Below are 57671 nucleotides of genomic sequence, written 5' to 3'. Positions count from 1 at the left end.
CCTTCATCAGCATTTGAAACGTTACCAAGAACGGAACGAAATAGACCATCATTTACATAGATTCTCTCCCAATCAACTGATGCGTCTACCCCTGGAAGTTTCGCTAAATTTTCACTAATCACCGCATATTCCTGTTCACTAACGTCCTTTTTAATAATTTGAGGTGCCATCTGAAAACCTGAGGTCATTTTACTTTTAATAGCTAACACTTCTATATCTTTAGCCGTTAGTTCTTGAAGATTTTTATCTGTAACGCGCTTCCTTTTTAAATCTTCTATTTTTTTGTCTAGCTCTTTTCCGGTAATATCCTTATCTCGGAACTTATCTATTTCTTTTTTTGATACTAAGTCTTGAGTAAGTTCTGGATTTAATTGCATCCAAAAGTCTTTCTTATCAGTCTCAGTTAACTTATCTATATCTTCTTGCGGCATTTCAATAATGTCTGCAAGTTGTCTTGCTGATTTTAATATTTCTTCTTGTTTTACACCTTTCACCTTTGTATATGTAATCGTACGTAAAGATTTATTATCAACTACTGGATTTCCTTCACGATCAAATATTTTCCCACGTGGTACAGAAAGGCCCACGGTTGTATTTTCTCTCTTCTCTACTTCATTTTTATATGTTTCTCCATCAAAGATTTGCACTTTTCCTAACTGAATAATGATGCCAGAAAATAATAAAAAAACACAAAGGAATAAAATATTTAACCGGAGAGGTACTACTCTACCACTCTTCTTCTCTTGTTTTTTCACCTTGTCATAATCTCCTCCTTACAATATTCCAAATAATAATCACTTTTCTATATTAAAAGTAATGTACAATTTTTATACATTGCTTTGTACAAATATTAATATAATGTTTAAAACTTAATAGAAATTAAAACAAATGTAAAGAAAAGATAAAGTTTACTAAATTAAATATAAAAAATACCCAATAACAAAAAGATTAGCTTTCACTAATCGCTTTGTTATTGGGTATTAATTGATTTAAGAATTACTACTAGTGCGTATTGCTATACATTTATCGTCACAATTAGAAAAAGATTGTTTACTTTGTACTTTCGGTAAGTAAATTGTTACTGTTGTCCCGACACCAACCTCGCTCATGATACTAATTGTCCCTTGATGACTTTCAATAATTTTATAACTTAACATTAATCCAATACCAGTCCCTTTTTCTTTCGTACTATAAAAAGGTTCACCTAATCTCTTAATTCTTTCTTCAGGTATTCCTATTCCTTCATCTATTACATGAATGATGACACCATCATCATTTATTTCTTTTATGTGAATTGAAATTTCCCCACCATTTGGCATAGCTTCGATTGAATTTTGCAAAATATTAATAAATACTTGTTTCAATTGATTTTCCGAGCATTCAATAATTATATCTTTGTCATCCGTAAATAGTTCAACTTGAATATTTGTCATAATTGCTTTTGTATTCATTAACGATACGACATTTTTAAAAATTTGATAAATATTTTTCTTTTCTGTATTTATCTCATCTGTTTTAGCAATTGACAAAAATTCTTGCAGGATCGCTTCTATCCTTTCAATTTCAGAAAGCATAAGATCAAAATATCTTTCTTGATCTTCTTTATTAATTTGGAATAACTGTATAAAACCTTTAATTACAGTTAAGGGATTTCTTACTTCATGAGCTACCCCAGCTGCTAATTGACCAATTGCTGCAAGCGTATCTGATTTGTTTAGCAATTCTTCTGTCTTTTTTCGCTCTGTAATGTCACGTACAATAATCATAATTTTATCATGTAATAATGGTAAGCACCTAGCTTCAAAGAAATCAATACTTCCATTAAGTGTGAGTGGATATTCTACAATTACATTCGTTCCTTTTTTCTTCACTTGATTAATGGCTTCCTGAAACTGCTGTGCTACTGAAGATGGTAATACTTCGTAAAACTTTTTTCCCATAAAAGCTTCTGCGGGTACGTAAAACTTTGTAGGAGATCCTGCTTTGTAATCTATAATTGTGCCATCATCTTCTGTTAAGAAACATAAATCTGGTAAAGCTTTAAATATTAATTCCAGTTCAGATGTTTGTTGTTTTAACTGCTCTTCTATCGCTTTTAAATGTGTAATATCTACACCAACAGCCCAATAACTATATCCTGTTACAGGAAACTGTTCTGATATATTAGACCACATTATTGTTTTGATTTCACCATTTTTACATGTTAAGTGCATTTCCCAATCTCTGAAATTTTTTCCACAAGTTAAAAATTTCTTTTGTATTTGCTGGCGATAACTATGATCAGGATATAATAATTGAAGTGCATTTGGATTTCCAATTATTTCTTCAGCGGTATAACCTGTTACAATTTCACATTCTCGGTTCCACAAAACAAAATCTCCATTATAATCAAGCGCATCGACCATAACAGGCATGTTTTGTAAAATCGTATGTAGTTCCTCCTCTTTCTGAGAAAGCAACGTTGTTTTTTTACTTTGAATTACTTTTATTGCGCCATCTAAAATTAAACTTGAGAGCATTTCAAAGTATTTTTGACAACTGAAAATTTCGCTTTTTTTGGACCATACAACAAAAGATCCTAAATGTTGATTGTATAAGAAAATGGGGATTTCAATCTTTGGAAGTTTACTCTTAATTATCTCATTCATTCCGAATGAAAAAATACACTCTTTTTCAGCATCAAGAAGTTGATGTGATATGTTAGTTAATTTATAAAATTGTTCTGCCATGGTTTCTATTGTACTCACATCAATAAGTTCCATTAGCCGCGAATTCATTCCTTTTTCACCTCAATATGTAAAATTAATACAAATCTAAAATTCATACTTCTCCATTATACGAAGAAAGCTAGTGTAGGTATATAGCTGTAGAATAATTATTCGCACAAATTTTATTTTTCAATTAAAATAAGAAAAGAATGTATATACTGAATATACCTTTAATTAGTAGATATTTCGTTCATTCCTCCTTACATTCACTGAATTTTTCCTTGAGGGTCATACGCGTCACTAATAACGGTATAAAAATGCAACAAGTATAAAATTCATAAAATATTCACAAATTTCATGAAAAATATAAACATTTATTCCAATATATTCTATATAATGAAATGTAATAAGGCTTCTATGAATCTCATAGAATACCTTACCCCTAATAAAAAAGAAAAAAGAATCCCTTTGGATTCTTTTTTCTTTTTTAATTACATTACATATTTATATAAAGCATGTGCCACACCATGTTCTTCATTTGATAACGTTTCGTATTTACAGATTGTTTTTATTTCTTCAACTGCATTACCCATCGCAATTGATATGTTCGCTTTTTCCATCATAGAAACGTCGTTTAGCCCATCACCTATCGCTACAGTGTTTTCAACTGGAATATTAAGATATTCTGCTAAAGTATATAATCCATTCCCTTTTTGAGCATCTCTATGATTAATCTCTAAATTGTGCCAATATGAAGATGTAATTGCTAAATCTGTATTATGAATAAATGTTTCTTTTAGTTTTTTTAATTTCTCAATATCATAAGAAAATGGTAATAGTTTATGCACATGTATATCTGTTTCTACAATTGGCTTACAACTTTCCGCACTATGAAACGCTGTATGCTCAAGATATAATGCTGCGATTGTTTTTAACTCTTTCAAGTCGAAATTTTCTTTTGAATTCTTCACATACTCAATTTCATTACGTACACTCTCTACTCCATAATCCGGTACATACACACCTTTATCAGTATAAAGCTGATAATATAAACCATTCTCTTCAAGATATTCCACAATTTCAAGTGCCTGCATATTTTGAATTGGATATCTCTTCATCATTTTCTTATCTTTATATATAAGCGCACCATTTTCCGCAATGATTGGACACTCTAAATCAACTTCTAACAATAATCGTTCAATATCAACAATAGAGCGTCCAGTACAAATTGCTACAACATGGCCAGCTTCTTGACATGTTCGAATTGCTTCTGCATTTTCTTTACTAATCATTTTATTCCCCGAAAGAAGAGTTCCATCTAAATCAATTGCGATTAATTTCATTATTTCTTCACCACTTTCTATAAATACACGAGTTCTAATTAATTATTAGGTATCGTTTTCATACAATCCTCGTGAGGTACTTCTTATTTATAATTTATGAAAAGCGTTTCAGGTCAAGAAATAATTAAAAATAAAATCCAAAGCTTTTCTTTTTAAAAAGCTTTGGATTTCAAACTATGAATTATAACTAATGTATTTTGTCTCACACATGTACACATTTTTTTCTTCAGTTGGGATATATACTTTAAACTTTTCTAACCGTTTTCCATAGATATGAATTGTGATAACGCTTTCCTTTTTGCTAATTTCAAGAATATGACAATCCGCAGGTGGAATGACTTTATCGGTTTCTCCTTCTCCCAAATAAAGATTTCCTGTATGTGTTAAATAAACAAGTGAATTTCCAAGTTGTTTCGTTTGTATAAAGTTCTGCACCATTATCCTTCCTGAAAAGACGCCTTCTACCCCCCATGTGCCGTCATGATCATGTAAAGGTGTAGATTGTCCATCTTTCCATACGAGAGCTAGTACTTCAAAACGTTTGAGCGGATCCTCATACAATAAATGTCGTGCATATTGAGTCGAATTCGCCTTCTGTTTATCTAACGGAAGCCATGTTTTCTTTTCTAAAAGTTCTTCTAGTAACTTTTCAATGCCACACACTATTTCTTCTTCAAATAAACCGTTTTCCATAAGATCTGTAACACCTTTAATAAACTTTTGAAATGATTTACTTCCATTACAAGTCAACATAGGAATCCTCCTCTACGTTTTATACAACTCCATATTAAGGTAATTACCTGAAACTCACAATTGAGAAACAAAAAACAAGATGCAAATGTATGCACCTTGTTGAGATTTTTATTTGGCTTTCAATCGAATAGGTAAGTATTTTAATGTTTGTTCATTTTCCAATATACATTTTTCTAAACAGAAAGATGGAGATAGCTCTATTTTTTCAAAAGCATTTATAAAGGTAGTTAATGCAATCTCAGCTTCTAAACGTGCAAGTGGTGCTCCTAAGCAAAAGTGAGGACCTTTCCCAAAGGTTAAATGCTTTTCATTTCCTATTCGATGTACATTAAATTGAGAGGGGTGTGAAAATTTTTTCTCATCTAAATTCGCTGCACTAACCCACGCAACAATCATCTGATCCTTTTTCATTAAAGGGCCAAATATATTTGTATCCTCTGTAATCCTCCGGGCCAATGTAACAGGAAAGCGATAGCGTAATACTTCCTCAATCGCTTTTGAAATTAAGCTAGGGGTTTTTCTTAAATCTTCATAAATTCCAGGTGAATCTACTAAAAAGCAATAAAAGCTATTAATAATTAAATTTGTAGTGGTTTCATTCCCAGCCGCTAGTAAACCTAATGAAAAGGTTACAATTTCTTCATCGGTTAATCTTTCGCCTTCATATTCAGCTCGAATTAAATCGGAAATGATATCATCAGTTAAATGATATCTCTTTTCCTGAACGATCGGTAGAAGATATGCTTTGAATTCATTTAATGCTATCTCTTTCTCCGCATCCAGATCATTAAACTTTTCTTTACTATACGGCATAAATAAAATATCAGACCATTCTTTAATTTTTTTACGATCTGTTGTTGGGACTCCTAATAAATCAGAAATAACGGTAACAGGTAAAGGGGCAGCAAACTGTTCAACGATATTAACTTCACTATATTTTTCGATATGCTGTACAAGTTCATCTGCGATAGCCTGTATTCGAGGTTTCCACTGTTCTAGACTTCTTGGAGTAAATGCCTTAGAAACAATGGAACGTACATTGCGATGTTCTGGTGGATCTGTAGAGTTTATATTTATTCTAGTTTCTAATGGAGGGATTGAGAATTGTCTGCGCTCCCTTCTACTTGAAAATAAGCGATAATCTGATAAAACACGATTTACATCATCATATAAAAAAACATTCCATACATCCTGCTCTTCATCATAATGAACTGGGTGATTATCCCTCATCAAACGATACCATTCATATGGATTCCATAATTCTTCTTTTGTTTTCAGCTTTGAAATTTCATGAACTAAAATAACATTTTCAGGTGAAGCCATAGTTCTTTCCTCCCTTTTCTTTTACAATAAAAGTGATAGGTCGGCAGTTCAAAGTTGTATAAACTATCATATGTTATTTTAACATATACTAAAGGAGATTTTTCATTAGAGAACTTGAGAAATATATAAGGGGGATTTTTATGTACGTTGACATTTTACTACTAGCAGAATTAACGACAGGACCAAAACATGGATATGAAATCAAAAAAAATGTTCAAAATCGTTTAGGTGAGAATTTTGAATTAAATCACAACATGCTTTACCCTGCCCTTCGGCGCTTTGAAAATATGGGTGCTATAACGAAAAAAATACATAAACAAGTTGGAAAACCAAATCGAAATATGTACGATATAACAGAAACAGGAGAAGAAATTTTTTCTGAAATGTTACGAGAGTTTCCCGAAAAACTTGCGACAAATAATGCAGAATTTCTTGTTCGTATCGCACTATTTGAAAAACTTGAATATGAAGCTAGAAAAGAGATTTTGACTGTACGTCAAAACGTACTACATAATCAACTTACCGCTATCCAGTCTCTAGAGGTTACCTCACCCTTTATTACTGAAGTCATTGAATTTAGTAAATCACGAATTGAACATGAATTGAGTTGGATTACATCACTTATGAAGAAAATATGAAAAAATAACAAAAAAAGCTAAAATCAATGAATGAAAATGATATTTATTATCAATACTATCATTAATAAAAGGGCAACCACGATTTGGCTACCCTTAAACAATTTACACTTCTGGATCGAATGTTTTGCAATCTGTTTCTTCCGTTGTAGATGCATGTTTACCTTTATGACTTACTACGTAAATTGCCTCTGCACTACATTTATTACCATTCGCCCAAAATTTACAGTTGTTTACTTCACATAAAACGTCTTGTGCCATAGTATCACACCTCCTTGTTCTATTATCATTAACAAAATTCGGAGGTATGATACTATTCGTCATCCATTTTTTATTCCCTTTTTAGCTTTCTTAATGGTTCAATATCTCCGCGTACAATAGCATCAATATTTCCAGTTATTTTTTCAATATCAAAATGCCACCATTGAATTTGCAATAATTCTTGAATTGTTTCATTTGAAAATCTCTCTTTTATTTTATTTGCAGGGTTTCCACCAACAATTGTATATGGTGCGACGTCTCTAGTCACAACAGATTTAGCTGCAATGATTGCACCATCCCCTATTTTTATTCCGGGCATAATTGTTGTATCCATACCAATCCAAACGTCATTTCCTATAACTGTATCACCTTTGTAAGGTAAATCAGACAAACTAGGTGTATACTTCTCCCACCCATTTCCAAATATATTAAATGGATATGCCGAAAATCCATCCATCCGATGATTGGCTCCGTTCATAATAAAGTTAACTCCAGATGCAATACAACAAAACTTTCCAATAATAAGGCGATCTCCAAGAAATTCATAATGATGTAATACTCGATTTTCAAATTTTTCTCCATCTTTCGCATCATAATAAGAATAGTCACCAACAAGTATATTAGATTTTGTTATTGTATTTTTTATAAATTGAACGTTTTGATTTCCTTCAATAGGGTATTTAATATTTGGATTAGGATTCATTCTGTACAGCACTTCCTTTACCACTTATTTCACTTTCTATCGCTATTACTGGCTTTAAATTGTATATAGGTATAATAAACAATAATCCAATTATAAAAAGTAAAGCCGTCCCTTCATACATCATACTTAATGAAAACATCTCTTTTAATGAGCCAGCTATACTCATCGTTACTACCATTGAACCGGTAAATAGCGGACTTAAAATACCATTTACACGACCTATAAAATCGGTATCGCTATTTTGAATAATAAGCGTATTAATACCAATTTGGATACAAGGAAGAGCTAAACCACTAAAAAGCTGCGCTGTAAGTGTAACCCATAAATTTGTAGAATACCCTATAATGCTAATACCAATTGCTTGACCAAGCATACCGATAATTAACATCTTTTGCGGAGCAACGTTTTTCGCAAATACCATCGCTAATGCCCCGCCAACAATCATTCCCGCACCATTTACTGTTAGTAGCCACTGTAAACTCTCTTTTGATAATCCTAACTGCTCAGTCACAATAAATATACCTAATGGCTGAATTAATCCTATACCTAGTCCTGCAGCCATAAAACAAAGCCCCAGCAAAGTTAATGCTTTTTTCTTTTTGACATACTTAATACCGTCCTTCATCTCCTGCAACAGAGTGATATCTTTCTTTTCTACGTCGTTTTCAAGATCTTTCGGAAGAAATAACAATACAACTGCCGCAAGTACAAACGAGATGCCTGTTATGATGATTGAAATATAAATTCCAAAACTATGAAAGATAAATGTCCCTAGGATTGGTCCTAATACCATAAATATTGCAAATATCGTTTGATATATAGACATTGCTAATTGAATTTGTTCCGTTGATAAATGTTGTTTAAACAACTTCATTCCAGATGGTTGTGAAAACTGTGAAAGGATTGCAGAGATGAGTGTCACAAAAAACACAATTTTCCACGTTCCAAACATAAGCGTAATTAATACAGCGAATACTGAAATGGAACTTAACGTCTCACACCATATCATTGTCTTCTTTGGCTTCCACCTATCAGCAAAAGTACCGCCAATAAATGAAAAAATAAAAATTGGAGCGAATTCAGCAACTGAAATCATCGAAATAGCAAAAGCATCACCTTTTGTCATTTCCATTACATATAGTAATACCGCAAAGTTTCGAACCCATATTCCTATTTGTAAAAATAATGCTGATGCTAAAATCCCTTGAACAAACCGATTTTTTAATACTTGTGATACCCCATTGTTTTGTTTCGTTACTACATTTGTCGACATAAAAAAGCCTCCTATTTCATGTTCTGAACAGGAGGCAGCACAAATCATATAAAAAGACTATATATTCGCAGAGCGAAATACATCCCTTTTCTATAAATGTACAGACTAACCCTATTCAGAAGAATATTTCGTTTTTTAACGAAGATCTCTTACAAATAGAATTAGTTGATCATTGGGATGTCTTCACCCTTCCGTTTCGAATTTAAATAACACATACATACTCTATGTAAATCATTTTCGATGTATGCATGTCTCCTTTTACTATTCTAGAAAGTTAAAGGCAATTCCTCTAAAGAACGCATTAAATAGTTACCTTGCCATTTAATTTCTTCACGATTCCCTTTTATTTGTAGTTCAGGCATTCGATTAAACAAAGTAGTAATAGCAATCTTTGCTTCCAACCTAGCAAGTGGAGCGCCTAAGCAGAAATGGCTACCATGACCAAAGGCAATATGACGATTATTTTCCCGAGTAATATCGAATACTTCTGGGTTTTCAAATACAGTTTCATCACGGTTTGCAGAAGCTAAGGCAATGACAACCATATCTCCTTTTTCAATTGTTTGGTCGTGAATTTGAAAAGGTTCATCTGCCCATCTTGAAGTTGTAACCTCAACTGGAGAATAATATCGTAGTCCTTCCTCAATAGCGGCATCAATTAATTTTGGATTTTCTTTTAATAACTGTAATTGATCTGGATTTTCGAGGAGCGCTAATACCGTATTTGTTATTAAATTTACCGTTGTCTCGTGTCCCGCCACAATTAGTAACATTATCATTGAATATAGTTCCCGAGCGCTAAGTTTATGCCCTTCACTCTCTGCAAGTATTAAAGCACTCACCAAGTCTTCTTTTGGCTCTTTTCGTTTAATATCAACTAAATATTGAAGATATGTAATAAACTCAGATAGTTGCTTTTCAGTTTCTTTTATTTCTTCTGGTGTTTCTGGGTAAGCAATGACAGCATGAGACCAAATTCTAAATTTCGCTTGATCTTCTTTTGGAATGCCAAGCATTTCACTTATTACAATAATCGGTAAAGGGAACGAATAATCATCAACAAGATTTAATGAACCCTTTCGCTCGACTTCATTTAACAAATCATCTGCAATATCCTGTATTCTTCCTTCCAATTGCGTGATCATCTTCGGTGTAAAAGCTTTTTGTACGAGTGATCGTAAACGATTATGGTTAGGTGGATCTGAATTTAACATATGAGTAGTTAAATAATCACTATTGTCAACAGTAAGAAACACATTCAATGTATCTTGAGAAAATACATTGGCTGGATCTTTTTTTAAGCGACTATCTTTTAAAAGTGGCAAAGCATCTTCATATCTTGTGATAAGCCATTCCGCACCTAGTTCAGTTTTATTCACAAATAAGATAGGTTGCATTTTTCTAGATTCTTTATAAATTTCATACGCATCTTCTTTAAATTGAGCTGAAGCTAAATTAATGCCCTCCTCTATTTTTAGTCCAACCTTGTTTTTCATTGACATTGTATTCCCTCACTCTCATTTGTTTTTGAAAACCAACCCAACATATGCATTATACTCTAATAAAAACGTGAAAATTGTAAATTTTTAACCAAAATCTTACTTCGTATATTGAAAAATAAAAAAGTGAGAGAGTAAAATCGTTTCACTCTCCCACTACTCTTTATGCGAAGCACATAAAATTACTAATTTGTTGATAGCGATAACTTACTTTACGACGACGACCACCTTGCCAAGTGTAACCTGATACTCCGTTTCTTCTCACTTCAGTCGGAAAGAACCATAAGTCCCTTCCGAAAGGACCAGGACGATGTAAACGTAAATAGCCCCATCTTCCTAGACAATTACACATCCATGATTTCATATTGCCCGCTTGAGATGGAGACGCAAAGGTAGACGGTAACGACGGAGCTTGCGACGGCGGTGGTGACGTTGGAGCATCTTCCGCATCATCTGGTCTGTAATCTTCTTGTTCCATATCTCTCGCTTCATCTACAGATTCATACCCGTAGTTTTGTGGATTATAATACATCGCTTGATCATATGGATAATTTTGTTGGTTATACATATTAACAAATCACCTACTTTTCATTCATTACCTTTAACATTTATATGTGATATGCCCTCTCTGGGAAGCTTATGTTATAGCCCAAATTCAACTTAAAAAGCTCGTATTATTAAAAATACGAGCCTTTCAAAAATAGAAGGTGTTTATTATTTCCTTAACTTCACACTATAAAAACGCATTTCATCTAACGAACCTTCAAATTCAAATACTTCTTGTTTAATTAATTGTTTCAAGCGATATTCTAAGAAAGTATCTCCAACCAATTGTTCAACAAGACCAAGTGCTTCACCAATTACTCTAGGAGCTTTGAGGAATTCTCGATCAGCACCCACACTTTTCGCGCATTCAATTATAAATTGATCAAAATAATCTTCTTGTACAGAATATACTTCATTTTCTTTCCACACTCTTAAACATTCTACGCTTCCCGATATTCTATCCCATTCATGTTCAAACTTCATTCGCTTCTCTTCAGTTAAATAAGGTAACTTTGCAAAACTTTTTTGGAATAGAGCTAAACTTTCAGGTGGTAATTCTCCAGTTCCACGAATATCATACTCTTGTTTTAATATTTCTCGACTTGCTTCAGATGTATTAATAACTCGAATGTTTTTCTTATCCTTTAATTGTGCCATTACAAAACTTAGGCCTACATGTTCATGTGCATTATCAGCCTTCCAAATTGTAATAGGCGTTTCAACAGGAATAGTATGTAGTTCTTCTATAGTTGCTATAAATCTTGATAAATATTCTTCTTCAAAATAACTATCATAAGCAGTTAAATTATTTATTAACCACTTCTGTCTTGCTAGTTGCCCCCCATTCGTATGCAACTTATATATCGGTCCAATTGAAAAGAATTCAGAAAAAGCAACAACACTCTCTTCAGATAATTCTTCTTGACTTAACATATATGTTAAGCAACCAGCCGTTGAATCATCAAAAGCAATATGTACGTGCGTACTTTCTTTTACATTTCTTTTATAAGTAGGATTACTCGTTAATTGTTTCGGAATATCCATCAAATTTTTAATTGTATCTTCACTATAGTTTTCTTCTAATAAGTTTAACTGTATGAGAATACTTTGAAGTAAATCTTTAACCTCATCCTCGTACATATCCTCTACAGCATTTTTAATTTTATCTATCACACAAATCCCTCTATTCATTTCAAAAATAACGTAGATTATAGTGTATCATTTTAGTATAGTTCTTTAAAGTCAAATCCAGATTGCTAGAGCAATCTGGATTTTCAACAAATACTTTCCTTATATTTTTGAATTGCTAAATATTTTTACTTTGAAAATCCTTGTATCTAAATGTATAATTATATAAAAACAAAAATATAGGAGCTACATTTATGGAGAAAGTACTTACTAATTATAGACATTACTTAAAAAATTGGAGATTTATATTTATTTGCATACTACCTGTTATCGCCTTATTCGTTACTTTCTATGTCATCTTCGAACTACTGTTTCATCAAGATTTCTACTTATCTAACTTAATTTCTGCTATCATATTATTTTTAATATTTACTAATGTTAAAGATAAATTTAAAATTAAAGGCTAAAGAACATTATTTAAAAATAGCCCTTTATTCTTGCATCCTACTATAAAATAAGCCTTGCAGTAAATTTTTACAAAAATAAGAGCACCCTGCAATTGGATGCTCTTATGTGATTAGAAGTTTTTTCTGAGTATTAAGTAGGACACGAAGATCTTGTCCTACTACATAATATATGCTTGTACTTATTATTTCGTGCATATATTAAGCACCATGTTCAGGTACTTAATATATGCATAGTCATTGCTAAAAAAATCTACTCAAATATTCACTATACAATTTCATATTTATAAATTAAAAAACATCCATTGGGGATGTTTTTTATCTAACGATTTTAAGCTTCCATAAACTTAGCCGGTACACCAATTTTTTCAACTACAGAAGATATATTAGTAGGATTAATCATTACATTTTCAATACATACTAATTTATTTTCTAATATCCCATTCTCTGTAGTAATAAGTTCTTCAAACCGATCTAAAGTCATTGAAAATTTGTGTTCACTTCCACCATTCATACTAACTTTTACATACTTCATAGTGTCACCGCCTTTCATAATAATTTACATTTCGACAAGAAGGCGCTTACACCCTTTTTTTATTTACTCTTGGATTTCTCACGTTTACATATATTTTGAGAAAAGAAACTACTATTATTTACTCACAAAATTATTACTAATAAGAAAGATAAAGATAAAAATGCACAAAGTGGAATATATAAACCAGTATCCATTCTAGCGAAGTGCGTATCTTTTTGTCGTTTAAAGATACCAAAATAATTAAACTCACCAATTACTCTAATAGAAAAGACGATCATACAAATCCAGGAACCGACTTGAATAATAACATTAGGAACTGCAAAATGAACAATATTTGCTTGTTGCAACAAAATTATCGCTGCCATACTTAATAATAATGCAATGAACAATGTCATTCCGGCACGAGGTGTAAACGCCTTTTCCCCTGATTTAGTTGGTATAACACTATTTGTCCCCCAATTACCTCCGAAACCCCAATATACATGTAAAAAGCTAACTAAGAATAATATACAAGCAGATATATATGTAATGATAAGCATTTTATCCTCCCCTTATTTTATTTAACTTCTCACCTATAAAATATGCTATCCCCCCCTCATTAGCAACCTTTATTTAATTACATAAAAAAACCGTAATGATTTATCAATATTAAGATAAGTCATTACGGGGTTATTAAACTTCATTATGCATTAAACCTATTTCTTCGGCGTTCCATCCTTGTTTGACCTTGAACTTCATTTTCTTTGTATGGATCTATTTTCTCTGTCATTTTATATGTTGCAACTGGTTCTTCGTACTTATGCTCATGTATCTTTTCTGGAATTTTACTTTTAGATTCTTTCCCACCAAACTTAAATAGTTTCATCTTTAATTTCGGTAATCTCGGAAGACGAATCTTAAATGATAATCTTTTGCGTTTCTTTTTTGGTCCAAGTAGATTTATATTTTCTTTATTATTATCTTTCTCTTTGCGGTGAATGAACATCGCAAGTAATCCTCCTAATACAAGTCCTCCAATTAATAGTAATATATATACATAATGGCTTGTCATTAAACTCGTCATGCGTTCAAGTATGACTAACGACTGTACTTCTTTTATATCCCATAGTAAAGCGGCCCATAATGAGAATAATCCCAAAGTAAGTCCATATGTACGAAAACGAAATAAACATGGAATTAACGCGACACATGCAGCAATTTTCGCATTTGCTATGATTGAGCTTGTTGTAATATCCTGATGCCAAATAACTAACAGTAATGTTATAAATGGCGCATACGCTATCCAGCTGCATATACGTGAATACATCTTTTTAGCAAAATAACTACCGAAACTAGTAAAAAATAAAAGCCCTCCAATATATACAGATTGTTCTAGAGGGATTTGCTTTGTAAGTCCTGCAATTGGAAAGAGGACGCTCAGTAGCATTAAGAGCACATCTAATTTCTTCACCATTCCCCATTCCTTTCAAATTTTTTCAATTAATAAAAATCGCTTTTCCATTTGGTATAGTTTTTGTATTTCTAAAAAACATATTAATCCTGTCTGCACATAAAGTAAATATGTAAACGAAAAGATACTTGACAAATGATATCCTTATTTGCATAAAAAAATGACAAATCCTGATCGATATAACGAGCAGGATTTGTTTACTAGTATTTAAAGTAGAATAATTGAATCTTTCTTTTCTACTTTTACTACATCTACATCCAATTCATCATCAAATTCTTTAAATTCTCTTGCATCTATGTCAGTAATATAACTCTTTATTACTTTTTCCATATGTACGGAATATGTCATGTGTACATTCTTTTTCGAAAGCATACTAGAATTACAGCACATGTAATGTATCATTTTAGCGATATAATCCCTTTCTACAGGTTTTACACCTAATGGTAGAATTTCAATTATATATCGCTGAAAAACTTCACTACAATTAAGTGAATATTCACCAGTGCTATAATACATCCCTTTTTGATCTGCATATAAGCCTATTCTATCTAGAGCATCATCACATTCTATTACACCGTAGCTTGGTACATCAAAACCTGTATTTATTCTAATAATATTTAAGTTGGGAACCTTTAATACCTCTGGAACAATATCAGGTAAAATATCTGTATTAATTTCTTTATTTTGTAACTCTTTTATCCAATATTTTCTCAAATTTGCATCTACAATGAAGTAAACTTGTTCATTTTGTTCTTTTGCATATTGTACAATTTCCATTAATGTTTCGAAAACATATTGTTTAAAAAGAGCCCCCATATCATTTCTCTTTGATGGTTGTGATAAAAATGCATTATGTTTATTTATATTTAATAATACGTAATCAATCTTTTGCCACTCTGTATTCCCATATAATTTATATAAAATTTCTTTTCCTTTTATTTTTGAAAGAATAGGTAAGAAATCAAATTTCGATATTCGTTCAATTGATAAATTAACATATGTACAAGGTAAATTTATCTTATTCCAACTACGCTTCAAAAATCCTTTTTGTTCTAATAGACTAAAAACACTATTTACAATTGTTTTACGAGATACACTTTGGCCTATAAATAAATTAATAAATGTTGAAATACGATTTGTTCGTGCAAATCCCTCTCTAATGATTTGTTTTGGATCAATTTTTTCGCGTCCATCACAATTTTTCATTGCGATTAATGCTAATGTCGCATCACTGCGCTCACCCGCGGTAGCATAGACAGCTTTCGTAACATCATCTACAAGATTTGTTTTATATTTTTGACAATATTGCATTTTATATGGATTTTGTAACACCTTTTCAATATTGTATCTCACAATCTTTAATAATACTGGGAAATCTGTATTCAATACATAAGAATTTTCACCAATTTTAGTCAAAACAATTTCGCTATCAAGTAATGCTTGTTCTATTTCCAGCGCTATATTTTCAGACCAAACTTCTAATGTTAATGTCTCTAATCCTTTTGGTGCAAATAAAGGAAATAATTCATTTTTGTTATTTGTTGCTACCTTTTTACATTCTGGAAGTATTGTGAAATAAGAGAATTTACGCTGGAATTCTTTAAATAAATACTCTCTTTCCTTTACTTTTATACCTGGTTCTATTTTAGTACCTTGGACTTTATATATTCTTTCATTGTATGGAAATAACACCCTTTTATTTTCCCCGACAATATAATCTTTCGGATATTGGAGAATATGGTCTAAATCCAAATCTCCACCTATTTGAAAATCATCTTTTAAATTTCTAAATATCTTAATCCATTTCATGCCGGTTGTAGCTTGTTGCATTTTTAGTTTTACAAACCGTATTTTTTTATTATTTGATGCAAACTCTGGGGTAGAAATCAATATCATCCCTCGTTTTCGTCTGAAAAGTAAAGGAATATCTGGATGATTATATTCTTGATATTAAGACGGTTTTTATGAGCGTTTCGTATAAGTGTGATTTAACTGATTAAGACTATTTGTAAAGACGACATATCAGCGATAATTTATGTCTATTCTGTATAAGTGTTAGCAAGTTCGTTTGCAAACTTGTTAGCACTTTTTTATTTAAATAACTCATACATTTCTTTTTACTTTACTGATTATATTTCCAATTGCGTACTAATTATGTAGGTTCGTCTACCTACCATATTTCAGACAAAATAGCCGGTACGGATTGATGCCAACAGGGTAATGGCAATATAAGTCTTCTTTCTTCTATTATTTTATTTCCAAGTATGTATATCATATTTTTCATTAATAGAATAAGAGAATTTAATAGTAATGACGATAAATTCATATATCTTATTTATATATTTTATGTTATAGTTTCATGTGTTAATTAATTACAATATTTTTCAAAAAGAGTATACATAGTCATATCAATCATGTTATTTGGGATAAGTTGTTCTTTAAATTAGGAATTAAATAAAGAATCATAAAAACGCGCTAGGTACAACTAAGAAAGAAACGGGATAAAGAATAAGTCATTGGGGGACTAGTAATGAAACATAAAGTGTTATCGGTAGCATTACCAATTTTGCTAATTAGTGGAGTAGGTTGTTCAAAAGAAGATACAGAAAAGAAAAAGACTGATAATTTACAAGTAGCTGAAGCGGAATCTAATAAAAAGGCCTTAGAGACTGTAAACAAAGAAGTAGATACACTACGCAAAGAAAAAGATGAATTAGAGAAGAAAGTAGCCGAAGCGGAATCTGATAAAAAGGCTTTAGAGGCCGCAAACAAAGAAGTAGATAGACTACGCAAAGAAAAAGATGAATTAGAGAAGAAAATAGTTAAAGAACCAGGAATCAAAGAACAAGAAAGAAAAGAAAAAGCCCCTCTAACAGATGTCCATGGCCCTATCACGATAAAACAGTATCAAGAAAAGATGGAGACACTTGTTAATCAGTTTTCAAGGGAGCTGCAAGCTACAAAACCGATATTTGCAAAGGATCAAACATTAAAAACAAATCAAATGGAGTTAAAGAAACAATTTGAAATAGTCAAGGGAGAACTTAGGAAGTTAAAAGAACTTGACCCACCTAAGGCTTATGATTATTTCAAAGTGCAACTAAGAGACGATGCTAAAGTAATTGAAATATGCATAGAACAAATATTTGTAGGTTTAGATGAAAAAGATACTGAAAAGGTTGATTCAAGTTTAAAAGCTATGTATGGATATATAGATACTATGGGTTTGACACTAAACGAAATAAGAAAATTAGAAGGCTAATCCTTAGAAAAGAGTTATTTGTTAATGAAATATAAATTACTAAATTTATCTACCCCTGTATTTCTTGTACTAGGGGTAGATTTGAGAATGATGATAACATAAGGTAAGGTATTAAATTTCGTTGAAGTTAAAAAAATAATGAATGCTATTAAAAAAAGAGAGTTCCCTATTGGTAACTCTCTTTTTCACTGCACATACGCATAGGCTTCATTTGCTTTTAAATTGTATGTTTCATCTTCACTATTATTATGCACTTTATTTCTCACCAAACTATTCTTTTCTATAAAATATTTAGTATATGCATAGACTTCATTTGCCGTTACATAGTATCCCTTTTCTATTGTGCAATTTATATTTGGCACCATTATTAATATGCAATATTGCATATTGGTACAATATATATAAATGTTGTAATTTACATTTAACCCCTGTAAAATTTAGGGTGTAAAGAATATTATAGGAGATGTGATTATGAAGAAAATTTTAACTTCACTTATGCTAATTGGATTAGTAGTATTTGGCTTTCTTTTACCAAGCAATAATGCAAGTGCAGCTGAAAACACGCCACTTGTCGACAAAGTGCAAATTACTAACATTGGAAACAATGAGTATATCGACTATGGTCAAGGTAAAAAGTATCGAGTTTATGCATATAAAAACACAACATTCAAAGGATATGCATATGACGCAAATGGACAAGCAGTACCTGCTGGTACAACTTTTTACATTTACTTCGATGGCGCACTAAATTTTGCTAAAAAAGATATTTTATGTACTGTAGGAGCAAATGGTGCATTTGAAGGTTCAGTGGAAATGCCTAGTGGTAAGGGGAATTATTCTTTCTGGGCTTCAAAATCAACACACTACTACGATATTGTGACTCTTGGCTATTACAATGGTCCTAACAAAACTAATCCGATTTCAAAAGCAAATGAAAAAACAGTTTATCATTACGCTCAGGGAGTATATCATCCATAAAAAAGAGCCAGCCTATAAGCTGGCCTTTTTTTATTTTATAGAAATATAGACGTTATAAGTCGTAATGTAGTAAGTTTTTCCTTTTAAATCGTGTTCTTTATATTGCACGGATGCTTTCGGTTTAAATACTCAGTTTAGATATGATGAATTAGTAAATATAAATTAAAAGAAGCCACCCAACAGGATAGCTTTCAATGTTTATTTGTTAATGTACTCGTACCACCAGTTTCTTTCATCCATCCAAGCTGTAATCTTATCAAGCTCGCCATTAGGTAGTACTTCAGTTTGTAAGTACGCTAAACCAGTTAATGGATCAGAGACAACCTTCCCTTTTGTTCCAAGCTCATTCATAGCATTTAGGACTTCCCGAACCAGTGAAATGCCAAACCCACCAGATTTAACGTATTGATAGCCACCATTAGCAACAGATTGTTCTGTTTGTTCCTCTCCTGTAAACCAAGATAACGGTTTACTGCCAATCAATTGGTTCAAATCACACTTACCGATACCAGGTACATTACCTGTCTCTGTGTATTGCCAAATATCGCATGGATAAGCTGGCTTGTTACCGCCATAACGAGGGATCCACACAAAGTCAGATTTTACATTTTCCATACCAAACGGAGCGTACATATGATGACCAACGTATAAACCAACTTTCTGAGCACCTAATCTGTGTAGTTCATCAATAAATGCTTGTGTGCCCGCTCTCATATCATTCATTGTTTTTACTTCAACATCCGCAACCCAGACTGTCGCGTTCTTGTCTCCGCGGTTCCAGAGATCACGAGCTTCTATTCTTGCATCATTTTCTGAAACGAAACGACAGAATGCATAGTTACCAAAAGGAATACCATGTTGCTTCATGGCTTGTACATATCCTTTATACAATGGATCTACATAATTTGAACCATCTTGTACACGAGCGATGATGAAATCAATGTATTGCTTTGCTATAGGCCAGTTAATGTCAGCATTCCATTTTGAAATATCAATAATATGTCCCATTACTTAACATCTCCTTTTCTATCTTCTTGTTTTTGTTTGCCACCTAAAATCTCAACTGCATTTGTTAAGGCGTGTGGAAGTGGAATACCCATTCGTCCAGCATTTTCTAAAAGTGAAAGTAATTCGTTACCCATGAAGAAGAAAATTGTCGCTTCACGAATAGCACTATTGCTTCCAAGTGCTGTATCTAACTGAGTCGCCACTCCAACCAAAAGAAAAAGCACCACCTTTTTAGCGATGCCCTTAAAACCAACTTTACTTTTCAACTCTCCGTTATATCCTGCTGCGCATACTCCTGTTAAATAGTCGATAGCTGCCATGATAACTAGAACTTTCAATGTTGTATCCCATCCTCCCAGAAAGTATCCGCAAAAACCACCGAAGGCTGCTACAAATGTTTTCATTAATACATCAATACGATCCATCTTTTCACTCCTTATTTATAATAAAAAAGAGAGACGCTTGTCCCTCTTTCAATAAGTACTTTTATTTTAAGGTTTTATATCATTCCTTTTAATATTAAACCCAAAACCGACATTGTGATTGCGCTAATAATAATTCGTAAAATCCAAGTTGTATTCATACTAATCTTTTCTAATTGCTTATTAATTGTAGCGATGTCTTTCTCATTAATTGTTGTGCGAGTTTCTAAATTACGAATATCACGCATAATTTCTTTTTGTTCTGCTTTTAAACTATCGATTTTTACATATACATCTTCCAATACATTCACATCCTTTTATCATCTTAATAAAGCAATCTTTATATGATATGAGACAACCTTATTCATGGTGAATACATCGTAGGAATCTCCATACAAAAGCCGTATTTTGTGCAAAATAAAAAACAGCTTATGGCTGCTCTGGTTTCTTATTTATTAATTGTTGTAATAACTCTTCTAAAGCTGTAATTCGCTTTTCTTACTGATTCGTTTTTTATTTATCGTTCATCTAACTTTTGTTTTAGTATGACAGTTCGTTATATTAGTTGACCACTTCCGTTACATCTTTTAAAACAATTACATAGGTTGCTCTTTGTAATACTTTGTGTTTCGTTTCTAATCCACCAAAAGCTTTTTCTATACACTTCCACTTCATTTCCTTACCGTCAAACACATCATATCCGGATAACATTTGAAATGCATAATTTACTACATCGCTCCCAAAATCCGGTCGCATTTTAAACCATCCTTTCACATTTGAATGTGTAGTATGTGGAAACGCTTGTTTTCCTAATGTAGTTAACTCGTTTATTAAATCTTCCGGAAGTTTAAACAATGGAAATTCAGAAACCATTAATGATTCATCATAATTTAATTGTTCTCGAACTCTATCAGCATTGATATTGATAATCATATGATTCTCCTCTAATAAGATATCAGAACCATGATCGATTGTTAATTCATCAAATACCGGTTTGAAAAATTTAGCCATAATAATTCACTCTCTTTTCGTTTTATTTGTTTAGTAATTGTTGCACTAATACCTTTAATTCATCAATTTCAGCTTTCATTGAAACTTTCTCAAGTTTTTCTGTTTCAAGTTGTTCTTTAAGATTGTCAACTTCCTGCTTCCACATACCGTGGTCAAATTGAAGATTTTTAACTTTAAAGTCAACTTCTTGTATTGCTTGAATAGAAATTGAAACCGTGCTATAAAGTGTTACAGCGTCTTTCTGTGGTGTGGTGAATACATCGTCAGAGTCCTCCGCAATCATACCGTAATTAATTGGAAGTATAATAGACTCCCCTGACTCGAAGCGTTCAACATCTCTTATAAAGTGATACTGTTTGATGTTTACAGAGTTGATTTTATCTAAAGCAGAGAATGGAAGGTCTTCTATGTCCGTTTTAAGCGTACGAGAAGAATTAGGGATAAATTCTTGCGCCCACATACGCCCTGTAGCAGATATATTTTCTTTAGCTCGCAGTGTTCTTAATTCTATATCTTTCCATCCTTGACCCATCATATCTTTAATCTGCAAGCCATTGTTATAACCTTGTACAAAACTTGACCTTATCATTGCATTACCCATGATTAAATCATGATCGGTGGCGCCGTTTACGAAATGTATTTTATAGTCACTGCCTTTTCTTTTGAAAGTAAACTGCCCCGCGTTATTTGTAAAAATATGCGGCTCAGTTGTAGTTACAGAGAAGTAACCATATCCTGGAGCCCATCCTTCAGATTCAAAAATAATATTATTCAAGTTTTGAAAACGAAATTGTCCATCTGAATATACGCTCAGATGTCCACCATCATTATGCATTTGAATATAGTTTGACCAAATATTAGTTCCTTCTGCATTTTCTCCTTTAGAAATCCCAAATTTTGCATATGCTTTAGAAGGTTGATCGACTCCATTAATTCGCGGCATGACTTGATAAATATAAAACGATCCTGTACCCCTGTATTTAATATTGTCAGAACCAAGGACGAGTGAAGGTTGAATACTTCCATCATTTGTTTCCATAAATCCTATATAGCCACGTGGCTTATCTGCATCGAAAATCTTCATGTCTTGCTTATTTATTTCAACAAATCTGTTTCCACTCGTTTTAAGTGTTACTCCTTCTAAAACTTTTCCTTTGATATGATTCGCTGTAATAAAACCTACTAAGTTAATTCTGTTCGCATTCAAAGTAATGTTTTCTTTACTCATATTGAAGGCTGCAATTACATCATTTTCTTTTACAGATATACTAACGCCTTTTTCCGTTAACTGAAGACGGGTTTCCATATCTCTTACATAAGAATCTTTTGCAAATTGTCCATTTGCTTGCTCTATTGTATATACTTCTGTCTTTTTTGCTGCAGCATTGATCCCCAGCTCATTGATAGTGAAACGGTTATCAATTAAAGTCATCTTCTGGTTAAATTGTTCAGTTGCAAGCTTGTTGGCTAATTCATCTAATAAATCTTGTTTATTCTGATTAACTGTTTGCTTCAACTCTGGAATCTTGAACCCAGCAACATAATCTTGTACTTGTTTTAGTTCGACTTTACCTTCAAGTGCTTTCGCAGTATTTTCCCAACCAGCTTTCGCCTCTTGTAATTGTTTTCCTTGTTCTGTCTGCGTATTTTGTATTAAAGAGACATTTTGTTTAATGGTAGTTGCATCTTTTTCTACAGTAGCAACACGCTTATCAAATCCACTTTGATTGTTTTCTACTTTTGTAATTGTTTCTTTAATTCCATCCACGCTTTTTGCAATTTCAGTTGTTTTCTGAGTGAACTCATCCGCTGTTACCTGTTCTTCAGGCGGTGCTGTCCAATCCTGTGGCTTATTCCCTTTATACAAGGCGACCCATTCCACAATAGATTTCGTAGTACTACTCGGATAGTTATATAAGCTTAACTTTCGTTCATTTCCATTTGTAGCCGCAACAGCTTTAAAAGTTACATAAGTTATTCCATTCGCATAAACACTTGTTGCATATCCAACATTGCTAGACCCGCCATTCTGCCAAATTCCAAATTTCTGCCCTTGTGGGACACTCCCTTTAATTACAAAGGTATATTCCTCACCCGCAAAAAAATTTTCAGTTAGAGAATATTGATTGATTAGATAGTCTGTTTTTTCATATTTAACATTTGATTTTAATAAAAGGTTACGTCCGCCAGCTTTATCACTATTAACCTTTGTTTCTACACTCGTTAACTTCTCGCTGATTTTCCCAGCTTTTTCTTCTATTTCAGTAGTTGTTTTCTTTAGGTCACTTGTTGTTTGCTGCACATCAGAAATAGTTTTCTTTGTACCTTCTACAGTTTGTTCGACTGTATTTAATTTATTGCTGATATCAGTATCTTTTTTTGTTAACGATTCAATAGAAGTTTTAAATCCATTAGAATCTTGTTCAAACTGAGTTACTTTTTTATTGATTTCACCTTGTTTATTTTCGATATTAGAAATTGTACGACTGACACCTTGTAACCCTTCCTGTACTTCGTTGAATTGTCCTGTAGCTTGATTTTGTGCTTCTTGAACCTTTTTGTTTAATTCTGTTTTTGTAGATTCGATATCCTTATTAACCTGCGCTAGTGCCTCTTCCTTGATAGTTTCTGGATCAGGAACAACCGATTCCCACGCTGCACCTGTCCATATTTTTAAAATACCAGGCTTCCCATTACTAATATCACGCCAAAGTGTTTTATAAGGTTTAAGTCCTGTTGTTGGTGGATTTTTAGCTTCAATGATTTCTACCGTGTTATTTTTAAGATTCTCTTGAACTTTTTCAGCCAGTGTTTTCGCTGCTTCGGATTCTTTCTTAGCATTACTAGCTGTTTCATTTGCATCTTTCACTAATTCATCTAACTGATCTATCAGTTCTTGCTTACTTCCTAGTGAACTAAGAATACGATTATATATTTTTCGTAGTTCTTCATTTGGATCAGTAATTTCGCGATAATCACCAAACACATATTTATCTTGTGTAGGATCCGTAAAAGATTCATCACCAGCAATTACCCGTGCTTCAAGGTATAACTTAGGCGTGAAGCCTGTATCCTTGATTCGGATAGTATCGCCCTCGTTAATTAGTTCATGTGCTAGTCCGAAAATACGTCCGATCGATTGTGCTTCTACTTCGTAAGAAACTGAAGAATTGACACGTTTTTTTAATTCTATTTCCATTAACGTCATTAAACGTTTTGGAGTCATGTCTAATTCTTCTGTTTCTGGTGTATAAAAACCAAATTTATGTTTACCACGTTCATTCCATCGTTGAAATGCATCATTATCAACAATATAGGGAAGTCCCCTATTGATACTTTCAATTGTAATTACGGTATCGCCTTCGCCTTTCACAAATCCGACTAGTGCTGTACAAATATCTCTTGAATGTTCCGTACGTGTAACGCCTATCAAATCTTTACCCAACTCTATTTCTTTCCCAGTGTCTCGACCACGTCTTTGAATCATATCAACATACCATCCAATTATTTGTGACCCTTGAATCTCAACACGGTACTGAATTTCTAATTTGAATAAAGAAGCTATTTTCTTTAAAAATGTTAGGGGATCAATAAATTCATCAATGGTCATAGTGTGGAATCCCGCATAATCCGATTTCCCACGTTTCCATTTCATTCCTACTAGGGCCATATCAATAAATTCGTTTACCGTTTTACCTTCTATTCGTTGCGGTTTTATAATTCCTGACTTAGCAATTTGAACCCAAGCTCCTGAAGCATATGTAGTAATGGATCGTTTATCAGAATTCTTCTCAACTTCTGTAATAACATATGGTACAATTCTTCCGTCGCGAACTTCTTTTAAAACAAGATTTTGTTGTTGTAACGTAGCCGAATGAGTTGTTCCATCAAAAACAGTAAAATCCAACATATCAACATTGTTTTTGATTTCCCAATGCCTTTTATCATCCCAATAGTCCTGCGGCTGAATAGCTGCAACGATTTGATCTGTTTTAAAATCCACAACATGCAAAATGCCGCTTGGTGTTCTCATCTATATCTCTCCCTATAACTAACGGTCGCTTTAACATCTGGTGGCATTATTTCGATTAAATTTTCGCCACGTATTACAGTTGGAAAATTACTAAAAATGTCTTTTAAATTAATTGCATTCTTACCGTTAATTGTTACAAGACTTTTTTCTGTATCAATAATAATTTTGTCTCTTGCATCAAAAATGTAAGGCGGATCGTTTTTGGTATTTAAATTTACTTTCCAAAACTTTAAATCACTAACTGACATCGCTTCTACGGGCGGAACATCTTGCCATTGCATAATACTGATTTGAATTTGCGCCGCTTTTTCCATGTGATAGTTATTTTCATCCGTCCACCGCACAAATCGTTCAGAATCATCTTTTTCCGTCCCCGGGAGGAATTTCGAAATATACGCTTCCCATACATTTCCTGTTCTAGCTATCCACAATCGCCCTTGATACTGGTTCCAAGTGTTTGGATAATCTCCACTTTCATGAATTAAACTTCTTCTTCCTGGTTTATTATCATAACCGATTACCATTGTTCCGAAGTTTTGTTCAGCTTGCCAAAATACATCAGTCATAGCTATTTTCGAAAGCACTTTACTGTTTTCATCTAATATCGCTATTTCCACTCGCCCCATCTCATTGATACGTTTACTTTTACATGTAACATAAGCCTGCATAATAAAATCTTGCACTGGCCCATTAGGTATATTTTTTTTAACAGCTGCACCATTCCATCCTTTTCCTGTCCCTGTACCATAATTAGAGCAATAAAATTGATAACCGTCTGATTTCATTTCACCGACTGGGTTGCCATCTTCCATTGAACTTACTTTACTCCACCCAACAGTGGTAGTCATTTCATCCCATATCAGCCTTTGATTTCTCTCTACAGGTAGTTGCTCTGTTTTTAAAGGATAACCGATTCTAAAGTAATCGCGATTATAAGGGGACTCACCAAACCAAACATCTAAAAATGTACTTGGTTTCTGTGCTTCGATTTCAATAATTGGAGGTGCTTCTATATTCCCTTGATTAATAAAAGAAGTTGTAACTTCAGTATCACCTTTTTGAGAGAACGTGTGAGTATTTTGTTTTCCTAATTTATATGGCATTGGACAAACAAAAGTAATAACGCCTTTACCTCTATTAATTATTTCATCCAAGTCAACAGAACCATCGATTAATGCTAGATAAGTCCTATCTAATTCATCATCAAAAACAAGTTCAGCAGGTTGCTCTGTATAAAGCCAATCCGCTAAGTCTTCTTTTACCTTTTGTAAATCAGCCATATCTTTTTTCGCTTTAATTACAAGAGGAACATCAATACGACGTTCCTCCGTTTCTGTATTAAGAAAAAGAGCCCCTGCATGATGAGGGACTCTTACTAAATTCCTTTTAACTGGAGCCCAGGAAGGGCGTTTTCTTCCAACTAGCATTTGAACATAATCTTTTTTAATCTTATTAAAAGTAAAACTGAGTTTCCCCAACATGTTCACCACCCTTAAAATTCCGCTCTTCTTTTTTGTTCACGATCTTGAAGCTTTGTAGTATAAGTGTAACTTCCATTTGCTAACTCTTTTCCATCTAAAACATTGGTCATATTCAAAGTGAGATTTAGTTCTTTTTCAATTTGATTCGCATAACTACGTTGCTCAGGTGATTCTAATGGTCTATACCAAACTTCTCCTGGGTTATCTGATAAAACTTCTCTCCATCTAGGGAAGCTTCTAACCTCATTAATTGAAAGACCTTCAAATCGTTCCATTTGACGTCCGATTTCTTTCACAACGTCATGCATACTTTCTGGTATATGTGTAAGCCAATCATTTAGATAATCTCCATCTACAAAAATAGCATTAAAATATTTCGATAGCGGATCATCCCCATTAAATTGGAATATATCACTTTCTGAAATTTTACGTAAGCCATCGGACGCCATACCTGAAAATGCTGATCCAATGTTGCTCATTTGATAATTCAAGGCACCTACGACTCGTTTCGCAGCGTCTACTACAAATACTTTCCCTTTATCTATACCAACCCCAAGACCTTCTGGAACGGCACTTCCTAAAGGAATCATAACTTTTGATGGACTGTTTATATCTAATGCTCCCGCAATTGTATTTTTAATCTCTCCAGCTATGCTTTTCGCTTTACTATATAAGCCGCCTGTAGCATCATCTAAGCCTTTTTCAAGGCCCTCTATAATTGACTTACCAATGGAACGTAAATTTATAGATTTGAAAAATTTTTCAACTGTATTCCACTTATCTTCAATGCCACGTTTTATTTCTTCCATTTTATCTGTAACAATTTTTTTCTTTTCTTCAAATTTCTTTGAAACTGTATTTTTTATTTCTTCCACCTTACTGTTTGCCGATGTTTTCATATCCTCATATTTGTTGGTAACATCTGACCACATTTCTTTCATTTTTCGAACAACATCATCTTTCATAACCTGGTATTTCGACTTCACTTGACCAGTTTCCCAATCTACTTGATTCACATGTTCACCAGCTTGTGATTTAGCTTCATCTACAATTTCTCTATGTTTGTCTTTAGCTGTAGACACTGTACTGTCATACTGACGTTTCGCCTCAGCGATGATTGCATTCGCTTCATCTGCTGTAATGGTTTTATTTTCATCACGTTGACGAATCGCCTCAGCAATTTTTTCATCACGGGTCTTTTTCGCATCTTCAATCACTTTATCCCTTGCTTTAGCGCTATTCTCTACAACTTCTGCTGCCTGTCTAGCTGAAATCTCACTGGCCTGTACGCGCATATTTTCAAGAATAACTTTTTGCTCCATTTGATTTTTAGACATATGCTCTACAGCAACTCTGTCCATTTCATCCTGCAATGCTTGTAAAGAGATGCGTTCGGAGGTCGTTAATTCTCTATTTTCTCTAGCTGCTGTTTGTAAAATTTCTTTAATTTTATTTTCCTTTTCCTGTGTTTTTAGCTTTTCTTGTTCATAATGTTGATTTAACTGTTCGATTCGTTTGTTCTCTTCTTCAGCGGTCAATACATATGAATCAGCAAAGAATTTTTTAAGTCCTTCAATTTCTTTTTGCTGTCTTGTATTAGTTTTTTCAATAATTGTATTAGCTAACTTATCATATTGACCTATTAATTTTTGTGACTGCTCTTCTGTTATCACTTCATGGTTCAATCTAATTTCAGTTAACTTTTGTCTAATGCCATCAGACAGCTTGAAATACTCACCAAGAACTTTCTTTGTGGAAGAACTTACTTTCCCCTCTGTATTGGTAGCAAAACGATCTACTGAAGCGATACTGTCTTCAGTTGCTTTTTGATATGCTTTATATGCGACAACCCCAGTTCCAATAAGAGCTGCTGCTATTAAACCAACAGGTCCAAGAAGCAATCCTAATGCACTTCCTAACATACCAACTGCAGCACCAGCAAGACCTGCAGCACCACCAGCAATTCCTAACGCTGTTGCTAATGCTCCAATTCCTGACATGATCATCCCGAATGCTGCAAGAACAACACCTATTGCTGTTGCTATTGCTGTAAGCGCAAGAACAATACCACCTGTAATTGCGATAGCCTTTTGTACTGGTCCAGGTAATGCGTTGAATCCATCCACAAGTTTCTGCAACCCAGCAACAAAAACACTAACCACAGGGGCTAGCGCATCACCAATTGTCTTTTTCATCGTCGAAAACGCTGAATCTAGTAATGTAAGGCGTCCCTTTAACGTATCAATCTTAGTGGCTGCAACCTCAGCGGCTGTCACTTTTGACATGGCATCCCACATACTGTTTACCCCATTCGCACCTTCTTTGAAAAGAATAGTTGCACCACGTACAGCATCCGATCCGAATAACGTTTCCAAAGCCATACTACGTTGCTGATCTGTTAAATCTTTCATTGATTCATGAAGTGTTCCCGAAATATTTTCTAAGCTTTGAATATGTCCTTGTTGATCATAGAATTTTGATGATAGGAACGCTGAACTTGTAGCTAATTCACGAAATGTGGTATCACACTTGTCATTCCACTTTTTCGCACCTTCTATTTTCATTACATAGCCTTCTAAAGCTTGCTCAATATCACCGACGCTCCTTGAAGCTGGTTGTATACCGTTTTTAACAAGAAAATCATAACCAGCTTGTGCATGATAAGTAATTAACCCTAAATCCCTCATTTGATTATATGCTTCTTTTGTTGTTGGATTTAATCGCATAAGCATTGTTTTTAAAGAAGTACCTGCATCAGAGCCTTTTAAACCATTTTGTGCAAAAACCGCTAACGTAGTAGCTGTATCCTTAAATGTCATTCCAGCTCCTGCTGCTACTGCTGATGAAGCTGAAAGACCGTATTTTAACTCCCGTACATCTGTTGCTGAAGCATTAGCGGCTCCAGATAAAATGTTTGCTGCATCCGCAACTGAAAGATGATCTGCTTTAAATGCATTTAAGGCTGTGGATGCAATCTCTGCCGCTTCACCTAATTCTAGTTCTCCTGCTGTCGCTAAGTTAAGAGCACCCTCTAAACCACCATTTATAATATCTGTTAAACTAACTCCAGCTTTTATTAATTCCTCTATACCTTGTCCTGCTTGAACACTAGAGTATTTTGTTGTTTCTCCCATGTTGACAGCTAATTCACTTAATTTCTTCATTTCTTCTCCAGTAGAACCAGATACAGCTTTAACATTGGCCATTTGTTGCTCAAAATTCATGGATTCTTCTACAGCCGATTTTAAACCCCGACCTATTGCATAAGTCATTCCACCAAACACCATACCGATTTGCATACCAGCATTTTGCAAATGATTACCTAACGTCTCCATACGAGTACCGAAGTTTAATAAACGATTTCCTTGTTGTTCTAATTCGTGGTTCGACTGACGTAATTCGTTTTCAAATCGATTTAGTTCACCTGTTGCTCGATGGATTTGTTCTGCATATCGCTGTGCTGATTGACTTGCTTCACCTTCTTCTGTTTTTGCACGATTATAGGCTTGTTGAAGTTCCCTAACCTTCTCTTTTTGCTTATCTACTATACGAGACAGAACGTCTACTTTCGCCCGTGTTTGTTCCGTTGCATTAGAAAAGCCGCCCATACCTGTTGTAATAGACTGAAATTCAGCCTGTAAAGATTTTAAAGAATTGTTTAACTTATCCATCCCTTTTTGTTCAGCTTGACGGTTTACTTGCTTTAATTCATTTTCAAATCTATTTAAATCAGCAACTGCTTTATTCACTTGTGAAGCATATCTTTGAGTTGCTGCATCATTTTCACCTAATTTAGCCTTATTTTGATCATAAGCTTGTCGTAATGCTTTCACTTTTTCTTTTTGTGCATCAATAAGCCTACTGAGTGTGTTCATTTTCGCTTGTGTTTGTTGACTAGCACTTGCGAATCCACCCATTCCAGTACTAACAGATTTCAGCTCATTCTGTAATGTCCTAACCGCACGACCTGAGTTTGCGATACCTTGCCGAAAATTTACGTTATCAAGGGATAGCCTAACGACCAAATTATTCATTTCATTCGCCATAGTCTCACCCCCTCATTAAATAATGTTTTCTGCCGGAACTTCAATTTCATTTGAGTTATGATTTTCACTGTTTGAATGATCTTGTTCACGATATTTTTGATTTAGCCTTAAATAATGCCAGATATCCATTTCATTATCGATATGATGATGTTTATACCCCTGACGTAATAAAGAGAGGTAGAGCTCGTCCATAAACTCACTGAATGTTAGCCCTCCTCCCTCTACGCGTTTGGGTTTGTTTCTTCTCCAGTTCCTGGTGTACCACCAGCCGCTTCCACAGTTGCATTAATAATTGCATTAATTACATCTGAAGTTGTCGATAAGAATTTACGGGCATCCACGCCGTCCCAATATTGATCCAATGTAAATTGTTCACCGTAAACTTTTACTACATATTGAACCATTTTATCCATATCCTCAGGCCCAGGATTGTTTGGAATATCAGCAAGTTCAGGTGCTTGACGAATCAAACGAGCCGGAATGAACTCCGGTAAATTAAAAGTTTTCTTTTCTTTATTGATTACTAATGTTAGTTTCATAGGTATTCCTCCTTAGTTAATAAAAAAGAGAGAGCTTTTGCCCCCTCTTACTTTCCTGCTGGTGGTGTTGCTGTTTTTTCATATACCTTTTTGAACCAATTGTCTCCGATAGCTTTTGTGAATGTAGGCTCGTCAGCATCAGCTGTAAATTTAGGTCTATCATCAAAGTCACGTTCAATGAATGAGCCTTTAAGTTTTGTAGTTTGGAAGTTTGGTTTATCCTTCTTAGTTTCAGCTTCTTCCTCCTCTTGTGAAAGCTTCCCTTTGAGTAACCAAACATAACGGTATTTACTATTGGCCTTTAAAAAGCGCCATCCAATTGCTAAATATGGCTTTTCTCCCTCTCGTTTTTCATCTAATACGCCATCTGTAACTTCTGGATACCCTTCAATATCTGCTTTCGCTGATAAGGAAAGTCCACGAACTTCAATTTCAACTTCCACTTCTCCGTCAGATTCAGCAATCTCTGATTTTTTATTATCACTCCACATAATTTCTGAAGCTACTTTTTTAGAAGTTTTAACCTTTACTGCCCCTTCTAACTTCTTTACATCTGCATATGAAACACCTGATGCATCATCTTTTAATAGTTTTGCATAAACAAGACTATCTACACCGACAGTCGAACTAATTGTAATAATTTCTCCAGCCATCTATAACTCCACTCCTTTCGCGAAACGCATCGCGTAATGAAAAATTTGTGTATCATCTTCATACAAATCAGCTACTGCATAACGTGAGAAACCAATATCTTTCATGATTTCATTTACTTTTTGATGGATTGCTGTTGTACTACCTTTTGACCAGATATCGATTTGGAATGTGATTTCACTTTCACTTTCATCATTATCCGCAAACCCATCTGGTCTATTGTCTAATTCAAAAAATGTAATCCGTGGAAACTCTTCAGCATTTTTAGCTTTACGATAATAAACACGTCTTCCACCCAATAAAGAAACAATCTCCTGATTATTTTCAAGAGCTTGGACGATTTCAGGTCGTAAATTTATCATATATTCAGCCTCATCTCATTCTTTAAGATGTCTGTCATAGCACGTACCGCATCCGCTTTAGAAGCGTTAAAACCGGGTTCTATAAATGGATGTGCCGGCATTTTAGAAGTACCCCACTCTAAAAACTTTCCATAGAAATATGGAGAACGATCCGCTTTGTCTATTCCAATCTTGATCGTTTTCACACCATTTTCCATTCGCGCCTTTGTAACCCGTATATTATCAAGCAAATGTTGGCCTGTACGCCAAGGTTCACTTTTGGACGGTTTTTTAGGGCTTGAACTCCTTGGTTCACTTCTTTCAGCAATAGCTTTTCGAATTTGCTCACCACCAGCCGCAAGTGCTCCGTCTTCAATCTTTTCTCCACGTAAACCCATTTGTTCTAATTCAGATATCAAGCGATCAAAGCCTAAAAAATCAACACCATCAGCCATTCATTCCACCACGCTTCCACATAATTGATAAGGTGTGTTTTTCAGTTGGAATAACTGAAACAATGTCATAAATTACGTTCTTATATTTAATCTTCATATCAGCATTCACATCAGCACGATATCGGATTTCTGTTTCACCTTGAATTTCGCTATTAGCTGCCGCTGCTTCAAAGTATTTTCTTCCCTTTAAAAAAATAAAAGAGCCCCATACAGTAAAGGAATCCTTGTAACCTTCTATTGGATCACCGTCTGGGTTCTTTGCTTCATCATCTTTCACTTGAAATGTAAGACGTTTATCTAATTCACCTGGATTCACTTGAATCACCACCACAATATTGCAACTGAACTAATATCGATTGCAAACTAAATGCTAATTGTTCTGCTTTCCCAACCGCCTCACGGTTTTCATGCCAATGAGCAATTAAAATACGAGCTGCTAATTTAGCAAGCTCACTTTTTAAATCCACATTTTTACTTGTAGCATTTTTAATATATATTTCAGCTGCTATTACGAAAGATGTAATGAGATCGTCCTCCTCATCACCATCCACACGAAGATACTTTTTCGCTTCCTCTAATGTTAGTACCAAGAAGGACACCTCCTACTTTATTAAGCCCCTGTTTTAGGCGCAATCGTAATTTGCCCATATACAACTGCTTCTTGGTCCCATAATGTAACATCTTCACGTTCGATTGCTCGAAACTCAGAAGTGTTTGTTCTCCAAGCATTTCCGCCTTCTTTGGTCATATCAATAGATAATTGTTTTCTATCCCAAAGAATAACTGCCTCTTTTAAGTCACCAACAATGAAAGGTGCTTTTCCGTCTTTATCTGTAGCAATTGTTTTATTAGACAAAACAATAACGGGCTTACCGGAAAATAACTTACGAGTTGGATTTGTTGGATCTGGTTGAAGTAGTGGACGTCCATTTTTATCTTCTAATTGATCTAAGTAATTAAATCCATCTTGGTTTGTAAAAATGTTAGCTGCTGCTGCAAATATTGGATCTAGTGTAACGTTTAATGTTGTTTTAAGACCGTTATAATCCTTTAAATCAACTTTTGTTAGTTTATTGATTTCTTGTAAAATCAAATAGTTTCGAGTTGCAATAGATTTTTTCGCGATCCATTGACGTAAATAACTTTCTAAAGCTTGATCTGTATCATCTAACAAATCATTTGGTACTGGTAAAAAGCCTGCATAATCCTCAATTGCATAAGATAAACGATCGAATTCAGGAGAAGCAATTTCTTGCATTGCATTTGGCTTACCATACTCAGATAATGGCGCAAAAGGTGTAGATGCTGCACGTTTTTCTAGTGTACGGGCTCCCTTGTTTGTTGATACAGGTTGTACATTTACATATTGTTCTAGGCTATCAACCGTTTGTTTTAATTGATTAATAGTTGTCGTAATATCTTCTGGAACAATATAGCCACCATCTTTACCTGAATTCTCAGATAAGGCCGCTTTGTATTCCTGCATAACGCTTGCTTCTTCATGACTTAAATTTTGACCACGGATAGCTTTCATAAATACTTCTTTGTACGATGGATCTTCATTTTTAACTGATGATGGAGGCAAAACTCCTGCTTGTGAATTTACAGGGTCAGAAACTTGAATTTGCATCATTGCTAGATAGTTATCCAATTCATTTTTTGCGTTTTTCGCTTCCTCAATTTTTGCCTTTGCATCTTCATATTTACCGCTATTGTTAAATTCTTCTGCTTTCGCTTTTAAATCAGCAACTTTTTGACGTAACTCTTGTTCACGTTTATCCATTCGGTATTTCCTCCTTGTTTTGGCACAAAAATAGACCTATAGCTCTAACAGGTCTAGTGCGTTTTGTATTTTTAATTGTTCGTTATTATCCTTATTTGGAATAGAAGGAGCCTTTGCTACAATCTTATTTGGTGTTTTTTGATATTTATCAAAGTAATCACTGCTACAAGCTGCGATGTCTTTCGCTTCTACAACTTCAATATTGAAGTATTTTTCAGCTTCTTCACCACTTAACCAAGTCTCAGCATCTACTAATTGTTGAATTTCTTCAATTTCAACGCCTTCTTTTAAGTTTTCTTTGTATACATTCATGATTCCTGACTCGATGTTATCAAGGTCCTCTGCTGCTTTTCGGAAATCAATTGCATTTCCAGCTGCATATGTCCAAGGCTTATGAATCATTAAGAAAGCATTAGAAGGGACAACAACACGATCACCAGCCAGGGCGATTACGGAAGCGATAGAAGCTGCAACACCATCTACATAAACAGTTTTCTGAGCCTTATTGCGCTTTAACATGTTATAAATGGCTAAACCAGCAAATACAGAACCACCACCACTATTTACATAGATATTAAGGTTACTTTTATCATCCAATTGCCCTAAAATGTTTTTTACATCATCCGGCATAATATCAGAATCATCCCATTTCCAACCTGTATTATTTATGATGTCACCATAGATAAATAGATCTGCTGACGATTCCGTTTGATTTTTAATAGTAAATACGTCTTTAATCGTCCTCACCTCCCTTCTGTAGTGCCCCTCCATTAGCTTTCGCTAATTGGTATTCATCGGCAATCTCAATAGATACATGGTTTAAGTCAACGCGATGTTTATCACCGTATTCCCCAATCCCGTCCATGTCCTCTAGTTCCAGCACCTTATTAATAGAAAATGCACCAGCATCTAACATAATTTTGTAGAATTCTGCTCGTGATTTAGAATCAGCACGTAATAAGCTTGTCAGATTAAACTTTAGATAATATCGTTTTTGTTCATTAAACGAAAATGATTTATAAGAAAACTCTTCTTCATACTGTATAAGAATTGGGCTCAAAGTATTTTGAATAAAATCTAACGCCTGTTGCTCAATATTGGAGAAAGTAGCACGATCTAACTCATTAATCATGTGCAACGGAATGTTAAAGATATTTGCAATCTCGCCCTTATCAAATTTCATACCTTCAATAAATTGGGCATCCTTTAAAGGCATACCAACCTTCTCAAATTCTAAACCAGCATCTAAAATGGCAATTCTTTGAGCATTATTTAATCCTGTATTTGCCTCTTCCCATGCATCACGAAGTACTTCTTTTGCCTCTTTGCCAAGTGCTTGTTGCGTTTTTAATATTCCGCTATGCGCTGCACCGTTTGTAAAGAACTTACCTTTAAACTTCTGTGCCGCCTGTGAGCTACCTATAGACTCCCTTGCAATTTGAATAGGGGGTTTCCCCTTTAGACCATCAGTAGACAATGTTGTAAGATGAATAATGTCATCATCAGGTATTTTTATAGGTGTGCCGTCTGGCAAACTAGTGAAATACCATAGCTTATTGGTCTTTAGGTCCACAGTGGGCGTTGTAACAGCTGGATTCAGTACCCATAATTCTTTTGGTCTTCCATCCACACCCCAATGAATATTGATGTAGGCATTTCCCCATGTATTACGGTGTGTTTCAATTAAATGTTTGAATTTGAATGGGCTTTGATAAGGATTGGGTCTTCTTTCTAGAACAAAATATACTTGATGTGCCTTATCCCGTTCCCTTCCCTTCGCTGTCTTTTTAAACGTTTGGAACGGAAGCATCGCAACACTATTTGCAAGGATATTAATACACCGATAAACTGTTGGAACACCTAAAGAGGACTCAACCGTTACCTTTTCACCGCTTGCGGCTTGATATCCAAATAAACTTTTAAACCAAGGAGAAGGATTTTTTAAATCTGTCGTATCCTGATTTCTAAATAACTGCCGAAAAATCAAATGTTTCACCTCCTTTCTATCTTCTTATCATTACCACCCCCATCATTGTGAGAATAATCCCTAACAGATACCATCCATAAATCGGATTAACAAAAAAAGTCGTCCCTACAATGATGGACAACCCTGAAATTAATAGAATATCCTCTAAAATACTTATAAAAAATAATAAGAATCGCATGTAATTCCCCCTAGAATGAGAAATCTTGACTTAAAATATAGGAATTTAAGTCCATTTCACCAGAATTGAGCATGCATCGAACATGTGAGTTAATGACAGCTGCTATCGGATCAATTCTTTCCGTTGTTTTCGACTTGTCCAACATGATATTTTCGTTAGCATCCTGTTTTGTTATAGCATTACTAGTTGCCCAGTTCAGTACCGGGTTGTTGTTATGGATGACCTTCTTTTGATACACTTGTTCACGAAAATCCTTTGTAGGGCCTGATAAAGTTGCCATACCTTGGCGTATCTCTATCATGGTATACCCTTCCGCCTCCATGTCTTGCATAAATTGTGTTGCGTTCCATGGATCGGCACATATTTCTTTAATCTTAAATTTATGATCTTTTTTCATATTTCTAATATGTGTTTTAATATATTCGTAATCAACCACTGCACCAGGTGTTGTTGTGATCCATTTTTGTTGTACCCACAGATCATAAGGGACTTTATCCGTTTGTCTCTTTTCAGCCAACGTATCTTCTGGCATAAAGCTATGACTAATTACGATATACTTATCATCTTTTTTAAACTCAAACGAAATACTTGTTAAGTCAATTTTTGCTGATAAATCGACACCTACGGTGCATTCCAACCCTTTTAATTCGGATAATTCCACCGTTTCTTTACAATCCTTCCATTTTTGCATATCCATATAGCCATTTTCTTTCATATCCACCCATCTATTCATGTTTTTCGTGAGATAATTACGCATTTTCTCAGGTACATCAAGCGCTGATTGAAGTTCTCCTTTTAAAAAAGAACGCCCTTCTTCATAACTACATAGGATTGGATTTGCTTTTTCCCACACTTCCGGATTCGTAATCTCATCATCTTTATCTAACTCATTAACCATGACAAAGTATTCTTCATTTTCAATATCAATATTAGGGTCCAAAATTTTAGAAACATATTGATACTCCACACGATAGCAAGGATGACTCAAATTAAAACCAGCTGTCGTTATAATCATCATAAGTGGATTCGGACGAGCACCTGAACCTGACACCAGAACATCATAAATTTCTGAAGTAGGATGTGCATGATACTCATCGATAATCCCGCACTGGACATTCAGTCCATCACCAGATTTTCCCGCATCTTTTGAGAGCGCGGAAATAAAAGAATCGGTTTTGAGATGCTCAATTTTCCCATACGCAATATTGAATTTTTCTTTTAGGTCTTCGCACCCATTCATTTGCGCTTTAATTTCGTTCCAAACAATCTTACTTTGTTCCGTTTTTGTGGCACCAACATACACTTCCGACATATTCTCACCAAAGGCCATTGCTTCATATGAGCCAACGCACGCTAATGATTGAGACTTTGCGTTTTTACGTCCAACTTGCCAATACGCCTTTTTAAATCGCCTTAATCCTGTATTACGATGAACCCATCCGTAAATATTGCTAAATACAAAAATTTGTATCGAATGTGGTTCAATTCTCTGACCTGCTAACTTTCCTTTTGTATGTTTAAAAAGAGACATCCACTTTAGGAAACGAAGTGCTTTTTCTTCTTTAAAAACATATGGAAAATCTTCAGAACCTTCACGTTCAATATCTCTTAAAAATCGTTTACAAGCCTGTTTATGCTTCTGACAAGCAACAACTTCATCATTTAGTACATCATCACAGTAGTCCAACATCCATTGTCTGATCATGTTATACGTCAAACTCCTTTTCTACATTTGTTTTCGGACCTTGTTTACTATTTGGAATGACAATTTTCGCTCTTGCACTTGGTGTAAGACCAAACTCAACAGCCAAAGCCTTCATTTGTTCATGCAATTGCTTCTTCTTTGTAAGTAGTGGATGTGGCACTTTATTGGTTTCAGCTGCCTTATTGGTATATTCAACAAGAAGTCCTTCTTCTCGGATAATTTTGGTGCATTCAACATAGTCAGAGTAAGCATCGCAATATGTTGCTAATGCATTCACATCTATGTTTGTAATAACATCTAACTCTAGTAATTCACCAGCAATCCGTCTAAATTCTTTCTTAGCAATTGAATCTAACCACGTTGGTGGTTTTACCTTGTCCTTTTTTGCTTGTAACTGTTTTTCGGCTTTTAATCGCTGCTCAATTTCATCTTTTGTCAATCGATTTGTATTACCTTCTAATAAATGCAAATGAATCGGTTTCGCTTTCCTTCCTATGTGAATCACCTCCCTCGGCTGAACCCCCTTTTATGGAATAAAACGAACTTTTTGCACGGAAAGCTAGGCGGCGGTCTCCAGAAAGTCGCCTTTTGCTTTTTCATAGTGGGGGGATGTTTATGAATTTTTTCTTTCGAATTATTTTTGGTTTTTCTTCTCATCTTCTTTTGTTTTCTTGTTATGGCAAGCATGGCAAAGCGTTTGTAAATTTGATGGTTCTAATCGTTTCGACCAATCAACACGGATAGGAATGATATGATCGACTACATCACCTATCTTAATGACATCTTTACTTCTACATTGAACACATAAGCCATGATCTCTACGAAAAATAAGCTCACGCATATCCTTCCACAATCTTGAGTTGTAGAAGGAACGTGAGCTTTTATTTCGAATATGTTTGTCATAATATCTTACAGTTTCTTTTTCCTTTTCGATATGTTTAGCACAATACTTATCCCGTGTTAGTTCATTGCAACCTAACGACTTACACGGCTTGAATGGTTTACTTGGCACCTTCCACCCTATTCCTCAACCGTTTCATTTCATCCTCGATTGCCAGATTATTTATATTAATCCGTTCGTGACACTTTGCATTGTCACCTTGATACTTACGAACCTTATCGTTCACATATGCAGCAACATGCTCATGACCACAATGAGGACAAATGTAGAAACACTTCTCAATTCTTTTTGGAAGCTGTGACACTTGTGGTTGCATATCGTAATCTTCATTACAGTTAGAACAGTAGACTTGCATCTGTCTCACTCCCTTGGAAAGAATATTCCGATTATACATTTACTAAATAAATACAATTCGTTATACTAAAGTTAACATTGCCATCAGGAAAAGTGATTCGCACCCCAAAGCGAGTTGCTTTTCCTTTTTTATTGCTGTTTTTAGAATTCATCCATGGTTTTATCTAACAAACTAACCATCGCTTCTCTTCTTTGCTTTGGCGTGGTGTTATCTTCCATCTCGTTAAAGATTGGTATAACAGTTTCTAATTTCTTTTTATCGATACGTTCATTTACAAGGTCTGGTCCCAACATCGAAATGAATGTACTGATTATAATTGCTTGTTCTGGTTTAGTTAGTTTAGCTTTATTCATCCTTCATCCCTCCAAAATAAAAAGCACCCGAATGGATGCTTTTTATTTTTATTCCAAATTGATAGCTCTTAAATCCGCTAATTTACGTTGATTTTCTAATATATATTTATGCGTTTGGTGTAATGCAGTTAAAATTTCAGTTCTCTTAGTAACGTCTGGAACATCAATTAAATCAAATGATGCTCTAGATTCCGTTTTAGGCTTGTCATCTTGGGAGTCATAATATGTAATACTCTCAATCTCCAAACCACCTGGACTTAATGCTAATTTGAATAATGGGGAATTATTTAAATCTCCACCGCCACGAGCTCGAAGGACAATCTCATGTAGATGGCTATCATCATTATTCCACATGTCTTTCCAAGATTCTTCAAATGGAGAACCGTCATAAATTTGATTAACTGCCCAGCCATGTTTTTCATTATATTTTAATTTAGCACCTAATACCCTTGTTCTTTCAACGAAATTTTTAATGAAATAGTCATTACCCAACATTAAATTTGTCATAATGTAGTTGAATTCAGCTTCAAATACTTCTTGCCAAATTGCGTCTAAAACACCTGTAATTCTTGCTCTAGCAGTAGTTCGACTTAAATTTTTAGGTGAATAGTCACGTTGTTGAATCAGCAATTTCCGATTATTAAAATCAATTGCAAACATCGTTCTTTCCCAAGGTTCAATGTTGTCAATTGAAGTTTCTTCTCGATCTGATCCTATTGATGTTTGGTCTGGTATATACTCTTCATGAAGTGCTCCTACAAATACTCCATTTTCAAAATTGAAGTCCTTGTTTACACAATAACGTAAATTGTGCTCTCCAGGGAAAAAGCCCATATTTGTTATTTTTTGTACTACTTGATTCCATAGAACTTCTTCGTTTTGCATTTGAATAATTTGATAAACTTTTAAATTCACAAAAAAACACCCCTTTGTCAGAATTTTTGATTCATACCAATTTTAACAAAAGAATGTATTTTCAGTAAATAGCGTATTGTATTATTAGATTAAAAAATTATAGTTGTATTTTCTGATGGAATCCAGAATTCCGATCCATCTGCTGTTATAATCCTATAATCAACCTCTCCGCTATCCATTCTTAAATCCATAACCTTAGCTACTTGTCCATCATACACTCCATCTTCAGAACAATTAATTTCAACTTCATTTGGTTTTATTAAATTCATCTTATTCCTCCTATTCGATACTAGTAACCCATTTTATTCACTAAAATAAAATATATACTCCCTATTCTCATAATACGGTAAATGAAGTTTTATTCTTCTTCCAACTGACAACCACGACGGAAACTATCGGCAAACTTATCAGGTACCCTCATTCCACCTACCTAGAATGTTATTAGCTCAAAGAAGAGCAAAAGCTCTCCTTAATAACGGTATCATTCAATCATTACCATCTGCTGGTTTCGGATTTTATGTGCCGTCATTATGAAACCGTTTAGACAACATATAGTTTATAAAAGAATTTATGAGCTATGTTTTCCGCCACTTCTCACAATACAAATATATCACGTTGATTCTAAAACAACCGGCACATTTACTGCCAAAAAGCGGTCACGACTCTGCCACTATTTTTATTTTCTTTTCTCAAGCTAGCTATTCGAAATAAAAAGTACCCCTATCATATAATCAAAACCATAAATGATAGGAGTACATGTTAATTATTGTATTTTATAACTCATCTCTGTTCGTGCTTCATAATAATAATTAGTACCTGGTTTTTTTATCCTTTGCATCTACGATTATTGTATACGTACCAGCTTTTGTTGGTTTCCATGTAACCGTATCTTTATTGCCATACTCTTGTAGTGTAGTCAAGTTTCCCTTTTCATCACGGATAAAGTAACGATACTCTGGTTCTGTACTTCCTTCTGCTATTGCCTTCAATGTAATTGGGGTTCCTGTCACTTAAAGACTAGCATGATCTACTGTTAGATTAACACTGTCCACTGAAGGGGTCCCTACTTTAAATTCAGCACTACTTAAATCATACTCACGAGAAGGGCTAACTGTTAGCTCGTTGTTAGCATTATCAGTAATATATATGCCACTAACTTTCCATAATCCCGGCTCAAAAGTATTAGTGATATTCTGATATCTTTCATATCTACCTGTCTCAGCGTTATATTGAAGACTAATACGCGCAGATTTTCCTGTAATAGGTGTTTTATAATATACAAACACAGTTTTTATACCTGACTCATTATCTACTGCATCAATAGATATTTTGACTTGCTCTCCTTCCTTCACTTCTTTTTTATCTACATTTATACTATTGAAAGTAGGAATCTGGACATCTATTGCTGCATAGACAGCGCTACTTCCTAATTGAATATTAAGTAAGATTACTATACTTAATACTAAGATTAAAAATTTTTTTGTAACTTTCATGTTTCTGTCTCCTAATTTTGATTGTAATAGGTAAAAATGGACTTAGACTATCATTACCTTCATAAACCGATTTTTGTAACCCACCCACAAAAAACAGACTTATTCTTTGCGGGTTTAATTATAGATTATACCCCCTCTCCTTTTCTCTAAAAATCCCTAGATTTATGCTTAAACAAAAGTAACTTATTATTATTATATATCAATTGTAAATATAAGTAAAAACCCAATCGCAAACTATGATAAATATTCATTATTAGTAATCCTAATCTTTGTACATTTCTCTCCTCTTGAATTACCCATATCTTATATTTTGTGTAACTGACCCCTTAGCTGAATCCCTTGGTATCATTGAATTTATAATACTTTCTTTTTTGAGTTACATAGTACAAAATTTATGAGTAACTGTAAGGAGTACCACCACATTGCTATCAAGCTAAGAATATGAATTTTATCAATCCATGTTTTTCTTTTGCATATTGGCTAGTATAGAAAAAAATGGTTATTATCTGCCCAGCAAACTCTCAGCAGATAATAACCATTTGAACTAGCGTATCAATGATTTAATTAGATAACCTCACAAATATATTATTGAACCACTCCAAATACATTAATTTCAGCGGCACTTGTCCATGGATTGTTGTTTACCTCGCTTAATGCACGTAGTTTAATATAACGACCTGTCTTGTTTGCAAAGCTGACCTCTTTCAAGTTAGTATTGTTTGCAAAAGCACCTACGGATACAGCTGTTCCCCAATTCACTCCATCACCACTGACGTAAAACTCATAGTCCTTAATCGTTCCGTTTATTTGTCCGTCTTGTCTTGGCAGGTAGCTGAATTTGGAAAGGTCATAGGTCGCACCTAAATCAATTTGAATCTCGTGTGGCATTGGAGCTACAGGACTCCAGTTGGTATGCCAAAATGTATCTTTGTTTCCATCAAAGGCATACGTACCTAAATTATACCAATTATAGCTGTCTACATATTTTAAAGTCCAATTTGTTTGCGGAATCCAATTAGCTTCTTTTTTTGTGACTGCTACATTCATAGCAGAATTACTTGTACTTGTCGTTGTAATCGTTACTCCTGATTTTTCTCCCGTGTACGTATTACTATTCGGATTAGTGTCTGGACCAAAGGTAGCAGCATGATTTTGATTCGTGTAATAGAACGGGTCTTGGTATTCACTGACTGATTGCTCTATATCAATGAAAGGATGAGAATCACTGGAATTATTATTCATAGATTCATCAATATGCCAAACCGCAATACCACCAGAATTTGTTGGTAAGCTCGCATCATACCCAACCTTTGCCCGATTCTCAACTAAAAAATACGTATTATCCTTTAAAAGAATCTTTAACACATTATAGTTATTTGGGATCGCATTTAGAGTAAAGTTATTAGTGGTATTTACTACATTTGGTGTTACAAATCCTAATTTTACTTTTGACCAAGCATCCATATGACCGGGTGTAGCTCCATAATCTTCTCCTTGAAGACTATTCCAAGATCCATTACCCATTATACTTAGGCTACCCACACGATTATTATCACCATATAGATCTGGCAAGCCAAAGGAATGACCTAACTCGTGAGCAGGGATACCAATCGTTGCCATATGACCATATTGTTTTTCACCCTGTGCCGTATACATGCCTGATACCGTAACACCATCGTGATTTGTATTTGGAGCATACGACTGATGTGCCCAAATATAAGGAAGTGGAGCACCAGGAGCAGCCTGTTCATTACCAGCAAGAAAACTTACAATGTAGAAGCCATCTTTAGAGTCAATGACTTGATCATTATTAGTATCAAGACTAGCAAAATTCACTTGAGAATCAGCTTTAGCCAGTGCATCTGTTATAACCGTACCCATACTTTTCCCCGATGTACTCGGATGAGCGTAATCTAATTTCACTTTAACCACTCCATCATTTTGAGTACCATATGTTTCGGGAGATGGATTTATCTGTACTTTTCCGTTACTCACTTCATTATAGTAATTCTTAACTGACTTTTGATTTGTAGAAAAGAATTTATTACTCCAGTCGTTATCGTTATATGCAATATCAACATCCGTAAACCCAATTAACAAAACAAGTAATTTTTTGTTTCCTAAAACTGGAGTGACAGTTCCATCAATATTTTTTGGTGATTCTTTTTGTAATTTATTCATGTGCTCCTGTTTTTTCTTTGCTTGAGGGTTGTATTCCTTTATCCATTTGTTCAAATTTTTCTCATTTATCGCCATTGAAGGCTTCTTATCAATTTTATATTTTGTACCCGTTGATTTCAGTTCATCTGATGTAAGCTCAGCGTAATTCCAATATCCCTTCTGATCTTGTAAAAGTACGTCGCCATCCTTTGTTCTTACCCAGTGGAACCATTCATCTCCATGTAACGTTCCCTCAAAAGTTTCGCCTGACGGCTGCTTCATTTTGACAACTCCCTCGTATGCTGGTGCGGCAAAAGCATTCGTTTGAACATACAAAACACAAATCAAAGAAAAAACGGACATGAACAGGAATTTTAAAGTTCTTTGCATAAACTTTCCCCCTTTTTCAATTGTGTGTGGAATATTCTGTTGATTACCAGACTAGATTCATACATGGAATAGATCGACAGATACATTTGTATAACACTAACAGAATACCTTTAATTATAATTACAGTAAATTGAAAAAATGTTAATTTTTTATCTCGATAAATATTTTCTCAAGATTCTCCAATAAAACAGGATTGATGATGGTAGTTCTTCAGAGAACTAATGATTTTTTGCCTAAAATGTGTCTTAACGTAACATGCAATTTTTTTTGATGTGGTAATCCCATCGCAATCAGACTAAAGTTTTAAACTATCTCAAAAGAAAAAGCAATGCTCAGATTTTAAACCTAGTCATTGCCTTATCCATTGCATCTTGATTTACACCTATATAACGTAACGTGACCTTCTCTGACGAGTGATTAAATATCTCCATGAGCAATGCTATGTTTTTCGTTTGCATGTACATGTGATATCCATATGTTTTTCTTAACGTATGTGTCCCTATTTCATCTAAACCGAACTCTGCCGCTGCTCCACTTAATATCTTATATGCCATGCTACGACCGATTGGACGATTCCTGCCTTGCCTACTTTGTAATAAATATTCATTGTCTTCTCTGTCTTCAATAAACCATTTAAGTTCTCTTTTTAACGCTGCAGTAATTTGTATTCGTTTCTGTTTCCCTGTTTTCTTTTCTCTCATAGATATATGACTACCTTTGACATCTCCTACTTTCAATTTCAAAATGTCCGAGATTCTCAGTCCTGTATTGATTCCCATAATGAAGAGAATGTAATTACGTAAGCTCTTTTCCTTAAAATAATCTTTTAGCTGCTGTATTTGCTCTGGATCACGTATTGGCTGAACAAAATTCATTATTTATTACCTCCAGTTTCTTCAGTCTCATAAACTTCTAATCTAAGAGCAAAAGCAAGTTTATAAAATACTCTAGCCTTAACACGTCGATAAGTACGCTCGCTCATGCCGATTTCACTATATACCATATAATCACATACATCTTCATCTTCTAAATAACGCTTAATGATGATGTCTCTTTGATCCTTTCCTGCGCGCCCATTACCCAAACGACTAAGAAACTGGTCAATACGAAATGATGTTTGCTTAATCCACTCTTCTCTTTTATTTTGTTGAATATTAGCCATCGCTACATCTTCTAGTGGCTTCCCTACATCATTTGTAGGTCCGTGATATCTAATTTCATAAGAAGGGGTGACTTTCATTTCTTCACGCATCATTCCAAACTGTCTATATAAACGTACATTTTCGAGAACACCTTCTAATTTTTTCTGCGTTGCTACTCTATCGATTTTTGGTAAGAAAGATAATTGTTTACTCATGTAAGACCACTCCTTTTTATTTTTAAATTACTTTTGTCTTAAAGCTCCACGCCTACGTTCATAACAAGGTCTATGCATCCCCATTAAATCCTCAATTTCACGAGTACTTAATTTCTCTTTTGGTTTTTTCCTCTTTTCTTGCTTGGATTTCTTTTTCCATTCATGTAACTGATCTTTTAACCCCTTCATTACCCCATCTCCCTTTTTAAAATAAAAAGGACACCGATTCCTAAAACAGCTTTAATTGCTACTTTAATGAATTGGTGTCCTCTAGTTTTCTAGCCGAACTATATTCTGTTTGCTTCGCTTTAAAAGGATTATTTTATTTAAATTTAGCTTAATTCTCACCAATAATTGTCTAAAAATTTAAAAATCGTTATATAATGAACTTAATTCAAAATTAGGAGTGGTTAAAATGCCAGATACAATAAGACTCGTTCTTTTCATCCTTATAGCAATTAGTGCTGTTTTCTCTTTAATAAAAGAGTTTAAAAAACCTGAGAAAAAAGCACTTTGGATTACGATTGAATTTTTAGTTCTTTTCTGGGCGATATGGGTAATAGCGAATATCATAATATAATTTATAAATTATGATTCCTCCCCTGAATAAAGCTCAATATTCCGTCAATACTGTAGACAACCCATTAAATTACTTTCTTCTTGTTCCCCCTTGGAGATGAGCAGTTAGCTTTTGCTAGCTGCTCTTTTTATGTTTTAAGTGAATAAAATTCTAAACATTGTCTAACACTGTAGACAAGACTTTAAAAAGTCGATTTCTCCCACTCTAGCTTTCTTGGTCGAGAGCCGAGCGGTTAGCAAAAGCTAACTGCTCTTTTTTAATTGAAGGTTTTCTATAACATAATTTATCTGTTTTATGATTAAATTTTCATGATTCTATCCATACTAAACTTGGGCTTTATAGCTCAAATAATCTTTCATTTATTTGGTGGACAGTTCATTTAATAAATTGTCTGCCTAAGCCATTTAATAATTCTGCTTTATATTAAAATGAAATTTTCATTCAAAAGCCCCCTAATTATCTCTTCCTAATAACACGAAACGCACCCTAAAAACCCTAATAATTTTATATACAAATGATAAAAACTGTACTTATATGCTAATATATAAGCCGTTTCTTTTTGAAAAGTAAACCATAAAATATAATACAGGACCAAGCTTTCTAAAAGTTTGGTCGAGTTAATTTTAGAAAGGAGCGAATTTCAATGGCTATCGTTAAACCTTTTGTGGCAGGTAGAAAATTCACGGGCTTAGCAAGCTCTGGGACAGGTACTGGTGCTACATTTGCAATTGCTGCAACAGCTTTTACAAATGATATAGGGACCAATACAGCATTTCCAGCTTCATATTCTTACTACAACCTCTATATTAATGGCGTTCTCCAAACAGCTGATACCTCAACTATCACTGTTGGCCCTTCTTCTATTACCATTCCTGGTGGAGATGTACTTGATGGAGCAACTCCAATTATCGTGGAATTTATTGTAACTTAGTTATATTTTTATCAAATAAGTTTTTTGTCAATTTTTTCACAATTTATATCTATCAGCATATACTAGTATAGAATGATAGATATTTATACTCACTCTTGGAAAGGGCACTTATTCATAGTGCTCTTTTCACTTTTAATTTTTATTATCAAATAGCGTTTTTTTAACTATAACTTTTTATCAATCCCTACCCCTATACATCGGATATCTACCACTGTACAAGGCAAATACATCTTTTTCGCTTTTAAAAACTCCTTAACAGCCTCAAATGCTTCTCTGTCTGTTTCTGGTCCCTGAACATCGACAAAAAATTCTTTCTTAGATTCATCTTCCTGAATCAATACATTCCATACATTCCCGTTTTTTTTATGGTGATAAAAGAAATTCTTCTCCCTATGTTGATACTGGACACCTTCTTGTTTCGGATAATACTCGAGGAAACTATCTCCGCAATGTGGACAGTATGCGATATCCGGAACACTAGAAAATTGACCTATTTTGAATTTGAATGAACATATTTCACATTGAAGACTCAGAGCCATTCCCATCCCCCCTTTTCTCCCAAATAACGATTTTGTTATATATGTTTTTTCACAATTCATAAGAAAATACATATATTAATATGGGCTGCACATGTATTCAGCTTACAAATTAGGCCTTGTGAGCTGACACCTATTTAAAGGGCACATTCATATATGTGCTCTTTTACTTAAATTTGTTTTCACATTTAAACCGGACAAGCATATATTATTGTATGGAGGCATCCACTCATAGAAATCTACCTTTCTTGTCCAAGAGCACATATATCGTACTCTTTTTTATGCCCAAATAAGAATTTTATTAAGTTCCATTAACATTTTTATTTCTTTCGAATATAGTATTATCATCCAAGTGAATACAAAGGTTGCTCCGGACCAGCTTCCTTGTATTCCTTGTGTTCCTGTTATAAAGAATCCGTATATAAACAGCGGGTTCTTTTATTGTTTCTAGATAAAATAACTATTTTATTAAGTTTTTTATACCAGTAGTACATCCCTTATTAACTTGTTACTTTTATTTTTCCTAAAAAAATAAAAACGTTTGTTTGTATTTTTTATTACTGCCCATTCCCTCTTACTCTGCATTCCTATAAATAGACAACAGCATAGGATAAAAAGTAAATGATGAAATTATGAGAGGAGCTTGGATATGCAACATATTCCACTTTATTATTATCAATCTCAAAGCCCAATGGATAGCATCTGGAATAATAATGATTGGATTTACGCTTGGAATCCTTATTATTACAGTTACAACAATAATGATTGGAACCACAACCGGAATCCTTATTGTGAAAATGTTAGATTAACAGATTATGGAGCTAGACCATTTGTATTGAATATTAACCAAGCCACTAAACAAAACAATACTTACCGCACCGCTATATGGACAGGAAAAAACTTACAAGTGACTTTAATGAGTATTAATGTTGGAGATGACATAGGTTTAGAAGTACACCCTACAACTGATCAATTCATACGTATTGAAGAGGGCCAAGGACTCGTTCAAATCGGTGATACCAAAGATAAATTAGATTTTCAAGAAATGGTCTATGATGACTATGCAGTTATGATACCTGCTGGAAAATGGCATAATGTAATTAATATGGGGAATAAACCACTTAAAATTTACTCTATATATGCACCTCCAGAACATCCCTATGGTACAGTTCATGAAACAAAAGCGATTGCCATGTCTACTGAAACAAATCGGTATTACTAATGAGAAAATATCTTAGTCTTAAACAAAATCATTGCTTAAATACTTCAAAACCATAAAAAATTTAAAATAACTCTTAGTCATAGAGCCCCTTAAAAACCAATCTTTAATTTTTAAATAAAGATTTTATCTATATCTATACACTAATCTCATACTCTGACATACAATAATAGTGCCTTTCTATATAATGTGAATTCGTCACTGTCGTTATAATGAGGTATAAGGAGCGCTCTCAATTAGCGCTCTTTTTATTTAAATAACGCTTTTATAAAGTAATTGATAGCCCTGCAAGCCTTTTATCATATATATAGAATTTTCTCCATATCGTATACAAAGATGAGATTTCTAGAATATGATGGGAGGTAACATATGACTAACTCAAATATTTACGACTTCATCATGAAATACGCCCGAGGACCCCATTTTCATCAAGAATTCCCCATAATATTATTTTGGAGTCAAAAAAGTGGATGTACATCACTTGCTCATTGGTTTTTTTATCAAATCAATTTGTTTAAGGAAGCCATTAAATATAACCCATTCATCCATAATTATGAGTTCGACATTTACAAAAATTCAGTTTACTACTTTACTGGGCTTGCTAATGCATTATCCACAAATGAAAAATCTACATATAAACTTGTAAGAAATCCCTATAAAAGAGCAGTAAGTTCATTTCTCTCACTAATCCCTCCACCAAATATTGAACATCCCGAATGGCAACCAATTAGACAGTTTTTATATCATGATAAAAACTGTAATAGAAAAATCTCCTTTAAACTTTTTTTATATTACTTAAAAGCACATATGAATAATTTAGATGATGTGAACCCTCACTATGTGCAACAATATATTCAAGGCGAAGAAGAGTTTGTTACAAACTATATTCACCTTGAAAATTTCTCTTCTGAAATTTCTAATTTAGAGAATATATATGGTTTAAAGAAGTCCCCTTTAGATATATTAACTAAGTCATGGCATCATCAAAGTAAGATCACCATTTTTAAAGGTAACTATGCAGATGCTGACATTACCGATCCTCTATTCCCACGACTCCCAACATATGAAAGTTTTTATGACTCCGAAACTATCCAATTAGTTGAAAACATTTTCAACAAGGATTTCACCGTATACAAATACTCCCTAACTCCCCTTTAAAATATGGGCATTTTTATAATCACAGGTTCATAATTATTATAGAGAAACTTAAGCCACCTACTTAAGTTTCCTCATAATACTCCTGCAAATTGAAGTTGGGCACTATTCTAATAGTGCTCTTTTTCTACAAAATTCAAATTTGGTCTTACTCTACATCTACACGTGTTTGACTTGCTTCTCGACTAAAACCATCAGGATATCTTTTAGCTAATTTTGCAATATTCATTTCAGCAATATCTTGTAACGTATATCCCAGTTCGTGAGCCATAATTGATAAATAATACAGAATATCTCCAAGCTCTAAGGCTAATTTATAAGTATTTCCGTCCTCTTCTCCTGGACAATGCGATGGTTGGAAACCATGTCCATGATAAATTGCTTTTTTTACAATATCGGCAACTTCACCAGCTTCGCCCGTAAGTCCTAAAGCTGCATTTGAAACTCGTCCTCCAAAATCAGTTTTGTTATTCCAAGTTCGTAAAGTTGCTTCCTAATAATCATTTAATTCATCAATCGATAAGATACTTGCAATCTGTAAAACTGTAGCTTCATTTATAATTTGTTCCTCATTTTTTGCTTCACTCATTAATTTAGTTGCTTCTAATACACCATTTTCCATAATGTTCATTTTGATTTCCCCTTCCTATTTAGCAAATTCCTAATCCTATCGGACGATTTTCAATTAAATACTTATCAGCCTGATCTATTACAAGGAGCGCAACTTCCGCTTGGTGCCTTCTTAAAGCTTTTGCCATCTTTGGCAAGCTCATGCCCTGACACCACATTTCACGAAAACGAATTACATCTCTTTCATCCCAAATGAAGTTAGCTTCTTCTAAAGCGATGTATACCTTCAACCGTGATTCCTTCATCGCTTCATGATTTCTTGCTACACTCATAAGCGAACCTACTTTCTAAAATCGATTATTTTATCTTTTCAGTAAACTTAGTATCTACACGATCAACTTTACCGTTTACCCAAACCGCCACTTGCTCACCGAATCCACTCATTGGCGGATTTACTGCTGTTACATTTCCGTCCTTCACTATTAAAAGTTTGTTGCTACTAACATCAATTTCTATTTTTTTCATATGTCCATCTCCCTTTTACTACCGCATGTACTCGACAACATCAGGTTTAAATCCACTTCCTAAATAAACCCTTACCGGAATTATTTCTTTTTTATCCCTTGCTGCCTTACACAATTCTTCAGCTGTATCCCAATTGAAAAACTTATCTACAGCTCTTTGAAATCTCCAAATAGCCATTACATATTGTTCAAAGATGTCATAACGATCATCTTGTTTAGTTGTGCATGGTAATTCATCCGTACACTTTGCATTCGTTGGAACTCGGACGCGTACATCAGCATATTTAGTGCGTCCAGTTCCTCTCTTCACATTTGCCTTCATTACATCGAACTCACAATTTGTTGGCTCTACATCGAAAATGTTTAGTTGCTTAGGCATGTGCCATCCCACTCTTCTGAATAAGATCCAGTAATTCAATTACCCCTTCCTTGCTTAAAAACATTCGGCCACCTAGCAACTCTATGTTGTTTTCAGAAACTTCACCCGTTACAAAGCATGACTTTTCATGTCTTCTTAAAACGATGTTTTCACCATCGACATGAAAATCTAGTGCCGTTCCTTCGGTAATACCTAAAGTTCTGCGTAACTCTATTGGAATTACTACACGACCTAGCTCGTCCACTTTTCTTGCAACACCTGTGTTTTTCATATCTTACTCCCCTTTAGTATTTTTATATTTATTTAGAATCTCATCCAAACGTTTCTTATTATTTTCAAGATCATTGCTTTGAGTTCGCTGTGGCTGCTGTATTGGCTCTTGTTCTTCTTGTTTGCGTAACCAATCCGGTACAACTTCCGTTCGTTTGGAATAACCTTTACCAGTACGTTTTTGGCTTTGTTGTTTTCTTTTAAACTCTTCTTCCGATGCTGTTACATCATCTAATATACGAATATTGTTATTGCTCCAATGCTTTAAAATACCCTCAGCATAATTCCATTTCTTTTGTTGCTTCAATGCACGTTCCATAGCTGCTTGTACAAGTTCTTCACTTGTATCATTTACCCATCCTGAAATACTTTCGGCAATGAATGAATTTAAAATACCGAAATTATTTTCGTAAAAAGAAAATATACTACTACTTACATTCTTTGTTGTAATCTCTGTAGTAATATTTGTAGTAATCTCTGTATTTGTCTTACGTTCTAATGTAAGAGCCTCTTCCGTTTTATTGTAGGAGGGTGATACTTTAGAATGTAAGACCCTCTTACTTTCTGAAGTAATAGGGCTATTGCGTTTCATTGTAGGAGGGGTACAATTCCCCCAATACATAACAGATATTTTCTGGATCATTTCAGGTATAGGTTCAACAAACATAACGTTATTGCACCTAGTCCCGTTAACAAAAATTGTCCTAAACTCAACTTTTATAAGATCCCGTTCTTTTAGAAAGTCACACGCTTCTTTTACTTGCCTTTTTGTAAATCCAAATGAATCGGCTAATTGTTGATAATTTTTCTGAAGCATGTCCGCCTTAAATTTTTGTTTATACTGAATTTGATTAAATTCTTCACTTCTTATTTCAGTCGGTTTATACCAATAGACGATTTCCCCTAATATAGTAATGGCAACAATATTTGGTTTACCGTTTTCTAATATAAGTGTTTTAAACCATCCGTGATCTATAACATTGCCACGAAAATTTATTTGTCCTATTTGCAATACCTTGTTATTCATAACCCTCACTCCTTTTTGTAAAACCCAAGTACTATTTCCCTACTTTCCGTGGTATGCTTATAATGAATTGTTTTTTCTTAAGGACCCATTGCCGTGGGTCTTTTTATTTAGTTCTACACCTTCCCAATCCCATTTTTTTATTGTTTTAAAAGGGATGTAAAACAACCATAGACCAAATGCGATTAACATTCCGAATATAAATAACGATGTTGTATCTGCCACTAAATCACCTCCCTCTGAGCTTCCAACCACGACTCTAAATCTTTTTGTAAGAATAGCAACTTACGTCCCTCTCTTATTACCGGAAAATTCGGATGATTTGCCAATTCGTACATTCTACAAACAGCAATGTTAAGGTAAGCTGCCGCTTCTTTCACTCGCATTACTTTGTTTGGTTGAGATTGTTGTTGTAAGTCAGCTAATGCTGACCTGATTTCCTCTCTTACAATTTCACGAATTGACTCTTTAATAATTTGATCTATTCCCATTTTGTTTTTCTCCTTTCAAAAATAATGTAAGATTTAATTATTGGAACTAAAACTAGTCAAGTATGGGAAGTTTGGACTTCAACATCTAAAAAAAGGTTATAAACATCTTCTTCTAATATTTGTGCTACTTGTAACGCATCGTCCAATGCAGGTGTTGCGTAACCAGTTTCCCAATTACTTATTACAGTTTTGTCCTTATTTATCAACGCTCCCAATTGTTCTTGAGTATAATTTTTTCTTTTTCGAGCGCTAATTAAATTATGACGTTTCTTTCTCACGATGGCACCTCCTAAAATCCAAGTTTTTTGGACTTCTTGTATTCATTATACATACAATAATTTTGGACTGTCAATTAAAAAATACGAGTTTTTTGGACTTAAGACAAAAAACAAAAAAACTAATGCAAAACCCCTACAAACAAAGTACAATTTAATTGTACTTTTATTTCGCGAATGATTATTTGTAATTTGGTGAATATATTAACGGGGTGATTTTGTGACTATTTTAGGCCAGAGAATAAAAGACTCTAGAAAGAAACGTGGTCTTACCCAAGGAGACTTAGCATTAAAAATAAAAGAAAATATGGATACAGAAACTAAAGTAACAAAAACTACTATTTCTAATTATGAAACTGGGTATAGCTCTCCTTCAAACGAAATGTTAGTAGTAATTTCAGATGCATTAAAGGTATCTGTTGATTATTTACTTGGTCGATCTGACGATCCAGAACTAAACGCTGTTCAATATACAAAATTAAGAAAAGAATTTAATGAGTTAATAGATGCATTAGAAAAAATGCCAAAAGAAAAACAAAACATGTTATTAGATATGATGAAGGCTGCTGTAGGCCATAATAAAAAATGATTGTCAGCATACGAGCTAACAATCATTTTTTTCTTTTTTCATTATATTTTTTATGTTTTCAATTTCTCCTTTTTTCTTTTCATCATTTGTTAAAACTCCTACCTTTAACATCTTCCATAGTGTAATTGCAAGCGTATTCCCCATACTCATCTCTCCCATAGTGTAACATTCGGTTTGTGAAATTATCACAAACATTTCCTAAATATCAATTTTAAAATTTAGGAAATGTCCTTAAAAATGACGAATGCGATTGCCTAATTTTAGACAATCGCATTTAACTATTATGTAATTTTAATTTGTAATAAAGCGGTACTAACCCATTCCGCCTCCTGGATCAACCATATATAATATTACTCGTGCTTCGTTTTTAGGTTGCGCTTTCTGTTCCTTCGATGGAGTTAAGAATAGTACTCCAATTAAAGCCAAACTTGTTACAAGGGTCATTATTTTTTTCATTTAACATCACCTTTATAAATTGTACCATATCTATTAATATCTACCAATAATATTTTTGCGAATTTACTGTAAAATATATTCCCAGCACATTCATACATTTTAATTGCCTTATTAACCAACTCAGTATCACCATTCGCTATTCCTAATATACAAGTTTGCATCGCGGATAATTCTACATTTTTTATTTTTAAATCATTCAATATTTTCTTCGCCACTTCTTTATCACCATTTACTATTTCATTAAAAGCCTTTTCAGCTTCACCGCATTCTTCTATAAAATCTACTTGTTTTCCATATATTAATTTTAGAAAAGCATACGTATTCAAGATATTCCTCCTTCTTATCTCCATTCTTTCAAACGGACAATCTCCCAGCACACTTAGCGCCTCCTTTATATACCATTCGGATTTTGAGTAATCTTCCATCATATAAGATTCCCCTAAATATACAAATGCAGATGCTTTTAGAATCAATAAACAATTACTTTCATCATTTGTATTTATAATTTCATGACATAATGATCGGCATTCTTCAATCTTTTCTGCTGTTAAATATGCATATGCTAAGCCCTCTTTAATACGCATTGTATATGCAATTCTAATGAAATCATCTTCTATGTTATTAACTTCTGGTTGTAATACTTCTGCATAATCAAATAAAGAATTAAATCGTTCAAGATCATACATTGTATAGAACGTTAGTATACCTAATAAAACTTGCATCTCTTTAGTTTTAATTTTCCGGCCATTTTTTCGATGTTCTAATTCTTCTAAGAAAGATGTTCCAGTTAAGTTACCTTTCCCTCGCTTCCAAACTAGTTCATATACATAGGCCCATTCTCTATTAATTGCTAGAGAAGATTTCTTCTCTTTTTCTATCATTAGTTCTAATAATTCTAAATCACCTAATGCGTTTGCATACTCCATAGCAATTCGAGAATTTTTTTTGCTCGTTGTTACTATACTAAACCTATGAATTAAATCTTTTTTCTTCATCATATCGTCTTCACATAAAATATTTAATAACTTTACTACATTCCAAAAATTAAATTGACGCTTCCCTGATAAATTTTTTGAAAAACTCCCACCACTAATGCCTAACACTTTTGCTAATTCATCTTGTTTTAATCTTTTAAAATCAATTTTATCAATAAGTTGACTTAAAACTTGTTCCACTTTTGTCCCCCTTCTGGAACAAAAGACACATTCCCTACTTTAAAATTCATCAGAAAACGCGTCATTGTCATGAACTATCTCTAAAAGGTGTGTTATACTATGTAAGACTCATGGCAAATGTTTCCCTAGTGCATTAGGGTAAACGGTGTAAAAGTGTTACCAGCACAATTACACGCGCTATGGGTCTTTTTCGTTCCGCTAAATTATATTATTAAGAATATTCTATCACAAATAACCCAAACAGCTATTCCCTCATATTCTGAAAAAACTTGAGAAAGTTAAATATGTTTATAACCCCCTAGTTTTTTAGCCGTTCAAATAAATAATGCAATATTGCATTTGATAACCCTTTTCGTTGTGACCACAATGATTATATTTTTCTTTTAATTCAAATATTATATGTGCAGGTTTTTTATGTAAAAAACCTTGCGCCTTCTATATCACAATTTAAGAATAAGAAAAGCCACNNGTGGCTTTTCTTATTCTTAATAGACAAAATTAATTTAAATTCATCATTTTCTTCACGCTATTTTTAAAATGAACATAATTATGTTTTTCTACTAAACGGTCTTTTACTCCAATCTGCAGATAAATTATTTAACAAGAAAAGTGTATTTGGAACTGGTGATGGCAACCTCGCAGCTTGAAAATTTGTAAGAAGCGGAGATGCAATAACGCCATCTATGGTACTACCAGCTTGAACTTGCACCATATCCCCTGCATTCAATTGTACTATGGTAGAAACTGTTACCGCATTTAAAAGTCCAGTATTCCCCCCAAAAAAGCTATCATCTCCTGCTATTAAAGCACTGTTAACTGTTATAAATACTTCCGTCACATAATTTAGAGTATCATCAGTAGGACTAAAAATTATAGTAGTAATAATTAAATATACTCCATCTTGTTGCGGTATAAATGTTGATACACCATCATATTCACCATTTAAATCGAATTGTGTAGTTTCAAATGTTACTATAGACAGTGTATTAGCAGTAACGGACTGATCAGTAGATTTGAAAGCTCTGAATGCAGATTCAAATCCCGTTGGACCTGTTGGGCCTGTTATTCCAGT

The 57671-nt window shown here is 33.9% G+C and carries 66 protein-coding genes and 1 pseudogene (1 of these 67 running past the window's edge); 9 read left to right on the top strand and 58 right to left on the bottom strand.

Going from position 1 to position 57671, the window contains the following annotated elements:
- The 5 genes from CN409_RS12945 to CN409_RS12920 all read right to left on the bottom strand — a co-directional run.
- A protein-coding gene (locus CN409_RS12945; RefSeq protein WP_000743784.1) for a peptidoglycan D,D-transpeptidase FtsI family protein crosses the window boundary here: on the bottom strand, positions 1 to 755 show its start. It extends 1372 nt beyond the left edge of the window; only the first 755 of its 2127 coding nucleotides appear in the window; it begins with the start codon at positions 753 to 755; its stop codon lies beyond the left edge, outside the window.
- Between the two features lie 234 nt (positions 756 to 989).
- Complete coding sequence (locus CN409_RS12940; RefSeq protein ID WP_001088545.1) at positions 990 to 2777, bottom strand: PAS domain-containing sensor histidine kinase; 1788 nt, start codon at positions 2775 to 2777, stop codon at positions 990 to 992.
- A gap of 422 nt (positions 2778 to 3199) precedes the next feature.
- Positions 3200 to 4051, bottom strand: a complete 852-nt coding sequence (locus tag CN409_RS12930; RefSeq protein ID WP_000766389.1) for a Cof-type HAD-IIB family hydrolase — start codon at positions 4049 to 4051, stop codon at positions 3200 to 3202.
- Positions 4052 to 4225: 174 nt separating this feature from the next.
- Positions 4226 to 4804, bottom strand: a complete 579-nt coding sequence (locus CN409_RS12925; RefSeq protein ID WP_000954440.1) for a cysteine dioxygenase family protein — start codon at positions 4802 to 4804, stop codon at positions 4226 to 4228.
- A 108-nt stretch (positions 4805 to 4912) separates the two neighbouring features.
- The gene (locus tag CN409_RS12920) at positions 4913 to 6127 is read right to left on the bottom strand and encodes a cytochrome P450 (protein ID WP_081143678.1); all 1215 of its coding nucleotides are present in this window, start codon (positions 6125 to 6127) and stop codon (positions 4913 to 4915) included.
- Positions 6128 to 6267: 140 nt separating this feature from the next.
- Here CN409_RS12920 and CN409_RS12915 point away from each other — a divergent pair, with 140 nt between their 5' ends.
- Positions 6268 to 6765, top strand: a complete 498-nt coding sequence (locus tag CN409_RS12915; RefSeq protein ID WP_000289121.1) for a PadR family transcriptional regulator — start codon at positions 6268 to 6270, stop codon at positions 6763 to 6765.
- A 102-nt stretch (positions 6766 to 6867) separates the two neighbouring features.
- Here CN409_RS12915 and CN409_RS12910 read toward each other — a convergent pair whose 3' ends face one another.
- The 6 genes from CN409_RS12910 to CN409_RS12880 form a co-directional block, all read right to left on the bottom strand.
- Complete coding sequence (locus tag CN409_RS12910; RefSeq protein ID WP_000046095.1) at positions 6868 to 7023, bottom strand: DUF1540 domain-containing protein; 156 nt, start codon at positions 7021 to 7023, stop codon at positions 6868 to 6870.
- Positions 7024 to 7093: 70 nt separating this feature from the next.
- Entirely contained in the window at positions 7094 to 7726 is a 633-nt protein-coding gene (locus CN409_RS12905) for a Vat family streptogramin A O-acetyltransferase (protein ID WP_001069207.1), read from the bottom strand.
- Positions 7716 to 8999, bottom strand: a complete 1284-nt coding sequence (locus CN409_RS12900) for an MFS transporter (RefSeq protein ID WP_000106404.1) — start codon at positions 8997 to 8999, stop codon at positions 7716 to 7718. Before CN409_RS12900 ends, CN409_RS12905 begins: the two co-directional genes overlap by 11 nt.
- A gap of 266 nt (positions 9000 to 9265) precedes the next feature.
- Entirely contained in the window at positions 9266 to 10501 is a 1236-nt protein-coding gene (cypA, locus tag CN409_RS12890) for a cytochrome P450 (protein WP_000062093.1), read from the bottom strand.
- Between the two features lie 160 nt (positions 10502 to 10661).
- The gene (locus CN409_RS12885; protein ID WP_000282691.1) at positions 10662 to 11066 is read right to left on the bottom strand and encodes a hypothetical protein; all 405 of its coding nucleotides are present in this window, start codon (positions 11064 to 11066) and stop codon (positions 10662 to 10664) included.
- 146 nt (positions 11067 to 11212) lie between these two features.
- Positions 11213 to 12217, bottom strand: a complete 1005-nt coding sequence (locus tag CN409_RS12880) for a DUF1835 domain-containing protein (protein ID WP_000565700.1) — start codon at positions 12215 to 12217, stop codon at positions 11213 to 11215.
- 209 nt (positions 12218 to 12426) lie between these two features.
- Between CN409_RS12880 and CN409_RS12875 the strand changes: the two genes are divergently transcribed.
- Positions 12427 to 12639 carry a hypothetical protein gene (locus CN409_RS12875; RefSeq protein WP_000416836.1) on the top strand — a complete coding sequence of 71 codons (213 nt, stop codon included), beginning with the start codon at positions 12427 to 12429 and terminating at the stop codon, positions 12637 to 12639.
- Positions 12640 to 12967: 328 nt separating this feature from the next.
- Here the strand turns inward: CN409_RS12875 and CN409_RS12870 are convergent, their stop codons facing one another.
- From CN409_RS12870 to CN409_RS12855, 4 genes are all read right to left on the bottom strand, one after another.
- Positions 12968 to 13171: a hypothetical protein gene (locus CN409_RS12870; RefSeq protein WP_000878369.1), complete on the bottom strand. Its 204-nt coding sequence runs from the start codon at positions 13169 to 13171 to the stop codon at positions 12968 to 12970.
- A 122-nt stretch (positions 13172 to 13293) separates the two neighbouring features.
- Entirely contained in the window at positions 13294 to 13710 is a 417-nt protein-coding gene (locus tag CN409_RS12865) for a DUF3995 domain-containing protein (protein WP_000905578.1), read from the bottom strand.
- Positions 13711 to 13853: 143 nt separating this feature from the next.
- On the bottom strand, positions 13854 to 14621 hold the full coding sequence (locus tag CN409_RS12860) for a DUF3959 family protein (RefSeq protein ID WP_014894749.1): 768 nt from the start codon (positions 14619 to 14621) through the stop codon (positions 13854 to 13856).
- 207 nt (positions 14622 to 14828) lie between these two features.
- Complete coding sequence (locus CN409_RS12855) at positions 14829 to 16511, bottom strand: RNaseH domain-containing protein (RefSeq protein ID WP_000626096.1); 1683 nt, start codon at positions 16509 to 16511, stop codon at positions 14829 to 14831.
- A 640-nt stretch (positions 16512 to 17151) separates the two neighbouring features.
- Here CN409_RS12855 and CN409_RS12850 point away from each other — a divergent pair.
- Both CN409_RS12850 and CN409_RS12845 read left to right on the top strand, forming a co-directional pair.
- On the top strand, positions 17152 to 17883 hold the full coding sequence (locus tag CN409_RS12850) for a hypothetical protein (RefSeq protein ID WP_097981525.1): 732 nt from the start codon (positions 17152 to 17154) through the stop codon (positions 17881 to 17883).
- Positions 17884 to 18354: 471 nt separating this feature from the next.
- Positions 18355 to 18861 carry a hypothetical protein gene (locus tag CN409_RS12845; protein ID WP_097981527.1) on the top strand — a complete coding sequence of 169 codons (507 nt, stop codon included), beginning with the start codon at positions 18355 to 18357 and terminating at the stop codon, positions 18859 to 18861.
- Positions 18862 to 19059: 198 nt separating this feature from the next.
- On the opposite strand, the gene CN409_RS12835 is transcribed toward CN409_RS12845, so the two are convergent.
- From CN409_RS12835 to CN409_RS31840, 29 genes are all read right to left on the bottom strand, one after another.
- Complete coding sequence (locus CN409_RS12835; RefSeq protein ID WP_097981528.1) at positions 19060 to 19869, bottom strand: GH25 family lysozyme; 810 nt, start codon at positions 19867 to 19869, stop codon at positions 19060 to 19062.
- On the bottom strand, positions 19869 to 20294 hold the full coding sequence (locus tag CN409_RS12830; protein ID WP_000373908.1) for a phage holin family protein: 426 nt from the start codon (positions 20292 to 20294) through the stop codon (positions 19869 to 19871). Before CN409_RS12830 ends, CN409_RS12835 begins: the two co-directional genes overlap by 1 nt.
- Positions 20295 to 20368: 74 nt before the next feature.
- Positions 20369 to 20593 (bottom strand): hypothetical protein, encoded by a 225-nt coding sequence (locus CN409_RS12825; protein ID WP_000390479.1) that lies wholly within the window; start codon positions 20591 to 20593, stop codon positions 20369 to 20371.
- 259 nt (positions 20594 to 20852) lie between these two features.
- Complete coding sequence (locus CN409_RS12820) at positions 20853 to 21302, bottom strand: hypothetical protein (protein WP_044307546.1); 450 nt, start codon at positions 21300 to 21302, stop codon at positions 20853 to 20855.
- Between the two features lie 22 nt (positions 21303 to 21324).
- Positions 21325 to 25335 carry a phage tail spike protein gene (locus CN409_RS12815; RefSeq protein ID WP_097981530.1) on the bottom strand — a complete coding sequence of 1337 codons (4011 nt, stop codon included), beginning with the start codon at positions 25333 to 25335 and terminating at the stop codon, positions 21325 to 21327.
- Complete coding sequence (locus tag CN409_RS12810) at positions 25332 to 26816, bottom strand: distal tail protein Dit (protein WP_044307548.1); 1485 nt, start codon at positions 26814 to 26816, stop codon at positions 25332 to 25334. The genes CN409_RS12815 and CN409_RS12810 overlap by 4 nt, the downstream gene beginning before the upstream one ends.
- 11 nt (positions 26817 to 26827) lie before the next feature.
- Positions 26828 to 30862: a phage tail tape measure protein gene (locus CN409_RS12805; protein ID WP_097981531.1), complete on the bottom strand. Its 4035-nt coding sequence runs from the start codon at positions 30860 to 30862 to the stop codon at positions 26828 to 26830.
- A 221-nt stretch (positions 30863 to 31083) separates the two neighbouring features.
- The gene (gene gpG / locus CN409_RS12800; protein WP_016077610.1) at positions 31084 to 31401 is read right to left on the bottom strand and encodes a phage tail assembly chaperone G; all 318 of its coding nucleotides are present in this window, start codon (positions 31399 to 31401) and stop codon (positions 31084 to 31086) included.
- A 47-nt stretch (positions 31402 to 31448) separates the two neighbouring features.
- Entirely contained in the window at positions 31449 to 32054 is a 606-nt protein-coding gene (locus CN409_RS12795; protein WP_016077611.1) for a major tail protein, read from the bottom strand.
- Positions 32055 to 32414, bottom strand: coding sequence for a tail completion protein gp17 (gene gp17, locus CN409_RS12790; protein WP_097981533.1), 360 nt, complete (start codon positions 32412 to 32414; stop codon positions 32055 to 32057).
- A complete protein-coding gene (locus CN409_RS12785; protein WP_016077613.1) occupies positions 32411 to 32848 on the bottom strand; it encodes an HK97-gp10 family putative phage morphogenesis protein in 438 nt (145 codons plus the stop codon). The genes gp17 and CN409_RS12785 overlap by 4 nt, the downstream gene beginning before the upstream one ends.
- Positions 32841 to 33164, bottom strand: a complete 324-nt coding sequence (locus CN409_RS12780) for a phage head closure protein (RefSeq protein WP_097981534.1) — start codon at positions 33162 to 33164, stop codon at positions 32841 to 32843. Before CN409_RS12780 ends, CN409_RS12785 begins: the two co-directional genes overlap by 8 nt.
- Positions 33151 to 33438: a head-tail connector protein gene (locus CN409_RS12775; protein WP_016077615.1), complete on the bottom strand. Its 288-nt coding sequence runs from the start codon at positions 33436 to 33438 to the stop codon at positions 33151 to 33153. Before CN409_RS12775 ends, CN409_RS12780 begins: the two co-directional genes overlap by 14 nt.
- Before the next feature lie 20 nt (positions 33439 to 33458).
- Positions 33459 to 34631: a phage major capsid protein gene (locus CN409_RS12770; protein WP_087875741.1), complete on the bottom strand. Its 1173-nt coding sequence runs from the start codon at positions 34629 to 34631 to the stop codon at positions 33459 to 33461.
- 36 nt (positions 34632 to 34667) lie between these two features.
- Complete coding sequence (locus CN409_RS12765) at positions 34668 to 35378, bottom strand: head maturation protease, ClpP-related (protein WP_016077617.1); 711 nt, start codon at positions 35376 to 35378, stop codon at positions 34668 to 34670.
- Positions 35365 to 36618 (bottom strand): phage portal protein, encoded by a 1254-nt coding sequence (locus tag CN409_RS12760; RefSeq protein ID WP_016077618.1) that lies wholly within the window; start codon positions 36616 to 36618, stop codon positions 35365 to 35367. The genes CN409_RS12765 and CN409_RS12760 overlap by 14 nt, the downstream gene beginning before the upstream one ends.
- A 188-nt stretch (positions 36619 to 36806) precedes the next feature.
- Complete coding sequence (locus CN409_RS12755; protein ID WP_097981536.1) at positions 36807 to 38501, bottom strand: terminase large subunit; 1695 nt, start codon at positions 38499 to 38501, stop codon at positions 36807 to 36809.
- A 1-nt stretch (position 38502) separates the two neighbouring features.
- On the bottom strand, positions 38503 to 39006 hold the full coding sequence (locus CN409_RS12750; RefSeq protein ID WP_016077621.1) for a phage terminase small subunit P27 family: 504 nt from the start codon (positions 39004 to 39006) through the stop codon (positions 38503 to 38505).
- A 129-nt stretch (positions 39007 to 39135) separates the two neighbouring features.
- The gene (locus tag CN409_RS12745) at positions 39136 to 39513 is read right to left on the bottom strand and encodes an HNH endonuclease (RefSeq protein WP_097981537.1); all 378 of its coding nucleotides are present in this window, start codon (positions 39511 to 39513) and stop codon (positions 39136 to 39138) included.
- The gene (locus CN409_RS12740; RefSeq protein WP_097981538.1) at positions 39503 to 39757 is read right to left on the bottom strand and encodes a hypothetical protein; all 255 of its coding nucleotides are present in this window, start codon (positions 39755 to 39757) and stop codon (positions 39503 to 39505) included. Before CN409_RS12740 ends, CN409_RS12745 begins: the two co-directional genes overlap by 11 nt.
- A 140-nt stretch (positions 39758 to 39897) precedes the next feature.
- On the bottom strand, positions 39898 to 40110 hold the full coding sequence (locus CN409_RS12735; RefSeq protein WP_088069182.1) for a hypothetical protein: 213 nt from the start codon (positions 40108 to 40110) through the stop codon (positions 39898 to 39900).
- Between the two features lie 48 nt (positions 40111 to 40158).
- The gene (locus tag CN409_RS12730) at positions 40159 to 41025 is read right to left on the bottom strand and encodes a hypothetical protein (RefSeq protein WP_001050327.1); all 867 of its coding nucleotides are present in this window, start codon (positions 41023 to 41025) and stop codon (positions 40159 to 40161) included.
- An 89-nt stretch (positions 41026 to 41114) separates the two neighbouring features.
- Positions 41115 to 41294, bottom strand: coding sequence for a hypothetical protein (locus CN409_RS12725; protein ID WP_097981540.1), 180 nt, complete (start codon positions 41292 to 41294; stop codon positions 41115 to 41117).
- A 540-nt stretch (positions 41295 to 41834) separates the two neighbouring features.
- On the bottom strand, positions 41835 to 42014 hold the full coding sequence (locus CN409_RS12710) for a triple tyrosine motif-containing protein (protein ID WP_170955786.1): 180 nt from the start codon (positions 42012 to 42014) through the stop codon (positions 41835 to 41837).
- A 21-nt stretch (positions 42015 to 42035) separates the two neighbouring features.
- On the bottom strand, positions 42036 to 42518 hold the full coding sequence (locus CN409_RS12705) for a hypothetical protein (protein ID WP_097981543.1): 483 nt from the start codon (positions 42516 to 42518) through the stop codon (positions 42036 to 42038).
- 585 nt (positions 42519 to 43103) lie between these two features.
- Positions 43104 to 45068, bottom strand: coding sequence for a M6 family metalloprotease domain-containing protein (locus tag CN409_RS12700; RefSeq protein ID WP_097981544.1), 1965 nt, complete (start codon positions 45066 to 45068; stop codon positions 43104 to 43106).
- A 332-nt stretch (positions 45069 to 45400) separates the two neighbouring features.
- Complete coding sequence (locus tag CN409_RS12695) at positions 45401 to 45943, bottom strand: site-specific integrase (protein ID WP_097981546.1); 543 nt, start codon at positions 45941 to 45943, stop codon at positions 45401 to 45403.
- On the bottom strand, positions 45943 to 46425 hold the full coding sequence (locus CN409_RS12690) for an ArpU family phage packaging/lysis transcriptional regulator (protein WP_097981547.1): 483 nt from the start codon (positions 46423 to 46425) through the stop codon (positions 45943 to 45945). The genes CN409_RS12695 and CN409_RS12690 overlap by 1 nt, the downstream gene beginning before the upstream one ends.
- A 27-nt stretch (positions 46426 to 46452) precedes the next feature.
- Positions 46453 to 46614 carry a hypothetical protein gene (locus tag CN409_RS31840; RefSeq protein WP_097981549.1) on the bottom strand — a complete coding sequence of 54 codons (162 nt, stop codon included), beginning with the start codon at positions 46612 to 46614 and terminating at the stop codon, positions 46453 to 46455.
- Positions 46615 to 46840: 226 nt separating this feature from the next.
- On the opposite strand from CN409_RS31840, the gene CN409_RS31835 reads away from it, so the two are divergent.
- Positions 46841 to 47005, top strand: a complete 165-nt coding sequence (locus CN409_RS31835) for a hypothetical protein (protein ID WP_001113468.1) — start codon at positions 46841 to 46843, stop codon at positions 47003 to 47005.
- Between the two features lie 643 nt (positions 47006 to 47648).
- Entirely contained in the window at positions 47649 to 47936 is a 288-nt protein-coding gene (locus tag CN409_RS12675) for a DUF4183 domain-containing protein (protein WP_044585247.1), read from the top strand.
- A 164-nt stretch (positions 47937 to 48100) separates the two neighbouring features.
- Here CN409_RS12675 and CN409_RS12670 read toward each other — a convergent pair whose 3' ends face one another.
- Positions 48101 to 48475: a hypothetical protein gene (locus tag CN409_RS12670; protein WP_097981550.1), complete on the bottom strand. Its 375-nt coding sequence runs from the start codon at positions 48473 to 48475 to the stop codon at positions 48101 to 48103.
- A gap of 646 nt (positions 48476 to 49121) precedes the next feature.
- Between CN409_RS12670 and CN409_RS12665 the strand changes: the two genes are divergently transcribed.
- Positions 49122 to 49694, top strand: coding sequence for a cupin domain-containing protein (locus tag CN409_RS12665; RefSeq protein WP_097981552.1), 573 nt, complete (start codon positions 49122 to 49124; stop codon positions 49692 to 49694).
- A 366-nt stretch (positions 49695 to 50060) separates the two neighbouring features.
- Complete coding sequence (locus CN409_RS12660) at positions 50061 to 50849, top strand: sulfotransferase family 2 domain-containing protein (protein ID WP_097981553.1); 789 nt, start codon at positions 50061 to 50063, stop codon at positions 50847 to 50849.
- Positions 50850 to 50994: 145 nt separating this feature from the next.
- Here CN409_RS12660 and CN409_RS12655 read toward each other — a convergent pair.
- From CN409_RS12655 to CN409_RS12615, 9 genes and pseudogenes are all read right to left on the bottom strand, one after another.
- A pseudogene (locus tag CN409_RS12655) lies at positions 50995 to 51477 on the bottom strand (nucleoside triphosphate pyrophosphohydrolase family protein).
- Between the two features lie 19 nt (positions 51478 to 51496).
- Entirely contained in the window at positions 51497 to 51748 is a 252-nt protein-coding gene (locus CN409_RS12650; RefSeq protein WP_097981555.1) for a helix-turn-helix domain containing protein, read from the bottom strand.
- A gap of 25 nt (positions 51749 to 51773) precedes the next feature.
- Positions 51774 to 51941 (bottom strand): DUF3954 domain-containing protein, encoded by a 168-nt coding sequence (locus CN409_RS12645; protein WP_000717826.1) that lies wholly within the window; start codon positions 51939 to 51941, stop codon positions 51774 to 51776.
- A gap of 18 nt (positions 51942 to 51959) precedes the next feature.
- Positions 51960 to 52319 carry a cell division protein SepF gene (locus CN409_RS12640; RefSeq protein ID WP_097981556.1) on the bottom strand — a complete coding sequence of 120 codons (360 nt, stop codon included), beginning with the start codon at positions 52317 to 52319 and terminating at the stop codon, positions 51960 to 51962.
- Positions 52312 to 52590, bottom strand: coding sequence for an AbrB/MazE/SpoVT family DNA-binding domain-containing protein (locus tag CN409_RS12635; RefSeq protein WP_097981558.1), 279 nt, complete (start codon positions 52588 to 52590; stop codon positions 52312 to 52314). Before CN409_RS12635 ends, CN409_RS12640 begins: the two co-directional genes overlap by 8 nt.
- A gap of 3 nt (positions 52591 to 52593) precedes the next feature.
- A complete protein-coding gene (locus CN409_RS12630; protein ID WP_097981559.1) occupies positions 52594 to 53616 on the bottom strand; it encodes a DnaD domain-containing protein in 1023 nt (340 codons plus the stop codon).
- 57 nt (positions 53617 to 53673) lie between these two features.
- Positions 53674 to 53838: a hypothetical protein gene (locus CN409_RS31830; RefSeq protein ID WP_097981561.1), complete on the bottom strand. Its 165-nt coding sequence runs from the start codon at positions 53836 to 53838 to the stop codon at positions 53674 to 53676.
- Positions 53838 to 54104: a helix-turn-helix domain-containing protein gene (locus CN409_RS12620; protein WP_086403813.1), complete on the bottom strand. Its 267-nt coding sequence runs from the start codon at positions 54102 to 54104 to the stop codon at positions 53838 to 53840. Before CN409_RS12620 ends, CN409_RS31830 begins: the two co-directional genes overlap by 1 nt.
- A gap of 56 nt (positions 54105 to 54160) precedes the next feature.
- Complete coding sequence (locus tag CN409_RS12615; protein WP_097981563.1) at positions 54161 to 54382, bottom strand: helix-turn-helix transcriptional regulator; 222 nt, start codon at positions 54380 to 54382, stop codon at positions 54161 to 54163.
- Positions 54383 to 54599: 217 nt separating this feature from the next.
- Between CN409_RS12615 and CN409_RS12610 the strand changes: the two genes are divergently transcribed.
- Positions 54600 to 54968 (top strand): helix-turn-helix domain-containing protein, encoded by a 369-nt coding sequence (locus CN409_RS12610; RefSeq protein WP_097981564.1) that lies wholly within the window; start codon positions 54600 to 54602, stop codon positions 54966 to 54968.
- Between the two features lie 15 nt (positions 54969 to 54983).
- Here the strand turns inward: CN409_RS12610 and CN409_RS32550 are convergent, their stop codons facing one another.
- The 4 genes from CN409_RS32550 to CN409_RS32335 all read right to left on the bottom strand — a co-directional run bounded on the left by CN409_RS32550 (position 54984) and on the right by CN409_RS32335 (position 57665).
- Positions 54984 to 55112 (bottom strand): hypothetical protein, encoded by a 129-nt coding sequence (locus tag CN409_RS32550; RefSeq protein WP_255260092.1) that lies wholly within the window; start codon positions 55110 to 55112, stop codon positions 54984 to 54986.
- A gap of 168 nt (positions 55113 to 55280) precedes the next feature.
- Complete coding sequence (locus tag CN409_RS31825; RefSeq protein ID WP_170955785.1) at positions 55281 to 55424, bottom strand: hypothetical protein; 144 nt, start codon at positions 55422 to 55424, stop codon at positions 55281 to 55283.
- On the bottom strand, positions 55421 to 56599 hold the full coding sequence (locus CN409_RS12605) for an AimR family lysis-lysogeny pheromone receptor (RefSeq protein ID WP_097981566.1): 1179 nt from the start codon (positions 56597 to 56599) through the stop codon (positions 55421 to 55423). The genes CN409_RS31825 and CN409_RS12605 overlap by 4 nt, the downstream gene beginning before the upstream one ends.
- A gap of 547 nt (positions 56600 to 57146) precedes the next feature.
- Positions 57147 to 57665 (bottom strand): exosporium leader peptide, encoded by a 519-nt coding sequence (locus CN409_RS32335; RefSeq protein ID WP_240518636.1) that lies wholly within the window; start codon positions 57663 to 57665, stop codon positions 57147 to 57149.
- Positions 57666 to 57671 lie beyond the last annotated feature (6 nt).

The organism is Bacillus sp. AFS012607, assembly GCF_002558005.1.
Lineage (GTDB): Bacteria > Bacillota > Bacilli > Bacillales > Bacillaceae_G > Bacillus_A > Bacillus_A thuringiensis_S.
The sequence above is the reverse complement of the archived record's forward strand: the minus strand, read 5'-3'. Positions and strand labels throughout refer to the sequence as shown.

Excerpts from the sequence above, each read along its gene's own strand:
- CN409_RS12735 (WP_088069182.1), bottom strand. The coding sequence starts at position 40,110 with ATGAATAAAGCTAAACTAACTAAACCAGAACAAGCAATTATAATCAGT.
- CN409_RS31825 (WP_170955785.1), bottom strand. The coding sequence starts at position 55,424 with ATGAAAAAAATAATGACCCTTGTAACAAGTTTGGCTTTAATTGGAGTA.
- CN409_RS12870 (WP_000878369.1), bottom strand. The coding sequence starts at position 13,171 with ATGAAGTATGTAAAAGTTAGTATGAATGGTGGAAGTGAACACAAATTT.
- CN409_RS12665 (WP_097981552.1), top strand. The coding sequence starts at position 49,122 with ATGCAACATATTCCACTTTATTATTATCAATCTCAAAGCCCAATGGAT.
- CN409_RS12820 (WP_044307546.1), bottom strand. The coding sequence starts at position 21,302 with ATGGCTAAATTTTTCAAACCGGTATTTGATGAATTAACAATCGATCAT.
- CN409_RS12810 (WP_044307548.1), bottom strand. The coding sequence starts at position 26,816 with ATGTTGGGGAAACTCAGTTTTACTTTTAATAAGATTAAAAAAGATTAT.
- CN409_RS12920 (WP_081143678.1), bottom strand. The coding sequence starts at position 6,127 with ATGGCTTCACCTGAAAATGTTATTTTAGTTCATGAAATTTCAAAGCTG.
- CN409_RS12620 (WP_086403813.1), bottom strand. The coding sequence starts at position 54,104 with ATGGGAATAGATCAAATTATTAAAGAGTCAATTCGTGAAATTGTAAGA.
- CN409_RS12905 (WP_001069207.1), bottom strand. The coding sequence starts at position 7,726 with ATGAATCCTAATCCAAATATTAAATACCCTATTGAAGGAAATCAAAAC.
- CN409_RS12660 (WP_097981553.1), top strand. The coding sequence starts at position 50,061 with ATGACTAACTCAAATATTTACGACTTCATCATGAAATACGCCCGAGGA.
- CN409_RS12830 (WP_000373908.1), bottom strand. The coding sequence starts at position 20,294 with ATGGATCGTATTGATGTATTAATGAAAACATTTGTAGCAGCCTTCGGT.
- CN409_RS12690 (WP_097981547.1), bottom strand. The coding sequence starts at position 46,425 with ATGAGTAAACAATTATCTTTCTTACCAAAAATCGATAGAGTAGCAACG.
- CN409_RS12885 (WP_000282691.1), bottom strand. The coding sequence starts at position 11,066 with ATGTATAACCAACAAAATTATCCATATGATCAAGCGATGTATTATAAT.
- CN409_RS12835 (WP_097981528.1), bottom strand. The coding sequence starts at position 19,869 with ATGGGACATATTATTGATATTTCAAAATGGAATGCTGACATTAACTGG.
- CN409_RS12645 (WP_000717826.1), bottom strand. The coding sequence starts at position 51,941 with ATGAAAAAAATAGAAATTGATGTTAGTAGCAACAAACTTTTAATAGTG.
- CN409_RS12940 (WP_001088545.1), bottom strand. The coding sequence starts at position 2,777 with ATGAATTCGCGGCTAATGGAACTTATTGATGTGAGTACAATAGAAACC.
- CN409_RS12675 (WP_044585247.1), top strand. The coding sequence starts at position 47,649 with ATGGCTATCGTTAAACCTTTTGTGGCAGGTAGAAAATTCACGGGCTTA.
- CN409_RS12865 (WP_000905578.1), bottom strand. The coding sequence starts at position 13,710 with ATGCTTATCATTACATATATATCTGCTTGTATATTATTCTTAGTTAGC.
- CN409_RS12695 (WP_097981546.1), bottom strand. The coding sequence starts at position 45,943 with ATGAATTTTGTTCAGCCAATACGTGATCCAGAGCAAATACAGCAGCTA.
- CN409_RS31840 (WP_097981549.1), bottom strand. The coding sequence starts at position 46,614 with ATGAAGGGGTTAAAAGATCAGTTACATGAATGGAAAAAGAAATCCAAG.
- CN409_RS12630 (WP_097981559.1), bottom strand. The coding sequence starts at position 53,616 with ATGAATAACAAGGTATTGCAAATAGGACAAATAAATTTTCGTGGCAAT.
- cypA (WP_000062093.1), bottom strand. The coding sequence starts at position 10,501 with ATGTCAATGAAAAACAAGGTTGGACTAAAAATAGAGGAGGGCATTAAT.
- gp17 (WP_097981533.1), bottom strand. The coding sequence starts at position 32,414 with ATGATAAATTTACGACCTGAAATCGTCCAAGCTCTTGAAAATAATCAG.
- CN409_RS12805 (WP_097981531.1), bottom strand. The coding sequence starts at position 30,862 with ATGGCGAATGAAATGAATAATTTGGTCGTTAGGCTATCCCTTGATAAC.
- CN409_RS12635 (WP_097981558.1), bottom strand. The coding sequence starts at position 52,590 with ATGAAAAACACAGGTGTTGCAAGAAAAGTGGACGAGCTAGGTCGTGTA.
- CN409_RS12785 (WP_016077613.1), bottom strand. The coding sequence starts at position 32,848 with ATGGCTGATGGTGTTGATTTTTTAGGCTTTGATCGCTTGATATCTGAA.
- CN409_RS31835 (WP_001113468.1), top strand. The coding sequence starts at position 46,841 with ATGCCAGATACAATAAGACTCGTTCTTTTCATCCTTATAGCAATTAGT.
- gpG (WP_016077610.1), bottom strand. The coding sequence starts at position 31,401 with ATGAAACTAACATTAGTAATCAATAAAGAAAAGAAAACTTTTAATTTA.
- CN409_RS12850 (WP_097981525.1), top strand. The coding sequence starts at position 17,152 with ATGAAACATAAAGTGTTATCGGTAGCATTACCAATTTTGCTAATTAGT.
- CN409_RS12915 (WP_000289121.1), top strand. The coding sequence starts at position 6,268 with ATGTACGTTGACATTTTACTACTAGCAGAATTAACGACAGGACCAAAA.
- CN409_RS12700 (WP_097981544.1), bottom strand. The coding sequence starts at position 45,068 with ATGCAAAGAACTTTAAAATTCCTGTTCATGTCCGTTTTTTCTTTGATT.
- CN409_RS12900 (WP_000106404.1), bottom strand. The coding sequence starts at position 8,999 with ATGTCGACAAATGTAGTAACGAAACAAAACAATGGGGTATCACAAGTA.
- CN409_RS12705 (WP_097981543.1), bottom strand. The coding sequence starts at position 42,518 with ATGAAAGTTACAAAAAAATTTTTAATCTTAGTATTAAGTATAGTAATC.
- CN409_RS12740 (WP_097981538.1), bottom strand. The coding sequence starts at position 39,757 with ATGCAAGTCTACTGTTCTAACTGTAATGAAGATTACGATATGCAACCA.
- CN409_RS12925 (WP_000954440.1), bottom strand. The coding sequence starts at position 4,804 with ATGTTGACTTGTAATGGAAGTAAATCATTTCAAAAGTTTATTAAAGGT.
- CN409_RS12910 (WP_000046095.1), bottom strand. The coding sequence starts at position 7,023 with ATGGCACAAGACGTTTTATGTGAAGTAAACAACTGTAAATTTTGGGCG.
- CN409_RS12640 (WP_097981556.1), bottom strand. The coding sequence starts at position 52,319 with ATGCCTAAGCAACTAAACATTTTCGATGTAGAGCCAACAAATTGTGAG.
- CN409_RS12930 (WP_000766389.1), bottom strand. The coding sequence starts at position 4,051 with ATGAAATTAATCGCAATTGATTTAGATGGAACTCTTCTTTCGGGGAAT.
- CN409_RS12725 (WP_097981540.1), bottom strand. The coding sequence starts at position 41,294 with ATGAATTTAATAAAACCAAATGAAGTTGAAATTAATTGTTCTGAAGAT.
- CN409_RS12650 (WP_097981555.1), bottom strand. The coding sequence starts at position 51,748 with ATGAGTGTAGCAAGAAATCATGAAGCGATGAAGGAATCACGGTTGAAG.
- CN409_RS12770 (WP_087875741.1), bottom strand. The coding sequence starts at position 34,631 with ATGGATAAACGTGAACAAGAGTTACGTCAAAAAGTTGCTGATTTAAAA.
- CN409_RS12875 (WP_000416836.1), top strand. The coding sequence starts at position 12,427 with ATGGAGAAAGTACTTACTAATTATAGACATTACTTAAAAAATTGGAGA.
- CN409_RS12815 (WP_097981530.1), bottom strand. The coding sequence starts at position 25,335 with ATGAGAACACCAAGCGGCATTTTGCATGTTGTGGATTTTAAAACAGAT.
- CN409_RS12755 (WP_097981536.1), bottom strand. The coding sequence starts at position 38,501 with ATGATCAGACAATGGATGTTGGACTACTGTGATGATGTACTAAATGAT.
- CN409_RS32550 (WP_255260092.1), bottom strand. The coding sequence starts at position 55,112 with ATGGGGAATACGCTTGCAATTACACTATGGAAGATGTTAAAGGTAGGA.
- CN409_RS12670 (WP_097981550.1), bottom strand. The coding sequence starts at position 48,475 with ATGGCTCTGAGTCTTCAATGTGAAATATGTTCATTCAAATTCAAAATA.
- CN409_RS12795 (WP_016077611.1), bottom strand. The coding sequence starts at position 32,054 with ATGGCTGGAGAAATTATTACAATTAGTTCGACTGTCGGTGTAGATAGT.
- CN409_RS12845 (WP_097981527.1), top strand. The coding sequence starts at position 18,355 with ATGAAGAAAATTTTAACTTCACTTATGCTAATTGGATTAGTAGTATTT.